The sequence below is a fragment of the Arthrobacter sp. 10T44 genome, assembly GCF_056393885.1.
The window spans coordinates 621,840-677,551 of record NZ_JBFTGT010000001.1; the positions used below are offsets into that span (position 1 = coordinate 621,840).

Consider the following 55,712-nt stretch of genomic DNA (forward strand, 5'->3'; position numbering starts at 1 on the left):
CCGTCCCGTAGCGCTGGAAACCGAGCTCAACGGCGTGGCCGTTGACCCGTTCGGCAACACCCGCGCCGGCCTGACCGCCGAGACCACAATCAGCCGCAAGGACTTCGGCCTGACCTGGAACGCCGTCCTCGAGGCTGGCGGCGTGCTGGTCAGCGACAAGGTTGCCATCAACCTCGAACTGGCCTTCATCGCCCCCGCAGCGTAGTCCGCGCCGCCCCGAGCGGCGGACAGGGCCCGTCCACGCGACGCCCTCTTCAACACCCCGCGCCATCCCCGGATGGCGCGGGGTGTTTGGTTTAACCGGGGCCGCTTCGGGGGCTGACTTGGGCGCGTTCCACGAGCGCGCCGGGCGGCCTCCGCTCCCGCCCCGGAGTCAGCTAGGAACCACCGGTTTCGCGGTCTAAAGTGAAATCCATGAGCAATACCGGCGACGTCCCCGAGCCCGATCAGCCAGGCGCCATTCCGCCGGAACCGGGCAGCGTTCCGCCGGTCGGACCGGGTCAGCCCGGGCGGTTCGGCGGGTTCCGGATCGAGTGGCCGGCCGACCGGCCGCGGAACTTCCGGGACGCGCTCCCCCTGGGCGGTTATTCCGGGATCCTCAACCTCCCGGCCATGCCCACGGAGCTGAAGATCTCCTACTGGGTCTGGGTGATTGGCGGGTTGCTCGGCCTGCTCGCAGGCGTGATCGGGCTCTTCGGCACCCTGGTCCTCTTTGTGGTCTCGCCCCCGGCCGGCATCCTGCTGCTATTGCTGGTGCTGGTGGCGGTAGCCCTGGCCGCGGCACAGGTCACGCTGGCGATGAAGATGAAGGAGGGCTGGGAATGGGCCAGGTTCGCCCTCACCATCGCCGCTGGCGTCAGCCTGGTGCTCGCCCTGGCCAGCATCGGCGTCGCGGGGGGCGGAAGCTGGCCCGGCTTCGTCATCAGCCTGGTGGCGACCGTGCTGATGTGGCTGCCGAAGTCGCAGGCCTGGTTCGACGCGTTCAAGGGCCGTTCCTGACCTTCCTCGGCACCAGGCTGCTCCTCGGTGGCTTTGCCTCCGGAAACGCGGATACCCGCGTGCCGGCGGCTCCAAAAATGCCCCTCAGAATACCTCCGCGGAATGACCCAAACCGCCGCGAGCGCGGGGTACGGTGTAGTTAAACCATGCTGGGGGCAGGGTGAAGACACTGGTCCCGGTAGCCCATCCCGTCATCGAAATGCAAAGGACCGCCATGAGTAACCCGCCAGTCGAGCCTTCCAGCCCGGACGGACCCGAGTCGGGCAAGCAGGCTCCGCAGTACGGCCAGAACGCCCCCCAGTTCGGACAGCAGCCGCCGGCTCCGCAGTATGGGCAGAACGCCCCGCAGGCGCCCCAGTACGGCCAGCAGGCTCCGCAGTATGGCCAGAACGCCCCGCAGGCTCCCCAGTACGGGCAGCAGGCTCCGCAGTACGGGCAGCAGGCTCCGCAGTACGGGCAAAACGCGCCCCAGTACGGGCAGCAGGCTCCCGGCTATGGCCAGCAGCCGCCGGCCTACGGGCAGGCCCCGGGCCAGTTCGGCCAGAGCCCCTACGGCCAATCCCCTTACGCGCAGTATCCGTCGGAACTCCCCACCGGCGGAGCCGGGACCAGGCCGCCGCAGCTCGACCTCGCCTTCTGGCTCATCATCGGTGCGGGCATCCTGTCCCTCATCAGCAGCCTGGTTGTGTCCTTTACCGGGGCGGACTACTTTGAGACCGCTATGCAGCAGGCCGGCGCCCAGCAGGGCAGGAGGCTCTCAGCGGACGAACTCAATGCGGTGCGGGCAATCGTCCCCATCAGCGGCATCATTGGCGGCCTCATCTCCTTCGGGCTCTACGCACTGGTCGCATTCCCGGTCCGCAAGGGCAAGAATTGGGCCCGCATCCTGGGAACGGTCTTTGCCGCCCTGTCGCTGTTTGGCCTGTTCGGCGGCGTATTCGCCTTCGGCGCCCTCTCCGGCGTGCTGCAGATCATCGTGATCCTGATGGGCGTGGCCGGCATCGTGATCCTGTACCTGCCGACGGTTTCCCCCTACTTCCAGAAGCAGCAGCCGTTCTCCAACCCGTACGCGCAGAACCCCTACGGCCGCTAACCAGGAACCGCTGCAGAGGGCGCGGGACCCGGATGGGCCGACTGAAGTCAGTCGGCGTCTTCCGGGTCCTGCGCCCTTTGTGCGTGGTAGGCGAGAATCTGCAGCTCGGTGGCCATATCCACCTTGCGGAGATTGACTCCCGGCGGGACCTGCAGCATGACCGGGGCGAAGCTCAGGATGCTGCGCACGCCTGCGGCCACTACCCGGTCGCACACGCTTTGCGCCACGGCCGCGGGCAGCGCCAGGACCACCATGTTGGTCCCGGTGCGGCGCAGCACGGCTTCCAGATCTGCGGCGTCGCTCACCCGCAGCCAGCCAACCTCGCTGCCCACCACCATCTGGTCGGCGTCGAAGATCGCCACGATGTCAAAGCCCCGGGACTCGAAGCCGCCGTACCGGGCGAGGGCCTTGCCGAGGTTGCCGGCGCCGACGATCGCAACTTTCCAGTCATGGGTCAAACCCAGGGCCGCGGCAATGTGCCGGTTCAGGTACTGCACCTCATAGCCCACGCCCCGCGTTCCATAGGACCCCACATAGGAGAGGTCCTTGCGGAGGGTGGAGGAACTGACGCCCGAAGCCTCGGCGAGCGATTCAGAGGAGACTCGGTCCACCCCCTCGGCCAGCAAAGTGGTCAGGGCGCGCAAATAGATCGTCAGCCGCGCCACGGCCGCGGGCGGGATCTGCTTGGCAGCAGGTCCGGCCGCCCCGGGCAGGGCGTCGGGTGAAGAATCCAGCGAAGTCACTATCTGCTCCATTGCGTCGCGTTGTGACTCCACTCTAGAGCCCCCGCAGTTCGGGCCACAAAGCCGGGGACCGCGTCGCCGCAGCCGCTTGCCCGGGGTGCACTCAGGCTGACTGGCCGAGGGCGCGGCGCAGGGTTCGGGCCAGCCGAACCTCGTCGATCCGCCAGAAATCCCGCTGGACCCCGTCCACCAGCAGTACCGGGATCTCCTCGGCGTAGCGCTCGCGCAGGACATCGTCGTCGTCGATGGACCGCTCGGACCAGCCGAGTCCCAGCGCAGCGGTGACCCGGCCGACGGCGTCGCGCGCGTCCGCGCACAGGTGGCAGTCAGCTTTGGTGATGAGTACGACATCGGGAAGGGGCGCGGGTATGGCCATGGTTCCACGGTAGCCCGGCGCCCGGCCCGGCGTCGACGCGACCTGGTGTTCCAGCCGGGCGGCCGGTGCGGCGGGGCCCTTTCTGCGCGTGGGATCCCCCGCCATTGACTAGACTCGTGGCATGCCCGAGGAGAAGATCGTCGCTGTGGCCACGCGGCCTGTTGCGTCACCGCAGCACGGCGAAGCCGCCTTCTTCGACGTTGACAACACCCTTATGAGGGGCGCCAGTCTCTTCCACGTGGCCCGCAAAATGCATCAGCGCGGGGCGTTCACCATTCCCCAGGCGGCGGGCTTTGCCTGGAAGCAGCTGATGTTCGTGTTCCGCGGCGAGAACATGGACGACGTCCACGCCGTCCGCGACACCGCCCTGAGCCTCGCCTCGGGTTTCACCGTGCAGGACATCGAAGCCCTCGGCGAGGAAGTCTACGACGAGATGATCGAGTCCCGGATCTGGCCCGGCACCAAGGCCCTGGCCGAACAGCACCTGCGGGTGGGCCGCCGGGTCTGGCTGGTCACGGCCACGCCGATCGAGGTGGCCACCGTCATTTCCACCCGGCTGGGCCTCACCGGCGCCCTCGGCACCGTGGGCGAGATCCACGACGGCTCCTACACCGGACGGCTGGTGGGCGAAATCCTGCACGGCCCGGCCAAGGCCGTCGCAGTCCGCGGCATTGCCGAGGCGGAGGGCCTGGACCTGAACCGCTGCTGGGCCTACAGCGACTCCCACAATGACATTCCGCTACTCAGCATGGTCGGGCACCCGGTGGCCATCAACCCCGACGCCCGGCTGCGCCGCCACGCCCGCGAACACAACTGGCCGGTCTACGACTTCCGGTCCGGCCGTCGCGCCGCGACCCTGGGCCTGAAGGCCGCAACCGTCGGCGGGGCCATCTACGGTCTCTGGCGGGGCTTCTCCCGCTTCCGCGGCCCCACGGCCTAAGCGCACTCCGGGGCCAGCCCGCTACGCGTTCGGACGGGCGCACCCCGGATCCCGGGTGCCCCTGTCCGGATCCGCCGCGTATTGCCGGATCCGCCGCGCGTTGCCGAAAAGAAAATGCCCGCCGCCGTAAAGGCAACGGGCATTGACGCTGTTCGAAGTATCTCTACTTCTTGTTGCGACGCTGGTGGCGCGTCTTGCGAAGCAGCTTGCGGTGCTTCTTCTTGGCCATACGCTTGCGACGCTTCTTAATAACTGAACCCACGAAAGTTCCTTACCGGCTAGATGCAGTACCTGCCCGTTGGGAAGGGTCCGCGGGCTAAGCAAGCAGACTGAACAACTGACAGGTTATTACAATGACGTAAAACGTTCCTTAACAGGGTACCGCCTATCCGGGGCACACCACGACCGCAGGCCCCGGGAAGGGGTCTGCCGCGGCCCGGTGCGACAGCGGAAGACTCAGGCCGTCTCAGTACGTCCGTCAACAACAGCACCCTTGAGATACTGTTCGACGGCGTTTTCCGGAACCCGGTAGGAGCGGCCAAAGCGCACCGCCGGCATTTCGCCGGAGTGCACCAGGCGATACACGGTCATCTTTGATACCCGCATTACATCCGCGACCTCGGCCACGGTGAGAAAGCGCGCGTTGGAGAAGTTGGCCTCCGAAGACATTTCCCTATTCCTTTTGCTCAAGCGAACGGCTGCCCCGTCTGAACGACATGGCGGTGTGCCGATGCTGAGCCATCAAACAACCATGTGCTAGATACTCTAGGGGTTCATGGTGCCAATGTGAAAGGTTTCCGCAGGATTCTGCGAAGGATTTCCGCAGGATTTTCCCGCTTGGCCCCTCCTGCGCCCCCGCGTTCAACCCCGGACCCGCCGGGTGCGTGCCGACGCCGCCAGCTGGCCGAGCAGCGACGCCGTCACGTCCCAGTCCATGCAGGCATCCGTGACGCTCTGGCCGTACAGCAGCTGATCGGTTCCCGCGGCGTGTTCGGCAACGTCAAGGGACTGCGCCCCGCCCACCAGAAAGCTCTCCAGCATGACGCCGGCGATGGCGGACGCGGAGGCCCCGCCGTCCTCGAGCTGGGCACCGATCTCCAGCGCGACCTCGGCCTGCCGGTGGTGGTTCTTGCCGCTATTGGCGTGGCTCGCGTCCACGATCAGCCGCGGGTTCAGCTGCCCGGCGGCGAGCCGGGCGGAGGCGGCTTCGACGTCGGCGGCGGAGAAGTTCGGGCCGTCGCTGCCGCCGCGCAGGATGACGTGGGTGTCCGGGTTTCCGGCGGTGCTGACCAGCGCGGCCCTTCCGTCGCCGTCGATCCCCAGGAAGGCCTGGGCGGCACCCGCAGCACTGCAGGCGTCAAGCGCCACCTGCAGGCCGCCGTCGGTCCCGTTCTTGAAGCCGATCGGCATGGACAGCCCGGACGCCAGCTGGCGGTGGATCTGGCTTTCCGTGGTGCGCGCCCCGATGGCACCCCACGCGACGAGGTCCGCCATGTACTGCGGGCTGATGGGCTCGAGGAATTCCGTGGCGGTGGGCAGTCCCAGCGCGGTGACCTGGCGCAGGAACTGGCGGGCGGCGCGCAGACCCGCGGCAATGTCGTGGCTGCCGTCGAGCCGCGGATCGTTGATCAGGCCCTTCCAACCGACCGTGGTGCGCGGCTTCTCGAAGTAGGTGCGCATGACGATCAGCAGGTCTTCGCGGTGCTTCTCGGCCTGGCTGACCAGCCGGCGGGCGTATTCCAGTCCGGCCTTGGGATCGTGGATGGAGCACGGGCCCACGATCACCAGGAGCCGGTCGTCGACGCCGTCCATGATCGCGCGGACCTCGTCCCGGCCGCGGCCGACGACCTCGGAGCCGCGGGCATCCAGCGGGAGTTCCGCGATCATCTCCTGCGGGGTGGGCAGCGCGGTGAATTGGCTGACGCGCAGGTTGGACGTGGTCTGCTGGCTGTCAGGGGCTGCTTCGATGCTCATGGTGGGTCCTGTTCCGGGTGCGGAGCGGGCCCTGATCAGAACCCGCCGGAGAAATGGCGAAGGGCAGAGGATGATCTCTGCCCTGTTGGCTCTGAAGGTGTGTTGGATGCGTGTCAGTTAGACGCGGGCCCCTCCAGAGCCAACGAAAAATACGCATACCAACGGTTAGTCATGCCACCGACCATAGCTCCGTCAACAGCCGGAGGGCAAAGCGGCGCCGTAATATTCCGACGGCGTCCCTTAGAGTGTGGTTGGACCACAGACTGTGACGAGACGCACCGGAGGCAGCAATGACGCAACCCCCCATCATGGGCAACCCCGAGGCCCCTACGACGGCGGAGGACACCGCCACCAGCCATCACACCGGCGGGACTTCCGCCAACGGGACGCCCACCGCAGGCAGGGGCCCGGTGCCGCGCGGGGGCGGACTGCCTGCCGCCCTCAAGCGCCGGGTGCCAAAGTACGCTGACCTCGCACCGCTGATGCAATTCCAGAAGCCGGACTTCGGCCGCGAGGCGAAGCTGCGCCGGGCCAGCACCATCTGGGATCTGCGGGACATGGCCAAGCGTCGCACCCCGAAGGCGCCGTTCGACTACACGGACGGGGCGGCCGAGGCCGAGATCACCCTGCGCCGGGCCCGCCAGGCCTTCCTGGACATCGAATTCCGTCCCGGCATCCTGCGCGACGTCTCCAGCGTGGACCTCGGCACCGAGATCCTGGGCAAGGCCGCCCGGCTGCCCTTCGGCATCGCGCCCACCGGCTTCACCCGGATGATGCAGTCCGAGGGCGAGTACGCCGGTTCCCGGGCCGCCGCGGCCGCCGGCATTCCGTACACGCTCTCCACCATGGGCACCGCGTCGATCGAGGACGTGGCCGCCGCGGCCCCGGACGGCCGCAACTGGTTCCAGCTGTATCTGTGGACGGACAGGGACCGTTCGCTGGAACTGATCGAACGCGCCGCCCAGGCAGGCAACGACACGCTCATGGTGACGGTGGATACCGCCGTCGCGGGCGCCCGCCTGCGCGATGTCCGCAACGGCATGACCATCCCTCCGGCGCTGACGCTCAAGACCGTGCTGGACGCTTCCTACCGGCCCGCGTGGTGGTTCAACTTCCTCACGCACGAGCCGCTGACCTTCGCCTCGCTGTCGCGCTACACCGGCACCGTGGCGGACCTGATCAACTCCATGTTCGATCCCACCCTGACCTTCGCGGACCTCGACTGGCTGCGTGAAACCTGGAAAGGCAAGCTCGTGGTCAAGGGCATCCAGACCGTCGACGACGCGCGCAAGGTCGTGGACCACGGCGCGGACGGCATCGTGCTCTCCAACCACGGCGGCCGCCAGCTGGACCGGGCCCCCATCCCCTTCCACCTGCTCCCGGAGGTCTCCGCGGCGCTCAAGGCGGACAACAGCGACGCTGCAGTCATCCTGGACACCGGCATCATGAGCGGCGCGGACATCATCGCGGCACTGGCGCTGGGTGCGGACTTCACCCTGATCGGCCGCGCCTACCTTTACGGCCTGATGGCCGGCGGCCGGGCCGGGGTGGACAGGGCCATCCAGATCCTCGAGACGGATATGCGGCGCACCATGGCGCTGCTGGGCGTCAGCCGGATCTCCGAGCTCACCCCGGACCACGTCCGGCTCCTTGCCAGATAGCCCACGGTTCCGCGAGAGGGCAGTTCGCGGCAGTGTTTGTGCCGAACACTGCCGCGAACTGCCATCTGGGCGCGGCAGTGGGGCCTGCTACTTTTTCCGGCCGAATTTTGGCAGGTTCGCCAGCAGGTCCGCGGCGCGGGTGGCGGCGCGGCCAACGGTCCGGCCGATCTGCTGCGGCCGTTTGTCCTCCCCGGCGGTGCCGACGGGGAGGGCGACGGCGGGGCTGAGCGTGCTGCCCGCGGTACGTTCGGCCAACGCCGCTGCGGCCGGTTCCGCTGCAGTCGGCGGGGTAGTCACGGCGGCGGCAAGACTGTCCGGGCCGGGTGCCGGGGTGGCGGGCGGCGTCGAGGGCTCGGCAGCGGCAGCGCGGCCGACGTCGAACGTCTCGAGCCAACTGGCGACGCCAGCCAGCGGCTTGGGGTTGAGCGCGTAGTATCGCTTCTGGCCTTGGGCGCGCATGCTGACCAGGTCGGCTTCGCGCAGGACTTTAAGGTGCTTGGAAATGGTGGGCTGGCTCGCCTCGAGCTCCTGGACCAGCTCCCCCACCGCTTTGTCCCCGTTGCGGAGGGACACCAGAATGTCACGCCGGGTTGCCTCAGCAATGACGGCAAATACGTCGTCTGTCACCATGCCCTCCACCCTAGCGACATATACGCCGGATGGCATCCACTAATTACGGGCGTCTGCGCAGCCCTCGCCCGGCAGCCCGGAACCGCAGCCTAGTCGAACCAGGGATCCAGTCCGTAGAGCGGGAAAACTTCCTTGCGGGTGGCCATCACGGTGCGGTCCACCTCGTCGTTGGGATCGAACCCGACCTCCCAGGAACGCCACCAGAGATCGACGTCGTCGCCCATCACCGTAGGCGGTTCGACGCCGTACTTGGCTCCATATTTTTCTTGCACATATTGCCGCCAGTCCTCGGGGACGGCGGTCCGCAGCGGGACCGGGCGCCCGGCGGCGATCGCGATCAGGTGGCTCCAGGAGCGCGGGACCACTGTGATCACGTTGTAGCCCCCGCCGCCGGTGGAGATCCAGCGGTTCTCGCAGTAGCGGGCCGCGAGGTTGCCGATCGCCGTGGCGGCCTCCCGCTGGCCGTCCACGCTGATGTTCAGGTGCGTCAGCGGATCCAGGCGGTGCGAATCACAGCCATGCTGGCTGACGATGACCTCCGGCTCAAAGGCTCCCACCAACTGCGGAACGATCGCGTGGAAGGCCCGCAGCCAGCCGGCATCTCCGGTCCCGGCCGGGAGCGCCACGTTCACGGCGCTGCCCTGGGCGTTCGGGCCGCCGATCTCGTTGGCGAACCCGGTGCCAGGGAACAGCGTCAGCCCGGTCTCGTGCAGCGAGATCGTCAGCACCCTGGGATCGTCCCAGAAGATGCTCTGCGTTCCATCTCCGTGGTGCGCGTCGACATCGACATACACCACCCGTTGCACGCCGCCATCGAGCAGCCGCTGGATGGCCAGGGCGGCGTCGTTGTAGATACAGAAGCCGCTGGCCCGCTCGCGGGAGGCGTGGTGCATGCCGCCGCCGAAGTTCACGGCCCGGACCGCGCTGCCGTCCAGGATGGCGGCGGCCGCCAGCAGGGAGCCGCCAGCCAGCCGCGCGCTGGCCTCGTGCATGCCGGCGAAGGCCGGGTCGTCTTCGGTGCCGAGGCCGCGTTCCAGATCCGGGGTGTCCGGGTCGGCACTGACGCGGCGGACGGCGGCGACATATTCCGCGCTGTGCACGGCACCCAGTTCCTCGTCGGTAGCCACCGAGGGTGCCGCCACGCTGACGTGGTCCAGGTCCAACAGTCCAAGGCTCCGGGCCAGCCGCGCGGTGAGCTCCATACGTTCGGGCGCCATCGGGTGGCTGTGGCCGAAGTTGTACGCCGTCATGGCGGAGTCCCACACCACCGTCGTCGGCAGGGCGGTCTGGGCGAGTCCGGGCAGGAAGGTCATCAATCACAGGCTACCGGAGCGCACCGCCCCGATCCCCGTCGTTGCGCGGAATATAGTGGTTTACTACTGAAGGACGCCGTTTCAACCGAGGACAAGCCGCACATGACGCAAAGCCAGTCGAGGTCACCGAGCCCGGCCAGCTGGCACCCCGGCCAGCCGGAGCGCGAGGGCCTGTGGATCTTCACCCGGTTGCGCGACTTCGTCGACGACATCGCCAACACCTCCCCGGCCCGCCTGGCCGTCTCCGCCTTCGCCGTGGTCGTCCTGATCTTTACCGTCCTGCTCACCTTGCCCGTGTCCTCGGCGACGGGGCAGGTGACCCCGCTGCACCAAGCCCTCTTCACGGCGGTGTCGGCGGTATGCGTGACGGGGCTGACCGTTGTGTCCACGGCGGTGCACTGGTCCTTCTTCGGCCAGCTCGTGATCCTGGTCGGCATCTTCGTCGGCGGCCTCGGGACCCTGACCCTGGCGTCGCTGCTGGCACTGATGGTCAGCAAGAAACTCGGTGTGCGCGGCAAGCTCATCGCGCAGGAGGCCATGAACAACGCGGGCCGCCTCGGCGAGGTGGGCACGCTGCTGCGGATCGTCATCGTCACCTCCGTGGTCATTGAGGCGGCCCTGGCCGCTGCCCTGGTTCCGAGGTTCCTGGCACTGGGCGAAAGCGTCGGCCAGTCATTCTGGCACGGCGTCTTCTACTCCATTTCGGCGTTCAACAATGCCGGCTTCACGCCCCATTCGGACGGCATCGTGCCGTACGAAACCGACCTGTGGATCCTGATTCCGCTGATGATCGGCGTCTTCCTTGGCAGCCTCGGCTTCCCGGTCGTCATGGTGCTGCAGCAGAACGGCCTGAACTGGAAGAAATGGAACCTGCACACCAAGCTGACCATCCAGGTCTCGCTGATCCTGTTGGCCGCGGGCACCGTGCTCTGGGGGCTGATGGAGTGGGAGAACATGCGCACCATCGGCGGCATGAGCCTGGGCGACAAGATCACGCACTCGCTTTTCGCCTCCGTGATGACCCGCTCGGGCGGCTTCAACCTGGTGGACCAGAACCAGATGGACTCCACCACCATGCTGCTGACCGACGCGCTGATGTTTGCCGGCGGCGGCTCGGCCTCGACCGCCGGGGGCATCAAGGTGACCACCATCGCGGTGATGTTCCTGGCCATCATCGCCGAGGCCCGCGGCGACGCTGATGTGAAGATCTACGGCCGCACCATCCCGGAGGGGACCATGCGGGTGGCCATCTCGGTCATAGTCGCCGGCGCCACCCTGGTGGCGGTCTCGGCCCTGCTGCTGCTGCAGATCAGCGGCGCATCGCTGGACCGGGTGTTGTTCGAAACCATTTCAGCGTTCGCCACCGTGGGCCTGAGCACCAACCTCAGCGCAGAGCTGCCCCCGGCCGGCGTCTATGTCCTCACCGTCCTGATGTTTGCCGGCCGCGTCGGCACCGTCACCCTCGCCGCTGGGCTGGCCCTGCGCCAGCGCAGCCAGTTGTACCACTACCCGGAAGAGAGACCGATCATTGGCTAGTTCCTCAGGCGCCGTCAACCGTCCCGCCCACAATGCGCCCGTGCTGGTCATCGGGCTGGGCCGCTTCGGCGCGTCCACCGCAGAGCAGCTGGTGAAGCAGGGCCGCGAGGTGCTGGCCATCGAACGCGACCGGAACCTCGTGCAGAAGTGGGCCAGCGTGCTGACCCACGTGGTGGAGGCCGACGCGACCAACATTGACGCCCTCCGCCAGCTCGGCGCGCAGGAGTTCAGCTCCGCCGTCGTGGGCGTGGGCACCTCCATCGAGTCCTCGGTGCTGATCACGGTCAACCTCGTGGACCTCGGCATCGAGCACCTCTGGGTCAAGGCGATCACGCCCTCGCACGGCAAGATCCTGACCCGCATCGGCGCCAACCACGTGATCTACCCGGAGGCCGACGCGGGGGTCCGGGCCGCGCACCTCGTGTCCGGCCGGATGCTGGACTTCATCGAGTTCGACGACGACTTCGCGATCGTAAAGATGTACCCGCCGCGCGAGACCGTGGGCTTCACCCTCGACGAATCGAAAGTGCGCTCGAAGTACGGCGTCACGATAGTGGGCGTGAAATCCCCGGGCGAGGATTTCACCTACGCCCGGCCCGAGACCAAGGTTTCCGCGCGGGACATGCTCATTGTCTCCGGTCACGTGGACCTGCTGGAACGGTTCGCCGCAAGGCCGTAGCAACGCTCCCCCGTGCCGGCGGCCGTCGCCGGGCCTAGAGGCCTCGGTGGCTGGAAGCAGTGACGTCCGGGGCGGGGCCGGCGGCCAGGTTCCTTGTGGCCGGCCCCTGGATCACGGTGCCGCCAGTGCTGAACCGGGAACCGTGACAAGGGCAGTCCCACGTCACGTCCGTCCGATTGAACTCCACGGTGCAGCCAAGGTGCGTGCAGACGGCCGAGACCGCCTGGACGCCCCCCGTGGGACTGACGTACACGGCAGTTTTGGCGCCGTTGACGTCCACCACCTTCCCCTCTCCCGGGGCCACCGACGCCGGAACAGCGTCGGCGCCGGAAACCTCCTCCGCCGGGCTCGGCCGCGCCGCCTGCGCGGCGCCGCCGCTTCGGTTGCTGTCGAACACCGCGGCCCACTGGTTGGCGGTGCCGCCCAGTGTGTCCCGGAGGATCAGGGCGGCGGCAGTGCCGTTGGTGAGGCCCCACTTCCGCAGCCCGGTGATCACGTGGACATGCCGGGACTCCGGAGCCATGCGGCCCACGTACGGCAGCCCGTCGGCAGGCATGGCGTCCTGGGTGGACCAGCGGAACGCAATCTCCCCGGCGCCCAGGCGGTCGCGGGCAAACGCCGCCAGCCGCCGGTATCGTTCGGCGGAATCAACGCCTTCGGTGGCCGGGTGTCCTTCGCCGCCGGCCAGCACGTAACTGGTACCTTCGACGTCGACGGTCAGGATCGAGCGCATCGGCTCATCAACGCTGACAAAGGTTGCGTCCAGCGGAGCAACTGGGCTCTTGCCGGCGACGACATACGAGCGGTGCGCGTAGCATCGCCCGACGTAGAGCCCGCCGTCCCCGAACGGCAGGTTGGTCGCCACGATGATCTCCTTGGCCCGGACTGATCCCCGTTCCGTAACTACCTCGGCCGGAGCGCCGTCGCGGAAGCTCGTAGCAGGCGACTGCTCAAAGACGAAGCTGCCGTTCCCGTCCACCGCACGGGCCAGACCCTGCACATACCTGAGCGCGTGGATCTGGGCCTGGCCGTCGAACCGGACGGCGCCCCGGACCGCGAAGGGCAGCGGCACCTCTGTCGTGAAGGATGCCGGCAGCCCCAGCCGCGCGGCCAGCGCCGCTTCCTCCCGGACCAGCGCAAGGGCCTGCACGGATTCGGCGTAGGTGTAATTGGCCACCCGCCGGAAGCCGCAGTCGATTCCCTCCGCTGCCACAACGGCCGCGACGTGTTCAATTGCCGCCTCGTTGGCCTGCCCATAGATGCCAGCCGTGGAATCGCCGTGGCGGGCCGCAAGGTCGGAGTAGGCAAGCCGGTGCAGTGAGGTGACCTTGCCCGTGGTGTTCCCGGTGACGCCGGTGCCCACCCGCGCCGCCTCGAGCACGGCCACCGACTGGCCCGCCCGTTTCAGGGCCAGCGCGGTGGTCAGTCCTGCAATGCCGCCGCCAATCACGGCAACGTCCACGTCCAGGGACGCGTCGAGGGGCGCGTACGTTGCGGTTCCGCCGATGGCAGACCAAAGGGAGAGTAGCCGTCCTGCCGCCTGTTCAGTCACGGTCCCGACCTCCACGCACTAGGTTCCCTCCGCCGTCGGGCGCGTCCCGGCGTCGCTGGCTGAGCTACCGCGGGGTCAGGGCCCGGCGGTCTTCGCAGTCTTCGCGGCGGCCTTGGCTGCCTGCTTGCTGGCCCGCACCTTGCTCAGCGACTCCGGATCCACGATGTCAGCGACGGACAGGAAGGCGTTCTCCTGTCCATAGTGGCCGGCGGCCTCGCGCCAGCCTTCGGCCTGGAGCCCGCACTGCTTTCCCAGCAGCGCCAGGAAGATCTTCGCCTTCTGCTCGCCGAATCCCGGCAACGCCTTGAGCCGGCGCAGCACCTCCTGCCCGTCGGGCCCGCCCTGCGTCCAGATGGCCGTGGCGTCGCCGTTCCAGTCAGTCTGTACCGTCTCAGCAAGGGCCTGGACGCGGCCGGCCATTGATCCGGGGAACCGGTGGACGGCCGGGCGCTCCTTGAACAACTCGACGAACCCTTGCGGATCGTAACCGGCGATCGCGGCGGGGTCCATGGACCCGAGGCGCGTCCGGATCTTTTCCGGGCCGGCAAAGGCCGACTCCATGGTCACCTGCTGGTCCAACAGCATGCCGGTGAGCAGGGCAAACGCGTCGTCGCTGAGGAGTTTGTCCGCTGCGGGATCCCCTGTGATGTGCAGTTCCATGGGTCCTATCCTGCCACCCGGTCCGGGCTGAGTCATGGGTTGCGACCGCGTTCCGGCTAGCCGAGCTGCCTGGTGATTTCGGCGGCCCGCTCGGCGGCGGCCCGGGCGCCGTCGGCGATTATCGCCGGGAGTCCGCGCTCGTCGAAGGTGGCGATCGCCCGTTCCGTGGTGCCGTTCGGGCTGGTCACTGCCTTGCGCAGCGCCGCGGGGTCGGCGCCCGGCTCGGCCAGCATGAACCCGGCGCCGGCTACAGTTTCGCGTGCCAGCAGCAGCGAGAGCTCGGCGTCCAGTCCCAGTTCTGCCCCGGCGGCCGCCATTGCCTCGGCCAAGTAGAAGGCGTAGGCCGGGCCGGAGCCGCTGATCGCGGACAGCGCATCCACCTGTTCCTCGGGAATCTCGACGACGGTGCCGACGGCCGCGAAGATGTCCTTTGCCTGCTGCAGTTGCTCCGCCGAGCAGTGCTTACCGGCCGAGACGGAGACGACGCCGCGGCCAAGCCGAGCGGGCGTGTTCGGCATGGCGCGGATCACCGGCTGTCCGGCCGGGAGCGCCGCTTCCAGCTGCTCCAGCGACACCGCAGCGGCAACGCTGACCACGATGGCGTCCGGCGAGAGCGAACCGCTGATCTCCCGGGCCAAAGCGGCGATTCCCACCGGCTTGACGCCCAGCACCACGACGGCGGCGCCGGTGGCGGCCTGCGTGTTGTTCTCCGGCTCTTCTTCGCCGGCGATGGCCGTGATGCCGTGGTGCCGCTCAGCCAGTTCGGCCGCCCGACCAGCCCGGCGCACCGTGGCGACAATGTCCGCGGGGTCCGTGCCGCCCGCGATCATGCCGCCCATGATTGCCTCGTTCATTGACCCACAGCCCAGGAATGCGATTCGGTTGCTCATTCCCCCATCATTGCAGTCCGGCCCGATTCACAGCCAGCTCACATCCTGGGCGCAGCTTGCTCACAAAATCGGGGATTAGCGTAGGTACTACCTCATTGAGGGTGCGAGTGATGATAGGCAGTCATGCGGATGTCTGCCCGGCACCGGTGGGCTGTAGCGGGTTTCCCCCATTTTCCCGTTCCAGACCGCCGGTGCCTTCGCCGTTTAACAGCCCCGTAAGCAGCACACCGGTCCGGCTGGTGCTGGGCTAGTGCTGGATAGGCCGCACTTCGATGGGAAGGGTGGTGGCTCGGGTCAGCCGCCCGGCCCAGCCGAGGGCGGCGTCGAGGTCCGGTGCCTCAATAACGGTGAATCCGCCAAGGTGTTCCTTCGCTTCAACGAATGGACCGTCAGTGATGAGCAGCTCGGTGCCCTCCGGTCGCACGACCTTTGCGGTGTCGGTGGGGTGGAGCCCCGCGGCGAAAACCCAGGCGCCGGCCGCCTTCATTTCGCGGTTCAGGGCCTCCAGGTCCCGCATGATGGGTTCCAGGACTTCCGGGGCGGGGGCCGGGCCGACGGGCTGGTAAACGCTGAGCAGGTACTGGGCCATGGTGCTGTCCTCCTTGACGATTGGGCCGGTTCCTTACCGGCCTCTCACCTTGTAGACGAACGGCGTGCGTCCGGTTCGACACCTTGCTGCCGGAATTATCGGTTCGGAGCGAAAACCGTCCACCCGTCACCGGCCGACCGATGTTGCGTTGCGCCTGTCACGTGGCGCCTGTTACGGAGCGCTTGTTACGTGGCGCTTGTTACGTGGCGCCGGGCCCGTCCGCGTCCGGTGACTGCGGCTCGGCGGGCTCGTCGGCCCGGGCTACGTGGGGCGCGGGCTGCAGCGGCCCCTCAAAGACCAGCTGATCCAGCCGGCGGAGGATCAGACCTTCGCGGAGGGCCCAGGGGCAGATCTCCAAGCTTGGAAACTCAAACATTTCGAGGGCCGCTTCCGCCACCAGCGCGCCGGCCAGAAGCTGGTGGGCGCGGGCTTCGGAGACACCGGGAAGATTCAACCGGTCCTCCACCTCCATGGCCGAGATGCGCTGCGCCCACAGGCCCAGGTCCGTGGCAAACAGTTCCCGTTTGACGTACGGCCCGGCCCCGCTGGGGGCGGCCCCGGCAATGCGGGCCAGCGAGCGGAAGGTCTTGGAAGTGCCGGCCACGTGGTTGGCCTTGCCCAGCTTCGCGAAGTCCCGCACCACGGGCTTCAGGGTGGTCCGGATATAACGGCGAAGCTCCTTGACGCTTTTGGCCGAGGGCGGGTCCTCCTGCAGCCAGTCACGGGTGAGCCGGCTCGCACCGAGCGGGACCGACGTCGCCAGTTCGGGCAGCTCGTCCTCCCCGTAGGCCATTTCGAAGGAACCGCCGCCGATGTCCAGGTTCAGCACGGGACCCGCGCCCCAGCCGTACCAGCGGCGGACGGCGAAGAACGTCATCGACGCCTCTTCGCTGCCGGTCAGCTCCCGGAGCGTCACGGTGGTTTCATGCTTGACGCGGGCCAGGACGGCGGACCCGTTGGTGGCCTCGCGGATCGCGGAGGTGCAGAACGCCAGCAGGTCCTCGGCCTTGTGTTTAGCCGCGAACTCCCAGGCTTCGAGGACGAACTCGATCAGTTCATGCTGGCCGGCGTCGTTGATGTTGCCGTCCGCGTCGAGGAACTGCACCAGGGAGAGTGGGCGCTTGTGCGAGGCGAACGGGACCGGGCGCGCGCCGGGGTGGGCGTCCACAAGGAGGAGGTGGACAGTGTTGGACCCGATATCGAGGACGCCTAGCCGCATGCTGCCATTATTCTCCCCGGAGGGGCTGTGCCCTAACCGGGCGCAGCGGCGAGACCTCGCGCCGTGGCCCGTCCCGCTTAGGCCCGGGCGCTTAGGCCTGGCTGTCGTCCTGGGCCGAGTCCGGCTCCTGCTCGGACGGCTTGAAGTCCCGGCGGATGTTCGCCACGCCCTCCGGGTCGATTTCGAAGCCGTAGACGGCGCCGGGGTTGATGACCATACCCAGCTGGTCGCCGAGGTTGCCGATGATTGCCGAGCCCTGGGTGCCGAGCACGTTCGGCGCCGCGGCGAGGAACTGTTCCGCCACACGGCTCGGGTGCGAGAAGACGGCCAGCACGGGCTCTCCCGCAGCGTTGGCGAGCACCAGCGGCTCCACCTGGGAGTCCGGGCCGTCGATCGTGTCGGAGCTGACGATGTAGACCTCGTTGTTGAGGAAGGACAGGATGACCTCCACCGGGTTGGCGTCCGGCTGCTCCCCCCGGGCGAGCTTCTCTTCGAGGTCGTTGAGCGGCTGGAGATCCATGGGTTCTGGCTGTTCAGTCATGTTCCTACTCGATCACGTCACGCCCCGGTCCGCAATTCCTTCCTGGGCGCCCGGCCGGTTCGCGGTCTCCGTCCACGCTCGCGGTACTGACACCGCGAGCCCGGCTCAAAGCCGCGAGCAGACGGCAATCTCAGCGCCCGAGCACCTGAAGCAGCCTCGTCTTCAGCTCGTGCTCGCGGAACAGGTCCCGCCATTCGACCCGGATGAACCTCCAGCCCAGCTCCATCAGTGCCTTCTCGCGGCGCCGCTCGGCAAAAATGGCCTCGGCAGTGGGGTCATAGTCGAAGTATTTGCCGCGGCCATCAAACTCCATCGCCACCAGCCGCTCCGGCCATGCGCAATCCAGCCTGTACGTACCGAGCCGCGTCCGGACCTCGAACTGGAGCTGCGGAGCAGGAAGCCTCAGCCGCCGGACCAGATCGCGGAGTAGCGTTTCACCCGGCGACTCGGACAGCGGATCCGCATGGGCGAGCACCTTCTTCAACGTCGAGACGCCCGGCGCCCCGCGGAGCCGGGCGCACTCCAGCTCCACCGCCTCCCGCCCGGCACCGAGTCGCAGGGCATGGTCCATCAGAATCAGCCCCTGCGCATAGTTCAGGACGAGGCAGCTGTCCGCGGCCGTTCGGGCCAGCGACGTAACGCGATGCCCGGCCACGTGCACGACGTCGGCGGGAGTCAGCGCACGGGTATGCGCCTGCACGTCGCCCGCGTGGCCACCGGTCGACGGGAGGAACGGCACCGTGAGGTGGATGGTGTCGTCTACTTGCCACAGAAAGAGGCCGTGGAGCCGGGCTGCCGTGGTGTGGCTGAACACGTAGGCGCCCGTTGAGCTTGTCAGGCAGCGGTGGGCGTAGGCCTCGATTCGGAAGCGCGAGGCACCGTCCGCATCGAGTGCTGCCCAGAAGGAGCGGCGGACATAGCAGCCGCGGCGCAGCTTGAGGAGGGCGCCGCCGGCAGCCAGCTGCCGAATTTTCCGTGCGGACAGGCCCCGGTCCAGCAGTTCCTCGGTCCGCCACAGGTTGACGGCTTCGGGAAGCTTTGGGTCCAGGGCTGCTGCCGAAGGTCCCGGGCCCGGCGTCAACGGACGGGCCGACTCAGCGGAACCGGCCCATACAACAGCGAGGGGGTCCTCAGGCTGGGTGGCGGGGTATTCCATGGCGCCAGCCTGCCGCCACCGCTCCCCTTCCGAAAGTCCGCGATGGACCTATGTGCACAACCACTCGCGGGTTCCGTCCGCCGTCGGCGTCTTCTGACGTCGAGCTGGGAAGGAACCCGCGAGCGGGGGCGAAGTGCATCTACTTCTTGGCGGCGGCCTTGCGGGCGGGCGCCTTGCGGGCCGTCGTCGTTCGCTTGACCGGGCCCTTGGCCCGCTTCTCGGCGAGGAGTTCGACGGCGCGTTCCCGGGTCAGTTCCTCGATGGCGGTGCTGCGCGGCACCGTGATGTTGGTGACGCCGTCGGTGATGTACGGGCCGAAGCGGCCTTCCTTCACCACGATGTTCTTCTCCGAGACCGGGTCCGGGCCGAACTCCGCCAGCGGCGGGACGGCGGCGCGGGCGCCGCGCTGCTTGGGCTGCGAGTAGATCTCCAGTGCCTGTTCCAGCGTGATGGTGAAGATTTCCTCCTCCGAGCCGATGGAACGGGAGTCCGTGCCCTTCTTCAGGTACGGGCCGAAGCGTCCGTTCTGCACCGTGATGGGGTTGCCCTCGGCGTCCTGGCCCAGCACCCGCGGCAGGCTCATCAACTGCAGCGCCTCATCGAGGGTCACGGTGTCCACGCTCATGGAGGCGAACAGCGAGCCGGTGCGCGGCTTGGCCTTGACCGGCTTCTTCGGCGGCTTTGGCTTGCCGTTCTTGTAGTACTCCACCGGCTGGTTGGCGAGCTGCTCCTCGGTCATCTCCGGGATGATCTCGGTGACGTAGGCGCCGTAGCGGCCGTTCTTGGCCACAATGGTATGCCCGGTGTGCGGGTCCGTGCCCAGCACGCGCTCCTCCGGGGCGGCGGTCTCCATCAGCTCGACTGCCTTGGCGGCGGTGAGCTCGTCCGGAGCCAGGTCCTCGGGGACGTTGGCGCGGGCGGACTCGATGACTTCGCCGGTCTTCGGGTCCACGGTGGGGACGGAGCTCTCCAGGTACGGGCCGAACTTGCCGACGCGCAGCGTGATGCCGTCGGTGATCGGGATGGAGTTGATTTCGCGGGCGTCGATCTCGCCAAGGTTGTTGACGATGCTCAGCAGGCCGGGCTCGGAATCCTGACCGAAGTAGAAATGCTTGAGCCAGGCGGGTCCGGCTTCCTGGCCGTTGGCGATCTTGTCCAGGTCGGCTTCCATGTCGGCAGTGAAGTCGTAGTCCACGTAGTCGTGGAAGTGCTGTTCGAGCAGCCGGATCACGGAGAACGCGATCCAGCTCGGGACCAGCGCGGAGCCTTGCTTCCGGACGTAGCCGCGGTCCTGGATGGTGGAGATTGTGGAGGCGTAGGTCGACGGGCGGCCGATGCCTTTCTTTTCCAGTTCCGCGGTCAGGGACGCTTCGGTGAAGCGCGGCGGCGGCGAGGTTTCATGCCCGACGGCGACGATCTCCGAAGCGGTCAGCGCGTCGCCCTTGGCCACGTTGGGCAGCCGGCGCGCTTCCTCGGAGTCCTCGTCTCCGCGGCTCTCGTCCTTGCCTTCCTCATAAGCGGCGAGGAAGCCCGGGAAGGTGATGACGGTGCCGGAGGCGGAGAACTCGGCGTCCCGGCCGTCCGCCGCGCCACCCACGGTGACGGCGCCCAGTCGGATGGTCGCGGTGGAGCCCTTTGCGTCGGCCATCTGGGAGGCGACGGTGCGCTTCCAGATCAGCTCGTAAAGGCGGAACTCGTCGCCGGAGAGCTGCTTGGCAACCTGTGCCGGGGTGCGGAAGGAGTCGCCGGCGGGGCGGATGGCCTCGTGGGCTTCCTGCGCGTTGGCTGCCTTGCCGCTGTAGACGCGGGGCGAGGCCGGGACGTACTCGGGGCCGTACAGCTCGGAGGCCTGGCGCCGCGCGGCGGTGATGGCCTCGTTGCTCAGCGCATTCGAGTCCGTACGCATATACGTGATGTAGCCGTTTTCGTAGAGCCGCTGGGCCACCTGCATGGTGCTCTTGGAGGAGAAGCGCAGTTTGCGGCCGGCCTCCTGCTGCAGCGTGGAGGTGGTGAACGGCGCCGCGGGACGGCGGGTGTAGGGCTTGGTGTCGACGGAGCGGACGCGGAAGTCCGCCTCCTGCAGGCCGGCGGCCAGGGCGCCGGCGAGTTCCTCGTTCAGGTGCACGACGCCGCGCGAGGTGAGCTCGCCGGCGTCGTTGAAGTCCCGTCCGCTGGCGACCTTGGAGCCATCGACAGCAGCCAGCTTGGCCTTGAAGGAGCCGGACTCCGCGCCGAACTGGCCGGTCAGGTCCCAGTAGGACGCCGACTTGAACGCCATCCGCTCCCGTTCCCGGTCCACCACCATGCGGGTGACGACGGACTGCACGCGGCCGGCGGACAGGCCGCGGGCCACCTTGCGCCACAGTACCGGGGAGATTTCGTAGCCGTAGAGGCGGTCCAGCACGCGGCGGGTTTCCTGCGCGTCCACGAGGTCCTGGTCCACGTCGCGCAGGTTGTCCATCGCGCGGTGGATGGCTTCCTTGGTGATTTCGCCGAAGGTCATCCGGTACACGGGGACTTTGGGCTTGAGGACTTCCAGCAGGTGCCACGCGATGGCCTCGCCCTCGCGGTCCCCATCGGTTGCGAGGTAGAGGGCGTCAGCGCCCTTGAGCTGGGCCTTGAGTTCGGCGACCTTTTTCTTCTTGTCCGGAGACACCACGTAGTACGGCTTGAAGTCGTGTTCAATGTCGACGGCGAACTTGCCCAGCGGCGTTTTCTTCAACTCTGCGGGGAGCTCCGAAGGCTGCGGCAGGTCGCGGATGTGACCGATGGAGGCCTCAACGATGAAACCTTCGCCCAGGTACTTGGCGATGGTCTTGCTCTTGGCGGGAGACTCCACAATCACGAGTTTCTTGCCGGTGGGGGCCTTGCTTGGCACGGTGCTCCTACAGAAAAAGGTTGCTCGGGCAGATGCGCCCATACCCGCCTAGTTCACCATATTTTGCAGATTCCCGCGCATCCGGGTGCAAAAGTCAGTCTCCCGGGCACGTCTTGCAAACGTAACGAAGCACCCACAGTTGCGGCCTTCGGGAGCGCCGCGCTGCCGCTTAGGACGCCGGCGCGGCCTTGCCCCGGTCGTCCGGAATCATCGACCACATGGTGGCCATCCGGACAGCCCCCTCGGGCACCCGGTCCGGGTCCTCGAGCTCGTAGTCCCTCAGCAGGTCGAAGAGCCTCTCGTTCAGCTCTCCGGCCTGGGCCGGGGTCAGGTACAGCAGGTTGCTGGCCAGCACCACGGAGGAGGTGCCGTCCACGGCTTCGCCGCGCTGGCGCCGCTCGTCCCGGGTCCTGGCGTAAGCGTTGACGCGCCGGCGGTAGGCGTCTAGCTCCAAGTCCAGCACGGCGAATTCCGGACTGGCCACTCCCCCGCCCGAATTGATGGTGAAGTCGGTGCCGGCGGCTTTCCAGCGGCGTTCGCGGGCATCGCCGGCGGTGGCCGCGGGCACCACGATGCCCCACTTCTGCAAAGCGCGCAGGTGGTAGCTCATGGCGCTCGGGGTGAGGCCGGTCTGGGCGGCAAGTTCAGTGGCGGTTCGGCTTACCTGGGTGGAATACAGCTCGGAAATGACCTCGAGCCGGGCGGCGTGGGCCAGCGCCCGGATCGCCTTCGGGTCGGTGATTTCGACCTTCTTTTCCGGACGCGGCCTGCGCTTGGCGGCCGGAGCGGCGGTCTCGGCGGGGCCGACCGACTTGGGAGTTTCTGCATTCACGCTTTCAGTCTACCGACGCCTGCCAAACTATGAAAGAAATGCTTGACACTACCTGCAGGGGCGGGATACCTTGCGGTTATGAAACACATACTTCATAAAGTGCGCGGCGCATCCGGCGAGCCTTCACTTTGGCGCAACCGCGACTTCCTGCTCGCCAGCAGCTCCCGGTTCCTGGCGACCGGCGGCATGGGCGCCGTCGTCGTCAGCGTCATGCTGCACCTGCAGAACGTCGCGGCGGACGGTGCGGCACCGGCTGCCGGCCCATGGCTCGTGGCGGCTTACCTGCTGTGCTCGGCGCTGCCGCTGGTCCTGCTGGCGCCGTGGGCGGGCCGGCTCGCCGACACGCGTGATTCCCGCACGCTTGCGACGGCGTCGTCCGTGGTCAGCGCCGTGGCCGTGGCGGGCATGGGCGTAAGCCTGCAGTACCTGGACAACCACATCCCCGTGCTGTTCGCCATGACGTTCCTGTTGGACGCCGCGCAGGCCGTGGCGGGGCCGACCTGGCAGGCGCTGCTGCCCCGGATCGTCGGCGAGGAGCGCACCCCGAGGGCGATGGGCACCATGCAGGCCACCATCATGATCGCTGGAATGGCCGGCCCGGCCGCGGGGGGCCTGCTCAGCGGCTGGGGCGGCTCGGGGCTGGTGTTTGCGGTCGCGAGCGGCTGCTATCTGGCCATGGGCGCCGGTGCCCTGCTGATCCGCACCCGACGCGGGACCGCGGCCGAGCTGGCCGGCCGGGACGCACCGGCGCTGCTGGATGGCCTGCGGCTGATCCGCCGGGACAGCCTGGTGTGGGCGCTGGTGCTCGGCGCGCTGTTCTTCATTGTCGTCGGCGAGGCCACCAACGTGCTGGAAGTCTTCCTGGCCCGGGGCGAGCTCGGCGCCACCGAGACCCAGTACGGTCTGCTCGCTGCGGCCTTCGGGCTCGGCATGGCGGTGGGCGCGGCGCTGGCCGGACGGATCAAGGCGCCGCCGGCCCGGCTGCGTGTGCTGCTCGCCAGCATGGCCCTGACCTCGGCTTTCCTGGCAGTCATGGGGCTGGTGCCCAGCGTGGGGCTGCTGTTCGTGGCCTACACGGCGATGGGCACGGCCTGCGGCGCCCTGAACGCCTGCTTCGGTGCGATCGCGATCCTGCGCATCCCGGAGAGCGGGCGGGGCCAGGCGATGGCGATCATCGGCGGCATGACCCGCGCCGTCTCCATTGCCGCCCTGGCCATCGGCGGCCTGCTCGGCGCACTGCTGCCGGTCCGGCTGAGTTTCCTCATCACAGGGGCGGGCGGCGTGCTCGTGGCCCTCGCCGTCGCCGCCTACGTGCTGCCTCGCTTCGGCCGCGAAGGCGCGGTGCCGCTCGCGGTCCCGGTGCCGGTCGCGGTGCCGCCGTCGTCCGTCTCAGGCGGGGAGCAGGAAGCCGTCGCGCACCAGGTTGGCCACCTCGTCGAGGAGCCCCTGCCGGAACGCCGCGCTGTCATATCCCTCGTAGCCGCCCAGCAGGGCGTCAAGGGCGCCGATGATCTGCCCGACGGAGAGCTCGCCGTCGCACGCTGAGACAAAGCCGGCCAGCTCGGTGCTGAGCAGGTTGGTGCGGCGCAGCCCCGCGCCCTGGCGCAGCAGGATCACGCCGGGGTGTTCGGCGCCGGGACGCTGGTGCCGCTCCTCGGTGACATCGTCGGCCACCAGCAGGTGCGCGGATTCCAGCTCGTGCGCGGCCAGCCAGTCGGCGCGCTCGACGGCGGCGCCCAGGTGCGGGCCGACGGGCTGTTCGATCGGGTAGGTAATCTCCTCAAACCGGGACATCACCGGCCGGGCGCCGGCCGCGGGTCGCCGCAGCCAGATCATCCCGAAGCCGATGGCCTCCACGTTCCGGGACGCGAAGTCGTCCAGGTAGGCGGCATAGGAGTCCTGGTAGAGCCGCCGGTCGCGGGCCTCGGAGGCGTCCCGCAGCCAGGTCTCTGCGTACTCTTCCGGGCTGACCTGCTCGCGCTGGATGAACCAGACGTCTGCGTCCGGGCTGGCCCAGCTTCGCGGCCGGTCGGCCCACGCGGCGCCCGCCGGGATCTCCCAGTTGCCCAGCAGCTGGGCTGTCCCTCCGGGGGCGAGGACCGAGGGGAGGTCCCGGACAAGCGCGGCGACGATGTCATCGCCCGGCAGGCCGCCGTCGCGGTAGGTGAACTGGTCCGAGGCGGTCTCCCCGGCCCCTCGCGGAGTGATGACGAACGGCGGATTGGAGACCACCAGGTCGAATTCCTGCCCCGCCACCGGATCCAGCAGCGAGCCCAGCCGCAGGCTCACCCGGCTTTCCGGCTCGGCGGGGTCCAGGTGCAGCGCCGCCGCATTCAGCATCAGGTTGAAGCGGGTGAACGCCAGCGCCCGCTCCGAGATGTCGGTGGCAGTGACGTGCTCGGCGTGGTGCAAGAGGTGGAAGGTCTGGATGCCGCAGCCGGTGCCGAGGTCCAAGGCGCGGGCCACGTGCCGGCGGGCGGTGACCTGCACCAGGGTGGTGGACGCCTGACCGATCCCCAGCACGTGGTCATGGCGCAGCACGCCCGGGCGCTGGTGGGCGGCCAGGTCGCTGGCCACCCAGAGCTCGGCCCCGCCGCTGCTGATTGTCTCTTCACCGGCGGCGCCCTCCCAGCCGTACGGCCGCAGATCCACCTTCGCCTGGACCAGGCCCTCCGGGGACGGCTCCACGAGGCCCAGTTCCACCAGGCCCGCCGTGCGGATGCCGGGCAGTGCGGCGTCAAGGGTCCCGGCCGGCTGCGGCTCGGCCAGCAGCCACAGGCGGATGACGGCGGCGAGCGCCGACGTCGTCGTCCCGCCACCGACGGCGGCCTCGGTGGCGATCAGGGCGGGGATGAGCTGGTCCCGGCCCAGGGCCGCGTGGGCGGCCGGGCCCAGGAGTTCGGCCACGCCGTCAACCGTGTAGCCGATGGCGCGCAGGTCCGCGGCGAGCGCCTGGAGCAGGTCCGGGAAGTCGCTGCGGGGAGCGTCGGGGGTGTTGCCGGCCGTGAAAAGCGTAGAAGGAGTCACCGGACAAGTTTAGGCGCGGCACAGGTTTAGGTGCGGGCCCGCCGGCCCCCGCCGAAGCGGAGGTGCTGCCGCGTCAGAGGTTCTTGCTCGCGTAGGCCCGCAGCGCGTCCCGCACGAACGCGGCGCCGGCGGCCCCACCGTAGTTCGCGGCGAAACGCGGATCTGCCACGTACATGTCACCGAGACCGGACACGTATTCCCTCACGTTCCCTCCGCCGGCCGCCGGGGTCCCCGGAATACCGGTGAGCCATTCGACCTGGCGCCGTGCGAGGTCCTGCGCTTCCGGACCGTCCGGGGCGGCACCCGATTCGGCCGCGGCAATCCAGTCCCGGCCCAGCTGCTTGGACCGCTGTTTCCAGGCGTCCTTTTCGGCGGCGCCCATGCCGCGCCACCAGGCGTCGCCCTGCGCATAGGCGGCCGTGCCCCAGCGCCCCTCCACCTCGTCCTTGTACTGCGTATGGTCGAAGCCGTCGAACATTTTCTCTGCCATGGGTTCCCTTCCTGCCTTGACTTCCCTGAGTGTGTGTTGGACCGAGGCGATCTGCCGCGCCAGCCGGTCCTGCTCCTGGCGCAGCCACTTGAGGTGGCCGGCCAGCGCGCGTTCGGCCTCCCCCTCGCGGGCGAGCGCCTCGGCGATTGCCGGCAGGCCGAGTCCCAGTTCCCGCAGCAGCAGGATGCGCTGCAGCCGGAGCAGTGCGGCCTGGTCGTAGTACCGGTAACCGTTGTCCCCGGTGCGGCTGGGCTTGAGCAGCCCGACGGCGTCGTAGTGGCGCAGCGTCCGGCTCGTGGTGCCCGCGATCTTCGCGATCTGCTGCACGGACCAGTCCATGGCTGTCGTTCTCCTCAACCCTGGAGCGCCCGGACTATCCGGCCGCTACTCCGAGCCTAAATGTTGACGCGGCGTCAAGGTCAAGGCTTCTTCTCGCCTGGCCCGTGCCGGGACGAGCGCGGGAGCTGATTGCCGGCTAGCGGCCACGGGACGACGGCGGGGCAGGGACGGCACGCCCCAGCGGGTAAGTTGGAGGCATGCTTTTCGCTCCGCCCTCACCCTCCCGCCCTCGCGCTCTCGGGCGCCTCTTCGCCGCCGCGGCCGGCGTCGCCGTCGTGCTGGGAGCCTCGGCGTGCTCCGCCGGGGGCTCTATCGAATCCGCCGACGTGAACGCTTGGAAGGCCAGCGCGTTGCCGTCGGCCAGCGGGATCGTCCTGGCGGACGCCGGCAAGATCCTTAACCGCGACCCGGTCGCCAAGGACGCCAGCGTCCCGGCCGGCAACTACACCTTGACGATGAGTTGCGACGGCGGCGGCAAGGAATTCTTCGAGGTCACCCTCGACGGAAACCACCTCACGGAAGCCGGGGCCGCCTGCAACGGCAGCCGGGAGACCGCCAGGATCAAGGTGCCCGCGGCGGGCACGCTGAAGATCAGCGCTTCGAGCGTGGACGCCCCGCTCATCTTTGCCTACCAACTGGTGGCCGCAGCCTGATGTGACTTGCGCCGGCCGGAAGCGTGGCTAGGCTCGGGGCATGGTTGCTACTGGGGGTAGGCAAGGGGTCCGTGTTTGGGCGCTGACGTTCGCGCTGGCGCTCTGCGCGGCGGTAGCGCTGGCCGGCTGTAAAGTCGCGGACGACGTCGGGCTCCCGGCGACCGACGCCGGGCCATCGGTCCGGTCCGCTGCGCCGCGGCCGCCACTGCCAACGCAGGACCCGGAGCTGGCGGCCGAAGCGGCCAAGAACCTGACGGAAGTTCAGCGGCTCCTCGGTGCCCCGCCCAAGACCGAACTGATGTCGGCTTTAGGCGGGATCGGCTTCCGACAGACCGCGCCGGGCGCAGCCAAGGGCCCGTATACCGTGAAGGTTGCCTGCGCCGGTACACCAAACGTGCTCCTCACCGTTTCGCAGCCTGACCGCCGGGACGGGGCCAGACTGCAGCTCAACGTCACCTGCGGGCGCAGTGTCCAGAAAGCCGTGAAGCTCGAATCGGGGCCGATCACGGTGCAAATCGAGCCGAGCTCAACCGGGTCGGATCCAGGCGCCGCCGTCGGGTTCCGGCTCGAGCGCCGCCCTTCCGCTTAGAAGCGCGCCGGACCGCCGGGCTCTGGCCCGCCGCCGCGGCCGGGCTTAAAGTCTGAGTATGCCCACCGCGCAGGCACCCCTGCCGCTGCGGTCGCGCGGCATGCTCACCGCCGTCGTGCTGGCCGCTGCGCTGTCCTGCGCCACCGGGCTGGCCGGTTGCGAGTATGAGTACGACGACGGGCTTTCCGCACGTGATGCGCCGTCGCAGGCGACCACGTTCAGCGACGCCGCCCTCCCCCAGGACCCCGGCCTGAACCGGCCGGTGACCGGGCCGGAACTCAAACACTGGGTGACGGAAGTGTTACCGGAAACCCAGGGCCAGGTATTCCATACCGGCTACGGGCTGCTGGACGCCGGCGCGACGCGCAATGAGACCACCACGCAGCTGCCGAGCGGAACCTATGCCCTGACCCTGGTCTGCCGAAGTACCCGGCGGGTGTCGTTCACCATCGTGGACAAGGCGAGCATTCTGGTGGACTTGAGCCTGCGGTGCGGCACGCCACGGGTCAACGTGGTGCAACTCGGCGCGGACACGGTGCTGAGGGTCCGGATCGGGTCCCTGGCGCCGGCGAATTTCGCCTACCGCGTGAGCCGGATCTAGGTCAGCGACCAGCCGGCCCTCCGATTGCTACCTCAGGCGGCGGAGCGCGTCCTCAGGCGGCGGAGCGCGTCCTCAGGCGGCAGCGCAGCCGTCCGGGCAGCGCAGCGTCGCCGGGTCCGAGGCGCAGTCAATGCAGTACAGCGTCAGGGTGCGGCAGCTGGGGTTGGAGCAGTTCTCGAACTTGCTGGTGGGCGCCGCGCAGCGGACGCACTGGCCGATGGTCTTTGCGTCCTCGCTGAACTCCAGGTGCATCCGCTTATCGAAGACGTAGAGGGAGCCCTCCCACAGCCCCTGGTCCTTGAACGCCTCCCCGTAGCGGACGATCCCGCCGTCGAGCTGGTAGACCTCCTTGAAGCCGCGGTTGACCATCAGGCTCGAGAGGACCTCGCAGCGGATGCCGCCGGTGCAGTAGGTGACCACGGGCTTGTCTTTGAGGGCGTCGTACTTGCCGGAGTCCAGTTCCTTGATGAAATCGTGGGTCGTCGCGACGTCGGGGACGACGGCGTCCTTGAATTTTCCGATCTGGGCTTCGAAGCCGTTGCGTCCGTCGAAGAACACCACTTCGTCCCCGGCCTGCTTCTTCGCTTCCACGAGCCGGTGCAGTTCCTCGGGCGCAAGATGCGTCCCGCCGCCGACGACGCCGTTTTCGTCCACCTTGAGCTCCCCCGGGGCGCCGAAGGAGACGATCTCGTCACGTACTTTGACGCTCAGCCGGGGGAAGTCCGCGGCACCGCCGTCGGACCACTTCACGTCGATGCCGCGGAAGCCCTTGTATTCGCGGGTCGTCTTGACGTACTGCTTGACGGCGCCGATCTCGCCGCCGACGGTCGCGTTGATGCCGTCCTTGGAGATGATGATCCGGCCGGTCAGCCCGAGCTTTTCGCAGAGGGCGCGCTGCCAGAGCCGGACGGCGTCCGGGTCCGCGATCGGGGTAAAGCCGTAAAAGAGCACAATTCGATTCAAAGCCACGTATTTAAGCGTACTGGGCGGGGCAAAACCCGGCGCCGGGCGTTGCGGGATGGAGGCGCCACGGATGCCCCACCCTCCGGGGTCCGCCGCGGACGCCATACGCCCGGGCGCCGCGGCGTGCGCCCGGCCCGACTGTCACAATTGCGTAAGCAAGCGGCCCCGCGGATCCCGGCCCCTGTTGCTTGCGGCGGGGCTGGAATACGCTCATCTCATGAGCCTTGACGCCATGGTTGACGACACCACCCACCTCCTTGAGGTCTGGGTTGCCGGGTGGGCCGGTTGCCGGGGTTATGAGACCCGCAGGGAGGGCCGCTTTCCCGCCGCGCTGAGGGCGGACACGACCCACGAGTGGGAATATTTCGCCCATGACCCCTCGGATTCCGAGTTCGAGGAGCTGGCCGCCAAGACCGCCGAGGTCCCGGCCCGGATCCTTACGATCCTCACCAACGACGTGGCTCGCTACTCCGCCCTGGCCGAGAAGAACGGGCTGAACGTCACCTCGGCGTCGCAGACCATGATGATCGTGGACATGGAAACCCAGGACGCCGAGGACCCCTGGCTTCCGGACGACGATCTGCGCTGGGTGCCGTCGACCACGGGCGGTGTCCACCATGCCGTCGTCTATGCCGGCGAAGAGGTGGCCGCCAGCGGGCGGGTGTTCGTCGCGGACCACACCGCCGTCTTCGACAAGATCGTCACCGAGCCCGGGTTCCAGCGGCGCGGACTCGGCAGCTTCATCATGCGGGCACTGGCCGCCCAGGCGTTTGAACACGACGTCGAAGGCGGGCTCCTGCTGGCCTCCCTGGACGGCCAGCAGCTGTACTCGCATCTCGGCTGGACCACGGTGTGCCATGTGCTGATGCTTTCCGCCTCGGACGAGGGCGCCGACCTCTCCGTGGGATGAGCGGGTTCCCTGCCCCGGCGTCGGTCCGTGAAGCCGCGGGTCGATTTGAGCCCGGGTGAAACAATGTTGGAGTGAATCCACATGAGTCTCTGATCCCGTTGCTGGGCCGCGGCCCGGACCCGGAACAGCTGCGGCATGTGCGCACGATTCCCGCCCGGAAGGCCGTCAATGAACCGTGGCCGGAGTGGGTGCACCCCGACTTGGTGCAGGCCTACGGCTCTCTCGGCATCCACGAGCCCTACCGTCATCAGGTGCAGGCCGCCGAACTGGCGCACGCAGGCGAACATGTGGTGATCGCCACCGGCACCGCCTCCGGCAAGTCCCTCGCCTACCAGCTGCCGGCGCTGGATGCGGTCCACCGCTCCGAGCTGCGCGTCCTCGCCGACCCGGGCAAGATCCACGACGACGGCGCCGTGGCCCTCTACCTCTCCCCCACCAAGGCCCTGGCCGCCGACCAGCTGGCCGCCATCCGCTCGCTCAAGCTCCCCACTGTCCGCGCGGAAACCTACGACGGCGACACCGACCCGGCGTCCCGCCGCTGGATCCGGGACCACGCCAACGTCATCTTGGCCAACCCCGACATGTTGCATTTCGGGATCCTGCCGAACCACACCTGGTGGGCGCGATTCTTCCGCCGGCTCCGCTACGTGATCGTGGACGAGGCACACAGCTACCGGGGCGTGTTCGGATCGCACGTGGCCAACCTGATGCGACGGCTGCGACGGATCTGTGCCTACTACAGCCCCGGCACGTCCCACCCCGGACCGGTGTTCATCGCCGCATCGGCCACCGCATCCGACCCCGGCACCTCCTTCGGCCGGCTCATCGGCGCCCCGGTCCGGGCGGTGTCCGAAGACTGTTCGCCGCACGGCGCCACGACCGTGGCGTTCTGGGAACCCGCACTGACCGAGCTGCGCGGCGAAAACGGCGCCAAGGAACGCCGAACCGCCGTCGCCGAAACCTCGGACCTGCTGGCCAACCTGGTCTCCTCCCGGATCCGGACCATCGCGTTCATCAAATCGCGCCGCGGCGCCGAGACGATCGCCTCCATCACCAAGCGCCTCCTGGACGAAGTGGACCCCAGCCTGCCGCAGCGGGTGGCGGCCTACCGTTCCGGGTACCTGCCGGAGGAACGGCGGGCACTGGAAAAGGCGTTGCGCTCCGGCGAGCTGCTGGGTGTATCGAGCACCTCCGCGCTCGAACTTGGCATCGACATCTCGGGGCTCGACGCGGTTCTGGTCGCCGGCTGGCCGGGAACCCGGGCGTCGCTGTTCCAACAGATCGGCCGGGCGGGCCGCGCCGGACAGGACGCCATTGCCGCCTTCGTCGCGAGCGACGATCCGCTCGACACCTATCTGGTGAACCACCCGGAGGCGATCTTCGACGTCTCGGTAGAGGCGACGGTCTTCGACCCCTCCAACCCGTACGTTCTGGGCCCCCACCTGTGCGCCGCCGCGGCGGAACTTCCGCTGGGCTATGCGGAGCTGGAGCTGTTCGGCCCGACAGCCGAGAAGCTGCTGGACCAGCTGGTGGTCCAGGGCTACCTGCGCAAACGCCCCGCGGGCTGGTTCTGGACCCACCCCCAGAGCGCCGCGGCCATGGTGAACCTGCGGGCCGACGGCGGCGGTCCGGTGAGCATCGTGGACGCTGACACCGGCTCCCTGCTCGGCACCATGGATTCACCCCAGACCCACTATCAGGCGCACACCGGCGCCATCTACGTTCATCAGGGCGAGAGCTACGTCGTCGAGGATTTGAACGAAGGCGAGCACTGCGTCGTGGTGCGCCGGGCCAACCCCGACTACTACACGACCGCGCGCGACGTGACGCAGATCGAGGTCCTGGAGACACTCCGCACCACGCAGTGGGGGGACGTCGCGGTGCACTTCGGTGACGTGAAAGTGACGACACAGGTGGTCTCCTTCCAGCGCAAGGCGCTGATTTCGAACGAGATCCTCGGCGAGGAACCGCTGCAACTGGGCGCCCGGGACCTGTTCACCAAGGCGGTGTGGTTCGTGATGGACAACCGCTCCCTGACGGGCGCGGGGCTGATCGAGGCGCAGTTCCCGGGGGCTTTGCACGCGGCCGAGCACGCGGCCATCGGGCTGCTGCCGCTGGTGGCGTCCAGCGACCGGTGGGACATCGGCGGAGTGTCCACGGCCATCCACGCCGACACCGGGGTGCCTACGATCTTCGTGTACGACGGCCACCCCGGCGGGGCCGGCTTCGCCGAGCGCGGCTACGACAAGGCCAGGGTGTGGCTCTCCGCGACGCGCGACGCCATCAAGGCCTGCGAGTGCGAGTCCGGCTGCCCGTCCTGCGTGCAGTCCCCCAAGTGCGGCAATAAGAACAACCCGCTGGACAAGGACGCCGCCGTCACGCTGATTGAGATGCTGCTGACCGACGCCACCGATCTTATGGGCGGCCCTGCCGAGGAGCAGGGGGCAGCCCCGGCCGCCGGGCACGTCATCAGCCAGCCGGGTTAGTCCGGCGCCCGCTTACCGGATCCCGGATCCCGGACGCCGGTCCGGGGTCCTCTGCCGGCGGAGGTCCGGCCCTCGCCGGGCCGGTGGCCGGACCGAACACCGTGCGGGATCGCAGTTCCGTGCGGACCCGGACGGTGTCGCCGGGTTCGACCAAACAGCCCACCAGCCGCGCATCATGGCGGCCGGCGACGTCGGCGGCGACGGCACACGGCTCGCCGGCGGAGAGTCCACGGGCTGCATCCGCGGCTGCGAGTGCCGCCAGATCCGCCGCAGCCGCGGCTTTCGACGCCATCACCGCCGCCTGGCCCAGCAAGACGACAGCGGTCATCGCGAGCAGCAGCACCATCCCTAGGCCCAACGCCACGGCGCTGCCCGCACCCAGTTCAGGGTCCCGCACCACAGGCGGCATCACGCGCGCCAGCCCAGGGCAAGATCCGCCGTCGCGGGAACGGAGAGGGCAGGCGCGTCAGAGGATTCACTCCTCGCCCACGCTTTCGCGGTAAGGGTCCACGGAACCAGCGGACCCATCGCACCGCTGACGGTTCCGGACACCGTGACGCTGAGCCAGACCCCGTCGGAGACCACAGCGGCCAGCGCCGAATCACCGGCCAACCGCCGGACGATTCCGCCGACGGCGGCGGCGTCCTCACCGCGCGCGAGCGCCCTCGCACCGGCTCGCGCGGCTTCCTCCAGCCGGAGTTGCGTCAACCCCGCGGCGGAACCCGCCAGCAACAACCCCAGCAGCAGCACAACGGCTGGCAGCGCGACGGCGAACTCGGCCGTTACCGCGCCCCGGGCGGCTGCTGCGGCTTGGCCCGCACGGGATCCCCGCTTCGCTGCGTCCAGGTGCTTCGGAAGGCACCATCCCGGTTGTGCGGACGCCTTGGCCGGGGCCGCCGGCGCACTCCGGGATCCCCGGGTCACGGCAGTGCCAGCGCCGTGCGGATAAGGTTCAGCAGGAACCCCCGGACCTCGTCGCTGCGCATGATCAGCACGAGCAAGCCGGCGAAGCCGACGGCGGCCAGCGTGGCAATGGCATATTCAGCCGTGGCCATTCCCGCTTCGGAGCCGGGGAGCTTTTTCCAGCTGCGGGCCGGCCGGGAAGAGTCCCGCACCGGCGGTGCCTGCCGGGCGCCGGGGTAGATCTCCCGCACCTCCGCGGCTCCGGTGTCGGCGTCCGCGCGGTCGGAGCCGGCGGGGGCGTTTCGGTGGAGTGTCATGAGCTTTCCTCTCAGGCGATGCCGGCGCAGTTGCCGGCTGATTCCAATGTCGCGCCCGCGCCCGTCGCCGGTAAGGGCGATGCATGGCCAAGTGGACAACTTCGGCTGTGGAGGACGAGTCGGCGCGCCGGGCGGCAGCCGTCAGGAGCCATGCGGCACCATCGCGAGCAATACCGGCACAATGCCCAGGCACACGAAGGCGGGCAGCGAACACAGCCCCAGGGGGATGACCAGCTTCACGCCCAACGCAGCGGCCCGCTGCTCGGCGGTCCGGAACTGCTCGCGGCGGAGCCGGGCGGCCTGCGCATAGAGGATGGCCGAGGACGGCACGCCGGTCAGCGCGGCGAAACCCAGGGCATCGCGGAGGGCCTGCAACTGGGCGGGGATCGCGCCGGAACTACGCCATGCAGTCTCCCAGTCGGCGCCGATCGCGAGGGCGGAGACGACCGGGACCAGCGGACGCCCGATCGCGGGGTCGGCGTGGACGGCGATCAGCTCCAGCGAGCGCCCCAGCCCGGATCCGGCGTCCAGCATGGCACCGATCAATTCCAACATCATGGCCGGATCACGAAGACCGCCTACGTGGTCCGCCGCCGCGCCTGTGCCGTCCGGTCGGGCACCCGCGGGAGCCCGACCAGGCGGACGCCGGCCCAGCCGCCTCCAGCGCAGGCCCGCGCGCCGCTGGTCTGCGAGCGCCACGATCACTGCGGACGCCAGCAGGCCGGCCACAGCGAGACCGCCAGCCTGCGGTATCACCGCTGCCGCCCGGCAGCGGCCCGGACGAGACGGGCAGACCAGATCCGGCCCGCGGCCGTAAGGGCCAGCCCAGCAACGAGGGCCGCCATGCCTAAGGGGGTGCCGAGCAGGATGGTCGAGGGATCCACGCCGAGCAGGACACCGAGGACGAGCCCCAGGAAGGGCAGCCAGGTCAGGATCCGGACGGTGGCCTTGGGCCCGGCCAGTGCGGTCTGCCGTGCGGCTTCGGCGTCGTCCTGGGCCTCGAGGTGAGCGGCGAAGCGCGTCAGGACCTCGGCGAGGGGACAGCCGGTGGCCTCGGCGATGTCGAAGCAGGCCGCGAGTTCCACCCAGATCGCCCGCTCCCTTCCGCCGGGTCCGCGGCGCGCAGCACTGCCGGTGCCGGTCCCGGCGCCCTTCCGGATGGCCGCGGCGACCGGGGAACCCCTCAAGGCCGCAGCCCGGGCTGCGGCCAGGATCGCAAGCGACGTCGCGCCCAGACCATGAGTGGGCGCGGCGCGGTTCGGACGCCCACCCCCGCCGCCCTTCGCCCGGTCCGGCTCCCGCAGGTCACCATAGAGAAACCAGAGTTCCTCCCACAGCCGCGCAGGAGTCCGGCCGCCCTTCAGCAAGGCGGCCAACTGCTGCACCACCACAGTCATGGGGACCACCGGCTCGGCTCTACCCGTCCCGCGCCACAGCGCTAAGCGCCCACGCCGTCCTTGTCCCGGCCGCCCGAGGGCCGGTGCCCCGGCCGCGCCCACGGAGCGCAGAGCCCGCCGGAGGCGCCGGCCGGACGCCCCCGGCGGCACGAACGCCAGCCAAGACGCGAGGGCCAGAATTCCGGCCAAGACGGTCGTCATGGCGGGCCGGCCGCCAGGCTGGGCACGCCGGTCCCGGGGCCAGCAGCCGGATCCAGGCCCAGACGGGCCGCCAGCTCGGGCCACGCGGGCCCGGCGCGTACCTCGCCGCCCACCGTTACCAGCGCCACGGCTACGGCCAGGCCTGACACGCCTTCTCCGACCAGTCCCACGCACGCCACCTGACGGCCTAACCGTGTACGTTCCAGATGGACGACGGCGTCGAGGGCGCTGGCTGCCTGAAGGCGCACGGCGTCCGGCCCCATCCCCGCGAGCGCGCCGAGCGCCGTCAGCCGGGCCGGGACCGCTGCGGCGGTGTTGGCATGGATGGTGCCGCCGGCTCCAGTGTGCCCGGTGTTCATCGCGGAGAGCAGCTCCCGGACCTCGGCGCCGCGGCACTCCCCCACCACGAGCCTGTCGGGCCGCATCCGCAGGGCCTGCCGGACCAGCTCGCCGAGATCAACGGCGCCGCCGCCCTCCAGGTTGCTGTGGCGCGATTCGAGGGACACCACGTGCGGGTGCACCGGGTTGAGCTCCGAAGCATCCTCGATCAGGACCAGCCGCTCCCCAGGTCCGCAGAGCCCGAGCAGCGTGGCAAGCAGCGTTGTTTTTCCCGAGCCCGTCGCGCCGCTCAATAGAAAGCTCAGGCGGCGCGCCACCATTCGCGTGAGGACGTCCTGGATGAACGGGCCGAACATACCACCACGGGAGAGCTCGTCCAGCGAGAAAACGGACTCACGGCGGATCCGCACGCTCAGCAGCGTGCCGGCCGTGGAGATCGGCGGCAGCACTGCGTGGACCCGGTAGCCGCCGTCGAGCCTGACATCCACGCAGGGCGAGCTGTCATCCAGCCGCCGGCCGCCGGCGGCCACGAGTCGGGCGGCGAGGGCTCGGACCTGGGCCTCGTTGGCAAAGGCGACCGGGGCGCGTTCAAGCCCGCGGCCACGGTCCAGCCACACCGAGTCCGGACCGTTGACGAAGATGTCCGTCACGAGCGGGTCGCGCGCCAGCGGCTGCAGCGGTCCCAGCCCATTCAGTTCCGCGCTGATGCTTTCGACGGCGGCCAAGGCACCCGCTGTGCCAAGGAGCTTGCCGCTGGCCTGCACGGCCGCCGCCACCCTTGACGGGGTGACCGGGCCGGCGTCGGCCATGACCGATTCGCGGACCGCTTCGAGCAGCCGCGCATCTACCCGCCGCTGGGGCGCGCGCAGTTGCCTGCGGAACCGTGGACGCTCCGGCTCCGGCGGGTCCGCGGCCAGATGCGAACTCACGGGAACCCCTCCGTGCTGAAGGCCAGAACTCCTTCGGTGAAGCGTTGAACGCTCCGCCGTCCCCCGGCGTCCAGCAGGCGCCCGAGTTCGGTGGCGGCGGCCGTCCCCCGGACCTCGGGCATAATGCCCTGCACCGGGAGCCCCACGGCTTGGGAAATCAGCTGGTAGTCGAACGCGACCCCGGGTTTCGTCCGGATCACCAGTGCGGTCTCTACAGGCGGTAGCTCCGGCACCAAACGGGCGGAGGCCACCGCCGCCCGGAGCTGGGCAGGCAGCACCACGACGACCCGGTCGCATTCCCAGGCGAAGGTCCGCAGTGCCTCGCGTCCGCGGCCGACGTCCAGCACCACCAGCTCGTAGCAGCGACGCGCGGCGTCGAGCACCCCGACGACCGCGGCCGCGTCGATGGCCTGCGGCCGTTCCCGGCTGCCCGGCCAGGACAGGAAAGAGAACCCGCCCGCTTCGGGCAGCGCCTCGTGGAGCTGATCCGGATCGATGCTGCCGCTGGCCTCGGCGAGGTCCGGCCAACGGAGCCCGGGTTCTTCTTCGGCGGCGAGGGCCAGTTCGAGGCCGCCGCCCCAGGGGTCTCCGTCGATCAAAAGGACTCTGGCTCCCAGCCCCGCGGCGGCCTGGGCCAGCCAGATCGCGGCGGTGGTTGCCCCGGCGCCGCCGCAGCCACCAACCACGCCGAGGACATGCCCGCCCGGATCCGGGGCGTGCGATCGGCTGAGGTACTCGGCGAGCCAGGGTCCGCCCTCGGGGAGGACGGCCACCCGTTCGGCACCCATGGCCGCGGCCAGCTGCCAAAGCCTGTCGCCCTCACCACTCAGTCCTACAAGAACGGCCGGTGCACGACGCCGGATCGGGAGTTCCCGGACGTCACTGCCCACGAGCACTGCGCCAGCAGAGTCCCAGTACGGGACCGCTTCCGCGGCATCCCCCGCCAGGCTAAGCTGCCGGCCCGCCGCGGCCACAATCCGTTCCACCTCCCCGCGCAGGACCTCGGACCCGGTGACCAGCAGCGTCTCCGCCGCCCCGTCGGGAAGCCACGAACCGGGGTCTGGCCCCGGGTCCGGTCCCGCTTGGGGCCCGGCCCTTGACACGGGCTTTCGGGACGGCGCCTTACTGGTAACTGGCTCGGGTAACTGATGCCTGCTCATGCCTCCACTTTCGGCGCTGCGGACGCCGCAGCCGCCCGCCGTCTTCGGCTATGTGGAAAACCGGGCCGCCTTCGGCTTGGCCCGGCGCTGCCCGGCCCGACTTGGGCGCGGCCCGGCGCTGCCCGGCCCGACTTGGGCGCGGCCCGGCCCGACTTAGGCGCGGCCCGGCCCCGCCCGGCTTGTCCCGGCGGGCTGGTACGACCCCCGCCCGGGCCGGTCCGCCGGAAGCACAACGACAGGGCAGAATTGAGCCTATGCATCTGCTGCTCGCCGCCCACGCCGACGGCGCAGCCCTACAACGACTCACGCCGTCGGGCGCTCCCGATCCCGCCGCCCCGGAACCACGCATCGTCAGCGCCGCCGAGCTGCCCGGCGTCGTGCGGCAGCTGGAGCTGCAGCGGCCGCGCTGGATCTGGCACCGCACGCAGGACTGGTACCCGGCGCTGCTGGCCGCAGGGGTCGAGCTGGAACGCTGCCATGACCTGACGCTGTGCGGCGCCATCCTGGCCCATTCGGAGTTCACTGCGCACACCGAGTACGCCCGGAACGCGGAGAAGCTCACCCAGGACGACGACGTCCAGCAGCCGCCACGGGCCCTGCAGCCGCCTCCGCCGCCCGCGGACCAGGGCGCCCTGTTTGAGGACCCGGGCCTGCGCGCTGCGCCGCGGCACTCCCCCGAGGAACTGCGCGCCGAGTACGCCGCGCAGCAGGAAGCACTGGCCGGCGTCGCTCTGGACGGGGACCGCCGAAAGCAAAGGCTCCAGCTCCTTCTGGCCGCCGAGTCCGCCGGGGCCATGATCGCCGCCGAGATGCAGCACACCGGCGTTCCCTGGCGCGAGGAGCTGCACGAACAGATCCTTGCCGACTACCTCGGTCCGCGTCCGCCGCAGGGCCACCGTCCGGCCAAGCTCGAGGCCCTCAACAGCGAACTCCGCCGGCTGCTGCAGTCCCCGGCGCTGAACCCCGACTCCCCGCAGGAACTGATGCGGGCCCTGCACCGGAACGGCATCGAGGTCAAGAGCACGCGCCAGTGGGAGCTGAAGGAATCCAGCCACCCGGCGATCGAGCCGCTGCTGGCCTACAAGAAGCTCGCCCGGCTCCACGCCGCGAACGGCTGGGCGTGGCTGGATGCCTGGGTCAAGGACGGCCGCTTCCAGCCCGAATACGTGGTGGGCGGGGTCGTGTCCGGACGCTGGGCCTCCCGCGGCGGCGGGGCGCTGCAGATCCCCCGCCAGATCCGAGGCGCCGTCCACGCCGACCCTGGCCACAAACTGATCGTCGCGGATGCCTCGCAGCTGGAGCCCCGCGTACTGGTGGCGCTGGCACAGGATTCCAAGATGGCGGAAGCCGCCCGCGACAAAGACCTCTACGCCGGCATCGCCGCTCAGGGTTTCGGCGGTGACCGGGCCAAGGCCAAGGTCGCGCTGCTCGGCGCGATTTACGGCGCCACCACCGGCGAATCCGGCCGGCTGATGCCGCAGCTGGCCCGGACCTATCCGCGCGCCGTCGGCTTCGTGGAGCAGGCAGCCCGCGAGGGCGAGGCGGGTAAGACCGTCACCTCCCGGCTGGGCCGCAGCAGCCCGCCGCCTTCGGAGCGGTGGCTGCACAGCCAGCAGTCCGCCACCGCGGAGGAACAACGCCGGGCCGAGTCGCTGGCGCGCTCTCGCGGAAGGTTCACGCGCAACTTCGTGGTGCAGGGTTCCGCGGCCGACTGGGCGGCCTGCTGGCTGGCGGAACTACGACGGCGGCTGCGGGGACTGCGCGCCGACGGCTCACCGGCCGGGGAACTGGTCTTCTTCCTGCACGACGAGGTCATGGTCCATTGCCCTGCCGACGCCGTCGATGCCTGCATCCGGGCGATCGAGGAATCCGCGGCAGCCGCCAAGGAGTTGCTGTTCGGCAGGATCCCGGTGGAATTTCCGGTCAGCATCGCCGTCGTGGACTCCTACGACAACGCCAAATAGCTGCCCTCAACCGCTGCCCGACGCCGGGCCGGACACCCCGGGTAACGTACCCGCCGGTAGCGTTGCGCCTGCTCCGCGGGCCCCGTTACAGTCGAAAAGGCCGGCGATGATCCCGAGTGATCCGCCGGCGCAAATGCAACGAGGCAGGGAACCGGGGAGGCAGCACAGTGGCTGGCGTATTCGAGATTGCAGCGGCCGGAGACGAGTCGTATTTCTTCAAGCTGACGGCACCGGACGGGACAGTAGTTGCCGTTTCACCGCTTTTTAACACCATCAAGGGAGCGGCCGCCGGCATCACGGCGGTGCGCGAGAACGCCGCAACCGGGCTGGTCGTTGACCGCTCCGCCCGGAAGGCCGTCACCCAGTCCGTGAGCAAGCCCGCCGCGACGTCGTCCTCGCGGCCTGCGCCGCTGCTGACGTCGCGCTAGCGAAGGCGCGCCGCTACCCGTCGATCCCGTGCAGGCGCGTCCGGTCCCATGGGACCGACCAGCCCAGCTGGTCGAACAGCTGGTTGAGGATCATGCCGGTGAAACCCCAGACCACCACGCCGTTGACGGTGAAGGCCGGGCTCTGAAAGGTCAGGCCGGCCCGGCTGACGGTTGCCATCACCCTGTTGTCGGGGTCGAGCAGGTCCCGGACGGGCACCCGGAAGACCTGTGATGACTCGCCGTAGTCCACTACCCGGACGGGTGACTGGGACGCCCACCAGCCAAGGACGGGCGTGACCAGGAAGTTCCCGCGCGGCAGCGCCAGTTCGGGCATGACGCCGAGGACCTCAACGCCCTGCGGATCCAGTCCTGTTTCCTCTTCGGCCTCGCGCAGGGCGGCCTCGACCACGGTTTCGCCGGGGTCGATGCCGCCGCCGGGGAACGCCACCTGTCCCGGGTGGTCGTCGAGGGTCTGCGCGCGCTGGAGCAGCAGCACGTCCAGGTCCGCCGGCGCCAGCAGCTTCACCGACGTCGCCGGGACATCGTCCAGCGAGCCGAACAGCATCAGCACGGCGGCACGGCGCACCCGTTCGCCCGGCTCAACGGCCAGTTCGCGCCAGCGAGGATCCGGCGACGGGGCCGTCCCGGCCTGCACCGCGGCTACAAGGTCAATCAGGTCCTGGCGGGCGGTCATTGCGGCCTTCTCTGCGATTCCATCCGGATTTCCGCGGCCCGGTGGGTTTCGGCCAGCAGCTTCGCCAGCAGTTCTTCCTGGCCCGGGGCCAGTTCGTACTTCAGCAGCTTTCTGGCCTTCTCCGGATCGGTCTCGCCGGCTCCGTAGCTTGGGCACCAGTTCGCCACGGCGCAGGCGCCGCAGGCCGGTTTGCGGGAATGGCAGACGCGCCGGCCGTGGAAGACGACTCGGTGCGAGAGCATGGTCCAGTCTTTCGGCTCGAACAATTCGGCGACGTCGGATTCGATCCGGACCGGATCGTCCGAGTCCGTCCAGCCGAAGCGGCGGGCCAGCCGGCCGAAGTGGGTGTCCACCGTGATGCCGGGGATCCCGAACGCGTTGCCCAGGACGACGTTGGCGGTCTTCCGTCCGACGCCGGGCAGCTTCACCAGGTCTTCCAGCCGGCCGGGCACCTCGCCGTCGTAGTCGTCGACAAGCTTGGTGCCCAGCGCCATCAGGTTCCGCGCCTTGGCCCGGAAGAACCCGGTGGGTTTGATGATGGCTTCCAGGTCGGCGGGCTCGGCCTCGGCCATGCTGCGGGCATCCGGGTACCGGGCGAACAGCAGCGGCGTGATCTGGTTGACCAGCACGTCCGTGGTCTGGGCCGAGAGCACCGTGGCCACGACCAGTTCGAACGGGCTGCGGAAATCCAGCTCAGCATGCGCATAGGGATACTGCTCGGCCAGTGCCTTGTTGATCCGGCGGGCGCGGCGCTTGAGCCCCAGCAGCGTCTCCCCGCCAGCCTGCGCACGGGGCTTCGCTGTGCCGGTTTTGGCTGTGCCGGTTTTCGCCCTGCCGGGTTTCGCGTTGCCGGGTTCGGTGGCCACGGTCCGGCTAGCCGCGTTCGATGTTGCTGAGGTCCCGGAGCACGCCGACGCGGCCGTCCGTGTGCTGGACCAGGAACTCGTGGCCGCGGTCCTCAAGGGCGAGGACCCAGCCGCCGGGTTCGACGACGAACGCCGGGGCGCCGCTGCGCTCGTCCACCGCGGTGCGGGGCTGGGCGACGGCGAACCAGAAGGCCTCGTAGGCAGGCTGGGCCGCCTCGCTCTCGGGACGGCTTGCGGGGTCCACGGTGGCGCCGATCGGTTCCTGCGAACGGACCTGCGGGGTGAGGGCGGTGGGGGCTTCATGGCTTGCGGCGGAAGGTGCCGCGGCCGATGCCCCCGCCGGGATGCTGGCCGCCTGGGTCGCTTCCAGACCCGCGCCCTGCGCGGCGGAGGCCGGAGAGGTGACCGGAGAGGTGACAGGGGACTCTGCCGGAGCGGACGCGGCGGGCGCCGTGGCAGCCTGGGTCTGCTCGGCGGCAGAAGGCACCGCTTCTCCTGCGGCAGACGGGGCGTACGCCGCAGTCGGGGACGGGGAGGCGGCAGCGGTCGGCGCCGGGGACGCGGAAGCGGTCTGCTCCGGTGAGGCGGAAGGAACGACGCCGTGCGCCTGGGTGGCCGGCTCGGCAGCCGTGGGACGGGCGTACGCGGCAGCGGCACCGGCGGCACCTGCAGCAGCACCGGCCGCGGTGCCGGCAGCGGCACCCGTCGATGCCCCGTGGGCTTCGTGGGCCTGCGGCGCGACCTGGGCCTCGCCCGCCTGCTTGCCGGGGGCTATGCGCTTGGCCCAACCAGCCAGCGCGCCGCCTCCCGCCCTGGGAGTCTTGGCGTCGCTGGCAGCCTTGGGGGCACGCGGCTTGCGGACCGGCTCCGCGGCTTCGCGTGCCACAACGTGGGCGGGGACTTCGGCGCGGTGCAGGAAATCACCGGCGAGGCTGGGAATCAGCCGCGCCAGTACGGTCGCGGTGAAGAGGCCGAGCGCGCCGACGAGGCCCAGCAGGAGGCTCGGCACGAACGCGCCGGCGGTCGCCAGGAAAAAGAAGGCCAGGCTGAAGGACGCCACAACGGAGGCGAACTGGTCAATCGAGAGGGAGCCGATCCGGATTTTCGTGCCCGGGCTGACCCGTCGCGCCACGAAAAGCGCAGCGACGATCACCGGCAGCAGCACGCCGAGGCCGAGGAAGAAGAGGCTGCCCAGGTTCCACAGGTTGTAGCGCTCGGCGAACATCGGAATCAGGGAGGCGATGAAGAGCACCAGCGTGGAGCCGAAGACGGTGAGGTCGCGGACCGTGAAAGGCCCCAGGACGGCCTCGTTGTTCTTCGAGTTCGGCTTGTCCACGGTAAAGCGTGGCTGTTCCCCCCGCCCGCTGGACTGCGCCGGCCCTGTCTGGCCTTCGGTGCGGGAGGGCGCATGGAGCTGCCCGTTGCTTTGCTCGTTCATTCTGTTCTCCTTAGCATGGCCGCACTCTGGACAGTGCCGCCTAACGGCAGGCAAAAACAGGACCGCCAGCGGTCCTGTTGCCCCCATCGGATGTCACAACTCCATCTCAGCCTAGCCAAGTGCAGGACCGATCACTACTGCCCGGACGTCACTCCAGCACCAGTGCGCGGCCCCTTTCGCCCTGCGCGTAAACCGGGGTGCGACGCCGATCCGGGCCGGCCGTGCCCGCACCCGGACCACTCGGCGCTTAATAAACACCGCTCACGGCGCCCTTTGTGACGGGGCACACGTTCTGTCGCACCCGGGCGTTAGTGTGTATTTCGGAACAGCTCTTTGCGGTACGCCCGTGACCAGCCGATGCCCGATGCCGCGCAAGCGGTCCGGCGCCGCGGCGGCCACGGACGTTCCGTGCAGCACGGATCGATGAATGATGAGGTTCACCATGTCCCAGCAGACCCCCGGCTCCGCCACCACGACTCAGACGCCCAGGCAGGGCGATGCGTTCGAAAACCTGTCGCAGGAGAACCGCAGGTTCGCCCCCTCGGCCGAATTCGCTGCCAACGCCGTGGTCACCGCCGCCGACTACGCCGAGGCCGACGCGGACCGGCCGGCCTTCTGGGCCAAGCAGGCCCGCGGGCTGCTGAGCTGGAGCAAGGACTTCACCCAGACGTTGGACTGGTCCGACCCGCCGTTCGCCAAGTGGTTCGTCGGCGGCGAGATCAATGCCGCGTACAACGCCCTGGACCGGCACGTCGAGGCCGGAAACGGGGACCGGGTTGCCATCTATTTCGAGGGCGAGCCCGGCGACACACGCAGCTACACCTACGCGCAGCTCACCGAAGAGGTCAAGAAAGCCGCCAACGCGTTCGAATCCCTCGGCGTGGCCAAGGGTGACCGCGTGGCCGTGTACCTGCCGATGATCCCCGAAGCCGTCATCACCCTGCTGGCCTGCGCCCGGATCGGGGCGATCCACTCGGTGGTGTTCGGCGGCTTCTCCGCCGAGGCGCTCCGCTCCCGGATCGACGACGCCGAGGCCAAGCTCGTGGTCACCGCCGACGGCACCTACCGCCGCGGCAAGCCCAGCGCCCTCAAGCCGGCCGTCGACGAGGCGCTGGCCCACGAGGGCGACGGTTCCGGGCACACCGTCCAGAACGTCGTGGTGGTCAAGCGCAACGGCCAGGACGTCGACTGGCACGAGGGCCGGGACCACTGGTGGTCCGACACGGTCGGCGCCGCGTCCTCCGAGCACACCGCCGTCGGCCACGACGCCGAACACCCGCTGTTCATCCTCTACACCTCCGGAACCACCGGCAAGCCCAAGGGCATCCTGCACACCACCGGCGGCTACCTCACCCAGGGCGCCTACACGCACAAGGCGGTCTTCGACCTGCACCCGGAAACGGATGTCTACTGGTGCACGGCCGACGTCGGCTGGATCACCGGCCACTCCTACGTCGCCTACGCGCCGCTCATCAACGGAGCCACCCAGGTGATGTATGAGGGCACCCCCGACTCCCCGCACCAGGGCCGCTGGTGGGAGATCGTGGAGAAGTACAAGGTCTCCATTCTCTACACCGCCCCCACCGCCATCCGCACCTTCATGAAGTGGGGCAAGGAAATCCCGGCGAAGTCGGACCTGTCCTCGATCCGCGTCCTGGGCTCGGTGGGCGAACCCATCAACCCCGAGGCGTGGATGTGGTACCGGGAGGTCATCGGCGCCAACGCCGGGAAGAACGGGGAGAAGAAGGAGAACCCGGCCCCGATCGTGGACACCTGGTGGCAGACCGAAACCGGCGCGCAGATGATCGCGCCGCTTCCCGGAGTTACCGCGACCAAGCCGGGCTCCGCCCAGGTCCCGCTGCCCGGCATCGCCGTGGACGTCGTCGACGAAGCCGGCGAGTCGGTGCCCAACGGCGCCGGCGGCTACCTCGTCATCCGCGAGCCGTGGCCCGCCATGCTGCGCGGCATCTGGGGTGATCCGGAGCGGTTCAAGGACACCTACTGGTCCCGCTTCGAAACGATGTACTTCGCCGGCGACGGCGCCAAGAAGGACGACGACGGCGACATCTGGCTGCTCGGCCGGGTGGACGATGTCATGAACATCTCCGGCCACCGGCTCTCCACCGCCGAGATCGAATCCGCCCTCGTGTCCCACCCGGCCGTGGCGGAAGCCGCCGTCGTGGGCGCGGCGGACGAGACCACCGGGCAGGCCGTCGTGGCGTTCGTGATCCTGCGCGGGGACGCGGTCAACTCGGGCGACGCGATCGTCCAGGAGCTCCGCAACCATGTGAGCAAGGAGATCGGCCCGATCGCCAAGCCCAAGACCATCCTCGTGGTGCCGGAACTGCCCAAGACCCGCTCCGGCAAGATCATGCGCCGGCTGCTGAAAGACGTGGCCGAGGGCCGCGAGGTGGGCGATGCCACCACCCTGGCCGACAACACCGTGATGGCACAGATCGCGCACTCGCTCAAGAAGTGAGCACGGACCTGGGCGGGGCTGCACGGAACGGAATCATGCGGCCATGACGGATTCGTGCGAGGTGCTGGTGGTCGGGGCCGGCCTGGCCGGGTTGCAGTGCGCCCGGGAACTGCAGGCCGCCGGGCGCGAGGTCGTGGTTTGGGAGGCCTCCGACGCCGTCGGGGGCAGGATCCGTACGGACCGGGTGGACGGTTTCCTCGTGGACCGCGGCTTTCAGGTCCTGAACCCCGCGTACCCGGCGGTCCGGCAGTGGGTCGACGTGGACGCCCTGGCGCTGCAGGCCTTCGGTGCCGGCCTCCGGGTCCGGCTGCCGGACAACCTGGCGGTCCTGGCCCACCCCCTGCGGGAGCCGGGGCTCATCCTGCAGACCCTCCGCAGCGGAATTCTCAGCCCCCGCGCCGTCGTGGGGCTGCTGCGCTGGGCCGTCCCGGCCTTCGCCGGGCCCCTTCGGCGGAGCGGCCAGGATGTTGCGTTGCGCGACGCCCTCGACCGGGCCGGCTGCTCGGGCGAACTGCGCACCGTGGTGGAGCGGTTCCTCGCCGGCGTACTGCTGGAGGACGAGGGCAGCACCTCCAACAACTTTGCCTTGCAGCTGGTACGCGTCTTCGCGGCCGGGGTTCCCGGACTGCCGCGCGAGGGCATGCAGGCCCTCCCGCGGCAGCTGGCGGATGCCCTGGCCGCCCCGGTCCGCACCTCCACCCGGGTGGAGAAGATCACGCCGGACGGGAACGGGGCCCTGGTCACCGCCGCGGGGACCGCCATCCGGGCCCGCCACGTCGTTCTCGCCGCCGATCCGGTCGACGCGGCCAGGCTCGCCGGGAGCGAGGCGCCCGCCATGAAGGGAGTGCTCACACACTGGTTCGCCGCCGACTCGGCACCCACCGACGCGCGCATGCTCTGCATCGACGGCCGCACCCGCCCCGGCGGACCGCTGCTCAACGCGGCCGTCATCTCCAACTCGGCACCAAGTTACGCGCCTGCCGGCCGGCACCTGATCCAGACCTCTGCCCTGTTCGGCGCGGGCCGGCCGGTTCCCAGCGACGCGGACGTCCTCCGGCACGCCGGGGACATTTTCGGTTGCTCCACGGCCGGCTGGGAGCTGGTGGCAAGGCACGAAATCGCGCACGCCCTGCCCGTCCAGCCACCGCCGCCGCGGACCCGGCAACCCGTGGAGGGCCCGGACGGGATCACCGTCTGCGGCGACCACCGGGAGACGGCTTCCATTCAGGGCGCGCTTGTCAGCGGCCACCGCGCCGCGCTGGCCGTCCTGGGCCCGCCCGGGTGACATTCTCCGTTTCGCGCCGGGTTGCCGCGCCCGCCGGCGTGGTGTGGAAGCTGCTCACTGACACCGGGAAGTGGCCGGCGTGGGGGCCATCGATCACCGGCGTCGAACCTGCCACCGATGCGGGTGCCGTCCCGGGACTCGCGCCCGGCAGCCGCGGAAAGGTACGCACCGTCCTGGGGCTAGCGCTCCCGTACACCGTGACAGGGTTTGACGCCGGCCGGTACTGGTCATGGTCCGTTGCGGGCATCCCGGCCACCGGCCACCGGGTAACCCCGCAGGACGACGGCTGTCTGCTCACCTTCACCGTGCCCTGGTGGGCCCCGGCCTACCTGCCGGTCTGCGCCCTGGCAATGCGGCGGATAGAACGGCTCGCAACCGGTCCGGGGACCCCTGCCGGGCGCGGACCTGACCGTGATTGATGAACTCCGCAAGAAACAGCAGGGTACGGTCCGGCCCAACGCGATACATTGGCAGGCATGAGCGAAGCCACCCCCTCGGACGCCCGTCGCGGCACCATCCTGGTCCTGAACGGGCCCAACCTGAACCTGCTCGGCACCCGTGAGCCCGAAAAGTACGGCACGGCCACACTGGCCGACGTCGAACAGCTCGCCAAGGACACCGGAGCGGCGCACGGGCTCGACGTCGAGTGCTTCCAGTCCAACCATGAGGGCGCACTCGTGGACGCCATCCACGCCGCCCGCGGGAAGGCGGTGGGCATCGTCCTGAACGCCGGCGCCTACACGCACACCTCGGTGGCGATCCGGGACGCAATAACGGCCGTGCAGCTGCCCGCCGTCGAGGTGCACATCACCAACGTGCACGCCCGGGAAGCGTTCCGGCACCATTCCTATCTTTCGGACATCAGCAAGGCCGTGATCGCCGGCGCGGGCATCCTCGGGTACCGCTTCGCCGTCGAGTACCTCGCCGAGCTGAACGCGGGCCGGGGCTGATCATGTCCCCCGCGCCGGAGCCCCCGGGGACAGCCGACTGGTACCGCCATTTCGGCACCATTGACGCGCCCGGCAACTCCGCGTGCTATGCGGAGTGGTCCACGGCCATCGCGGACGACCCCGAGCTGATCCGGCGCATCGACGAGTGGCCGCACAACAAGCGCCAGCCGCTGCTGATGCTGGCCGCCGCCCGATTCCTCGGCGCCCGGATCGGCCCCTACGCCGGGTTCCGGGACTTCCTGGATACCCACTGGGACGGGGTCTCCCGGATCGTCCTCTCCCGGTCCACCCAGACAAACGAGGCCGGCCGTTGCGCCGCCCTGCTCCCGTCCCTGGCCCGGATCGCCGCCGCGGAGGGACGCCCGCTGGCCCTCATCGAGGTCGGCGCTTCGGCAGGACTGACGCTGTACCCGGACCGCTACGGCTACGAGTTCGACGACGGCTCCGGCGCCGTGACGCGGCTGCTCCCCGCCGGTGCCGCGCCCGGGACTTATCCCGTGCTGCGGTGCGCCACGGCCGGCCCGGTGCCGCTGCCGGCCGCGCTGCCCGCGGTGGTGTGGCGCGCCGGCATCGATTTGAACCCTTTGGACATCCGGGACCCCGACGACGTCGCCTGGCTGGAGGCGCTGATCTGGCCGGAGCAGGACTTCCGCCGCGAGCGGCTGCGCCAGGCGATCGCCGTCGCACGGACGGATCCGCCGCTGCTGGTGGCCGGGGACCTCAACGAACAGCTTGTGTCATTGGCGCAGCAGGCGCCGCCGGAGACCGCCCTGGTGGTCTTCCACAGCGCCGTCATGGCGTACCTCGACGCCGCCGGCCGCGAACGTTTCCGCGACACCATCGCCCTGCTGGCCGCGGACCGGGGCTGCCACTGGATCTCGAACGAGGGCCACACGGTCATCCTGCAGGCGGACGGCTCCAGCGTGGTTCCCGAAATGGACGAATCCCGACTCCGCGGCCGCTTCCTGCTGCTGGAGGACGGCCTGCCCGTGGCCATGGCCGGCCCGCACGGCCAGAGCCTGGAGTGGATCGAAGCGGCCCCGGCCTGACGGCGCCAACCGGCGGTTCCCGCCGGTTTCCTGCCGCCGACTATTTCTTAATGCACTGGCCCGGAGAGACGGCGTCGCCCAGCCCGGGGGCCTTTGCGGCCACGGGGCCGAGGTCGTTCATGGTGATGGCGAAGCCCAGCGAGGGCTCGGAGGTGGATTTCGCGAAGACGACGCCGGCCACCTGGCCGCCCGTGGTCAGCAACGGACCGCCGGAGTTCCCCGGCTGCACGTCGCCCGCGAGCCGGTAGACATCCTCGGCAGCGGCGTTGTTGCCGTAGATGTCCGGGACCAGGACGGTGGTGATGTCCCGCACCGTGGCCGGCTTGGACTGGAACGGACCGCCGTGCGGGTAGCCCGCGAACGCCGCCGGGCTGCCGGCCGGAAGGTCGCGGCCCAGCGACAACGGCGCGGCGCGCAGCCCGTCCACAGCCAGGACGGCGAGGTCATGCCGGCTGTCGAAGTAAACGACCCGGCCGGGGAGGGCTCCGCCGCCCGGGACCTCGACAACGGGCTCCGGGACGCCGGCCACCACGTGGGCGTTCGTCACGACCCGGCCGGGCGAGACCACAAAGCCCGTTCCGGTCTGGTTCTGGCCGCACTGGTAGGCCGTCCCGGCAATCTTGAGCACGGAGGCGGCGGCCTTGTTCAGGGGAGGGGTGTCGGTGCTGGCGTCGGGCACGGGCACGGCCCGTCCGCCGACACCCTCGAACAGGGTCGGGATGCCATCGCCGATCACGGCCGAACGCAACTGCGCCATCGACGTCTTCAGCGGCGTGGGGGTGACGCCGTCGATGAAACCGATCACCTTGGAGTCGGCCAACTGTTGGGAAACAAAGGGAACGCCGAGGGCGCTGATACTGAAGGCCAACATGGACATCACGAGGGCGGACACGGCGAGGTTGACCCCGCCGCCCACCACCCGGTCGGCAAGTCGGAGCGGACTGATTTTGACGACGCTGCGGATGCGCCGCCCGATCATGGTGCCGAGGCCGTGCCCCAGCATCATCAGCAGCACGGCCGTGGCAATGATCGCGGTGAGCCGCCAGCCGGGATCGTCGACGAGGTCGCTGACGATCGGGACAGACAGGAAGGCGGCCACGGCGCCCGCCGCGAACCCGGCGATTCCGCCCAGCGTCACCAGGAAGCCGTTGCGCAGGCCATAGATCAGGTAGGACAAGAGCGTCAGAATCAACGCCAGGTCCAAGATGGTCAAGCCGAACACCGGGGCTCCTTAGTGACTGGTAGGAACCCCATTCTACCGGCGCGGACTGACAGTTTGCCGGGGGCCCAAGGCGGCCCGGACCGTCACCCGCCCGGCGTTTCACGCGTTTCGGTGCCAAGTACGTCACAGAAGCCTCAAAATTCTGAAACAATGGCTGAAGCGCCCCAGCCGACACAGTAAGTCAGGAGATTTCATGGATATCGAGGTATTGCGACGCGCACCCCTTTTCGCCACGCTCGACGACGAGGCGTTCCGTCTGCTGACGGACGAACTCACCGAGGTGGACCTCTCACGCGGAGCCTCGGTATTCCGGGAAGGCGACCAGGGTGACCAGCTCTACTTCATCGTCTCCGGCAAAGTGAAGCTCGGCCGCACGTCCCCCGACGGCCGCGAGTCGCTGCTCGCCATCCTCGGCCCGGGCGAATTGTTCGGCGAAATGGCGCTGTTCGACCCGAGCCCGCGCACCGCAACGGCCACCGCCGTCTCCGAGACCCGCCTGGCCGGGCTGAAGAACGAGAGCCTCAACGCCCTCCTGCGCACCCGCCCCGAGGTCTCGGCCCAGCTGCTCCAGGCCCTGGCACGGCGCCTGCGCCGCACCAACGATTCGCTGTCCGACCTTGTCTTCTCGGACGTCCCGGGCCGCGTGGCCAAGGCGCTGCTGGACTTGGCCGACCGCTTTGGCCGCCCGGCGACGGACGGTGTCCTGGTGGCCCACGAACTCACCCAGGAAGAACTGGCCCAGCTGGTCGGCGCCTCCCGCGAGACCGTCAACAAGGCCCTGGCCGAGTTCGTCCAGCGCGGCTGGCTGCGCCTCGAGGCGCGCGCCGTCGTGATTCTCGACATGCAGCGCCTCCGCCAGCGCTCCCGCTAGGCACAGCCGCGACACAAGCCTTAGACACAGAGGGCCGGCCCGTTTTCACGGGCCGGCCCTCTGCGGTTTTAGGTGTTGTTCTCGGCTTCTTCCGGCGTCACGGAATCTGGGTCTGGCCGGCGGGACATGTCCATCCTTCGCCAACGCTCCCGCGGGACATGTCCATTCTTGGATGCCACGAGTGGGCACATACCCACTATGTCCAATGCCCAACTGGCTCAATAGACATGTCCGGTGGTCGAGGCGAGGCTCCAGCTGGCGTGTCCTGCCCTTGAGCGAAGGCCCGGCGGACATGCTCATCCCTGCACGCCAGGGATGGACATATACCCAATATGCCCATTGCCCGGCGCCAACGATGGGCATGTCCCGCGGCGGGCTCAGGTCCGGGCGGGCATGCCCATTCCCCGGCGCCAACGATGGGCATGTCCAATGGTCGGGCCGAAGCGGCCGACCCTACCGTTCCCGCTGCGGTTCCCCGGCGACGGTCTTGGCGGCCTCGACTTCCAGCATGAGCCGGCCGTCTTCCTCCACCAGGGCCGGCTGATAGGCGTGGGCCTTGCGCTTGTAGCTGAGGTAGGCGATGCAGCCGTTAGCGGCGGCCATCTTCTCCAGCATGATCTCCGAGCCCGGGACCAGCAGCTGGCCGAGCTTCAGCCCCACGGTGTTGGGCTGGCCCACCTCATCGCCCAGCGCCGTCGTGTCGCGCTCGGCAATGACCTTGCGGACGCACACCCAGCGCGCCCAGACACCCTTGCTGGCCAGCAGCGAGGGCTGCTGGTTCATCGGGATGGTCGCGGCAAAGTACCGGGTGTTGAAGCGTCGGTGGGCGAAGTCGGGGCTGAGCCAGTTCACCAGCGGCTTGAGCAGATCGGTCCGCACCGAAAGCCCGCGCTTGGCGAGCACGTCGGTGAAGGACTTTTCCTGGTCGGCGACGGCCTCCCGGGCGCGCATCCACTCGGCCGTGGACGTCGCCTCCACCGTGGTCGACAGGTCCGGACCGGCCAGCAGGACTCCGGTCTCCTCGAACAGCTCACGGATGGCGCCCACCACGTGACGTCGCGCCAGGCCGACGTCGGACGTGCCCATCTGCTCGGCCCACCACTGTGGCGAGGGGCCAAGCCAGCCCACGGCGTCGTCGTCGGACGTCTCGAGCGAGCCGCCGGGAAAGGCGAGGACGCCCAGCGGCGAGGACCCGGGCCGGTAGCCCAGCCAGGTCTCCAGGCCGGTGGGCGAATCCCGCAGCAGGACCACGGAGGAGGCGTAGCGGGGGGCACGGGGGGTCCGCTCGCCGTGTTCAAGCCAGCTGCGGGCTGCCCCCTCAAGATCCGGGGGAAGGCTAAACAGGCGTCGTGCTAAGTGCGGCAAGGGAAGCGACCGGCCCTCTAGGCGAATTCGGCGATCAGTTCGACTTCGACCGGAGAGTCGAGCGGCAGAACTGAAACGCCGACGGCGGAACGTGCGTGCTGGCCGGCGTCGCCAAGGACTTTGCCCAGGAGCTCGGAGGCGCCGTTGATGACGCCGGGCTGGCCGGTGAACGATGGATCGGAAGAGACGAAACCGACCACCTTGACGATCCGGGTGATCCGGTCCAGGTCCCCAATGACGCTCTTCACGGCGGCCAGCGCGTTGACGGCGCAGACCTCGGCGTAGCGCTTGGCCGACTCCGGGGACACAGTCGACTCGTCCGAGGTCCCTTCGGTCCCAGAGGAGACCTTGCCGGTGGCTTCAAGCTTGCCGTTGATGAAAGGCAGCTGGCCGGAGGTGTACACGTGGTTGCCGGAGATGACGGCCGGAACGTAGGCGGCCACCGGGGCGGCAACCTCGGGAAGGGTCAGGCCGAGCTCGGCCAGGCGCTGTTCGACGGCGGACGACGCGCCGGTGCCGGCGTCACTTTGGGCCGTGTTGGCGGGGCTCGTGGCCTGTGCCGGAGCCGCCGTTTCGGGGATGCTCATGGCTAGTTCTTCTCCCGCTTCAAGTAGGCAACCAGGCCGTTTCCATCGGGGCCCGGAACAACCTGGACGAGCTCCCAGCCGTCGTCTCCCCACTGGTCCAGGATCTGCTTTGTCGCGTGGATAATGAGCGGAATCGTGGCGTACTCCCATTTGGTCATGAAGTAAAGCCTAGTCCTTGCCGGTAAAGTGGAAAACATGGCGACTGGTAAGAACCCTTTATTCGACACGGCCACCACCCTCGGAAAGCTAATCCTTTTCCTGGGCGTGAGCGCGATTTGTGGTGTCCTGATGGCGGGCCTGCTGGTCCCTGCGGCCGCCGTCTCCGGCAACGCAGCAAGCGGTTCGATCAAGTTCTTCGAAACCCTGCCGGCCGAGCTGAAGGTCGACCCGCCGAGCCAGTCGACCAAGATCCTGGCCGCGGATGGCAGCGTCATCGCCAACCTCTATCTTGAGAACCGCACCCGCGTGTCGCTGGACCAGATGTCGCCGTACATCAAGGACGCGGTGATCGCCATCGAGGACAGCCGCTTCTACGAGCACGGCGGCGTCGACACCACCGGTATTCTCCGCGCGCTCGTCGCCACCGCGCGCGGGAACAAGCAGGGCGCCTCGACCATCACCCAGCAGTACGTGAACAACGTCATCAACTCCTCCCTGGAGTCCGAGGGCAAGGGCGACCAGGTCCTGCTGAACGGTGTCAACAAGGGCGTCGGCGACAAGCTCCGCGAGATGAAACTGGCAATCGCGCTGGAGAAGAAGTTCACCAAGGAACAGATCCTTGAGGGCTACCTGAACATCGTCTTCTTCAACCGCGACGCCTACGGCATCGAGGCGGCCTCCCGGCTGTTCTTCAGCACCTCGGCCAAGAATCTGACGCTGCCGCAGGCCGCGCTCCTGGCCGGCGTTGTGAACAGCCCGTCCTTCTATGACCCGATCACCAACCCGGACAACGCGAAGGTCCGCCGCAACCTGGTCCTCAAGGCCATGCTCTCGCAGGGCAAGATCAAACAGGCGCAGTACGACGCCGCCGTCGCCACCCCGGTCAAGACCAAGGTGACCCAGCCGCGCCAGGGCTGCGCCTACTCGCCGACGTCGCCGTACTTCTGCGATTACGTGCTGCACCTCCTGCTCAACAACCCGGCGTACGGGGCGGACACCAAGGAACGCGAGCGCAAGATTTTCCGCGGCGGCCTGACCATCAAGACCACGCTGGAGCCCAAGGCACAGGAGGTCGCGCAGGCGCAGGTCGACGCCGCTGCCGGTGCGAACCCGAACAAGTGGGGTGCAGCCCTGGTCTCCGTGGAGCCGGGGACGGGCAAGATTACCAACATGGCCCAGAACACGTCCTGGCTGCCGGGCAAGGGCAAGTTCGACACCCAGCTGAACTTTAACGTCGACAAGTACGACGACAAGGGCAATGACCTTAATGGCCTCGGCGGCGCCCAGCCGGGCTCCACTATGAAGCCGTTCACTTTCGCCGAATGGCTGGACGAGGGCAAGTCCATGAATACCGTGGTGGACGGCTCCGTGCGCCGCTACCCGTTGGACTTCCAGTGGCGGAACTCCTGCGGCGTCACCACGGGCGCCTACAGCACCCCGGAACACGACGCGCAACTGGGTGCCGCCGAGGACCTCCAGAACGCGGAGCCGGACTACTACAGGCCCATGACGGTGCTGAAGGGTCTCTACAACTCGATCAACACCATTACCTTCGCCTCGGCCGCGCAGCTCGACTTCTGCGGGATCCAAAAGATCGTGGACGCGGCAGGACTGCACTCCGGCCTGCCCACCCGTGACCAGAACCAGAAGATTGTGTTGGATGCGAACGGGAGGATCAAGGAACCGAACCCGAAGATCAACATGTCGATGCTGTCGAACCTCCTCGGCTCCACCCAGACCGCGCCGCTGACCATGGCCAGCGCCTTCGCCACCTTCGCCAACGACGGCCGCTACTGCGAGCCGATCGCCATCACCTCCGTGACGGATGCGACCGGGGCCAAGCTGCCCGCCCAGGCCACGAACTGCCGGGACGCCCTCAAGCCCGAGGTTGCGCGCGGTGTGAACTACGCGCTGCAGGAAGTCTTGAACCGGGGCTCCGGCTCGCTCATCCAGCCGCGCATTTCCACTGTGACAAACTTCCCGATCGCGGCGAAGACCGGTACCTCGAACAACAACGGCTCCACCTGGGTGGTCGGGCACACCACCGGTCTGGCGACGGCGGCCTGGTTTGGCGACCCGCTCGGCGACCAGGGACGCTCCGGGCAGAACATCACTGTCAACGGCCAGTTTTACGAAGGCATCGACGGTTACATGATCGCCGGGCCGATGTTCTCCAAGTTCATGGCCGAGATCGCCCCCTCGCACGGCGCCGAGCCGTTCCCGGAACCGCCGTCGAACCTGCTGTCCGAGCCGTACCAGCAGCCGACCAACAACGACGCGGGCCGGAACAACAACTTCATGCCGCCGGCGACGCAGAACCCGGCACCGGCGCCGTCATCCCCCGCGCCCAAGGCCCCGGCCAAGCCCGTCGACCCCCCGAAGAACAAGTAGTGACCGCCGGAACCACCCTGGCCAGCCGCGCCCGAAGCATCGGGCGCGGCTTTGCCGTAACCGCCGCCGCCGGCGCCGCCGCGGGCGCCGCCGCTGCCGGCTACGGGTTGTGGGAGAAGAACCAGTTCGTGCTGCGGGAAGAGTCGCTCGCCATCCTGCCGGCGGGGTACGGGCCGCTCCGCGTGCTGCACCTGAGCGACATCCATTTCGTCCCCGGCCAGACCCGCAAGGCCGCGTGGCTGCGCTCCCTCGCCGGGCTGGAGCCGGACCTGGTGGTGAACACCGGCGACAACCTCAGCCACGCCAAGGCAGTCGATCCCCTGCTGGAGGCGCTGCGGCCGCTGATGGAGTTCCCGGGAGTCTTCGTCCCCGGCTCGAACGACTACTTCGCGCCGCGGC

General features: G+C 69.1%; 55 protein-coding genes and 1 pseudogene (2 of these 56 cut by a window edge). 23 read left to right on the plus strand and 33 right to left on the minus strand.

The window, feature by feature from the left end:
• The 3 genes from AC1DBL_RS02885 to AC1DBL_RS02895 form a co-directional block, all read left to right on the plus strand.
• On the plus strand, positions 1-205 hold the 3' end of the coding sequence (locus tag AC1DBL_RS02885; protein ID WP_175321455.1) for a YceI family protein. Its footprint begins 344 nt before the window's first position; 205 of the gene's 549 nt are visible here — the last part of the coding sequence; its start codon lies beyond the left edge, outside the window; it ends in the stop codon at positions 203-205.
• A gap of 209 nt (positions 206-414) precedes the next feature.
• Complete coding sequence (locus tag AC1DBL_RS02890) at positions 415-999, plus strand: hypothetical protein (protein WP_441416836.1); 585 nt, start codon at positions 415-417, stop codon at positions 997-999.
• Between the two features lie 214 nt (positions 1,000-1,213).
• On the plus strand, positions 1,214-2,092 hold the full coding sequence (locus AC1DBL_RS02895; protein WP_476925554.1) for a GtrA domain-containing protein: 879 nt from the start codon (positions 1,214-1,216) through the stop codon (positions 2,090-2,092).
• A 47-nt stretch (positions 2,093-2,139) separates the two neighbouring features.
• Here the strand turns inward: AC1DBL_RS02895 and AC1DBL_RS02900 are convergent, their stop codons facing one another.
• Positions 2,140-2,835 (minus strand): redox-sensing transcriptional repressor Rex, encoded by a 696-nt coding sequence (locus AC1DBL_RS02900; protein ID WP_441416835.1) that lies wholly within the window; start codon positions 2,833-2,835, stop codon positions 2,140-2,142.
• Between the two features lie 103 nt (positions 2,836-2,938).
• Complete coding sequence (locus tag AC1DBL_RS02905; RefSeq protein WP_441416834.1) at positions 2,939-3,211, minus strand: glutaredoxin family protein; 273 nt, start codon at positions 3,209-3,211, stop codon at positions 2,939-2,941.
• A 121-nt stretch (positions 3,212-3,332) separates the two neighbouring features.
• Here AC1DBL_RS02905 and AC1DBL_RS02910 point away from each other — a divergent pair, with 121 nt between their 5' ends.
• Positions 3,333-4,151, plus strand: a complete 819-nt coding sequence (locus AC1DBL_RS02910; RefSeq protein ID WP_441416833.1) for an HAD family hydrolase — start codon at positions 3,333-3,335, stop codon at positions 4,149-4,151.
• Between the two features lie 163 nt (positions 4,152-4,314).
• Here the strand turns inward: AC1DBL_RS02910 and AC1DBL_RS02915 are convergent, their stop codons facing one another.
• The 3 genes from AC1DBL_RS02915 to AC1DBL_RS02925 form a co-directional block, all read right to left on the minus strand.
• Positions 4,315-4,413, minus strand: a complete 99-nt coding sequence (locus AC1DBL_RS02915) for a 30S ribosomal protein bS22 (protein WP_003792170.1) — start codon at positions 4,411-4,413, stop codon at positions 4,315-4,317.
• A 194-nt stretch (positions 4,414-4,607) separates the two neighbouring features.
• Positions 4,608-4,820, minus strand: coding sequence for a helix-turn-helix domain-containing protein (locus AC1DBL_RS02920; protein ID WP_346957799.1), 213 nt, complete (start codon positions 4,818-4,820; stop codon positions 4,608-4,610).
• Between the two features lie 192 nt (positions 4,821-5,012).
• A complete protein-coding gene (locus AC1DBL_RS02925) occupies positions 5,013-6,125 on the minus strand; it encodes a 3-deoxy-7-phosphoheptulonate synthase (RefSeq protein WP_476925427.1) in 1,113 nt (370 codons plus the stop codon).
• 290 nt (positions 6,126-6,415) lie between these two features.
• Here AC1DBL_RS02925 and AC1DBL_RS02930 point away from each other — a divergent pair, with 290 nt between their 5' ends.
• On the plus strand, positions 6,416-7,786 hold the full coding sequence (locus AC1DBL_RS02930; protein WP_476892018.1) for an alpha-hydroxy acid oxidase: 1,371 nt from the start codon (positions 6,416-6,418) through the stop codon (positions 7,784-7,786).
• A gap of 87 nt (positions 7,787-7,873) precedes the next feature.
• Here AC1DBL_RS02930 and AC1DBL_RS02935 read toward each other — a convergent pair whose 3' ends face one another.
• Both AC1DBL_RS02935 and AC1DBL_RS02940 read right to left on the minus strand, forming a co-directional pair.
• Entirely contained in the window at positions 7,874-8,416 is a 543-nt protein-coding gene (locus AC1DBL_RS02935) for an ArsR/SmtB family transcription factor (protein WP_441416830.1), read from the minus strand.
• A gap of 89 nt (positions 8,417-8,505) precedes the next feature.
• A complete protein-coding gene (locus tag AC1DBL_RS02940; protein WP_476892016.1) occupies positions 8,506-9,729 on the minus strand; it encodes an acetoin utilization protein AcuC in 1,224 nt (407 codons plus the stop codon).
• A 102-nt stretch (positions 9,730-9,831) separates the two neighbouring features.
• Here AC1DBL_RS02940 and AC1DBL_RS02945 point away from each other — a divergent pair, with 102 nt between their 5' ends.
• Both AC1DBL_RS02945 and AC1DBL_RS02950 read left to right on the plus strand, forming a co-directional pair.
• Entirely contained in the window at positions 9,832-11,265 is a 1,434-nt protein-coding gene (locus AC1DBL_RS02945) for a TrkH family potassium uptake protein (RefSeq protein WP_476925428.1), read from the plus strand.
• 40 nt (positions 11,266-11,305) lie between these two features.
• Positions 11,306-11,944 carry a potassium channel family protein gene (locus AC1DBL_RS02950; protein ID WP_175321539.1) on the plus strand — a complete coding sequence of 213 codons (639 nt, stop codon included), beginning with the start codon at positions 11,306-11,308 and terminating at the stop codon, positions 11,942-11,944.
• A 34-nt stretch (positions 11,945-11,978) separates the two neighbouring features.
• Here AC1DBL_RS02950 and AC1DBL_RS02955 read toward each other — a convergent pair whose 3' ends face one another.
• The 9 genes from AC1DBL_RS02955 to AC1DBL_RS02995 all read right to left on the minus strand — a co-directional run bounded on the left by AC1DBL_RS02955 (position 11,979) and on the right by AC1DBL_RS02995 (position 22,261).
• Positions 11,979-13,496 (minus strand): FAD-dependent oxidoreductase, encoded by a 1,518-nt coding sequence (locus AC1DBL_RS02955; protein ID WP_476925429.1) that lies wholly within the window; start codon positions 13,494-13,496, stop codon positions 11,979-11,981.
• 75 nt (positions 13,497-13,571) lie between these two features.
• Positions 13,572-14,156 (minus strand): HhH-GPD-type base excision DNA repair protein, encoded by a 585-nt coding sequence (locus AC1DBL_RS02960; RefSeq protein ID WP_441416826.1) that lies wholly within the window; start codon positions 14,154-14,156, stop codon positions 13,572-13,574.
• A 56-nt stretch (positions 14,157-14,212) separates the two neighbouring features.
• Entirely contained in the window at positions 14,213-15,046 is an 834-nt protein-coding gene (gene proC / locus AC1DBL_RS02965) for a pyrroline-5-carboxylate reductase (RefSeq protein ID WP_441416825.1), read from the minus strand.
• Between the two features lie 247 nt (positions 15,047-15,293).
• Positions 15,294-15,635: a YciI family protein gene (locus AC1DBL_RS02970; protein ID WP_441416824.1), complete on the minus strand. Its 342-nt coding sequence runs from the start codon at positions 15,633-15,635 to the stop codon at positions 15,294-15,296.
• A gap of 199 nt (positions 15,636-15,834) precedes the next feature.
• A complete protein-coding gene (locus tag AC1DBL_RS02975; protein WP_476908381.1) occupies positions 15,835-16,854 on the minus strand; it encodes a Ppx/GppA phosphatase family protein in 1,020 nt (339 codons plus the stop codon).
• A 91-nt stretch (positions 16,855-16,945) separates the two neighbouring features.
• Entirely contained in the window at positions 16,946-17,395 is a 450-nt protein-coding gene (locus AC1DBL_RS02980; protein ID WP_476892010.1) for an SseB family protein, read from the minus strand.
• A gap of 130 nt (positions 17,396-17,525) precedes the next feature.
• Positions 17,526-18,551 carry a type IV toxin-antitoxin system AbiEi family antitoxin domain-containing protein gene (locus tag AC1DBL_RS02985; RefSeq protein ID WP_476917007.1) on the minus strand — a complete coding sequence of 342 codons (1,026 nt, stop codon included), beginning with the start codon at positions 18,549-18,551 and terminating at the stop codon, positions 17,526-17,528.
• Between the two features lie 139 nt (positions 18,552-18,690).
• Positions 18,691-21,429: a type I DNA topoisomerase gene (gene topA, locus AC1DBL_RS02990; RefSeq protein WP_476925430.1), complete on the minus strand. Its 2,739-nt coding sequence runs from the start codon at positions 21,427-21,429 to the stop codon at positions 18,691-18,693.
• 169 nt (positions 21,430-21,598) lie between these two features.
• Complete coding sequence (locus AC1DBL_RS02995; protein ID WP_441416819.1) at positions 21,599-22,261, minus strand: ArsR/SmtB family transcription factor; 663 nt, start codon at positions 22,259-22,261, stop codon at positions 21,599-21,601.
• Between the two features lie 186 nt (positions 22,262-22,447).
• Here AC1DBL_RS02995 and AC1DBL_RS03000 point away from each other — a divergent pair.
• Positions 22,448-23,593: pseudogene (locus AC1DBL_RS03000) on the plus strand (MFS transporter); the annotation flags it as partial.
• A 57-nt stretch (positions 23,594-23,650) separates the two neighbouring features.
• Here AC1DBL_RS03000 and AC1DBL_RS03005 read toward each other — a convergent pair.
• Both AC1DBL_RS03005 and AC1DBL_RS03010 read right to left on the minus strand, forming a co-directional pair.
• On the minus strand, positions 23,651-25,288 hold the full coding sequence (locus tag AC1DBL_RS03005) for a DUF7059 domain-containing protein (RefSeq protein WP_476925431.1): 1,638 nt from the start codon (positions 25,286-25,288) through the stop codon (positions 23,651-23,653).
• A gap of 73 nt (positions 25,289-25,361) precedes the next feature.
• Positions 25,362-26,117, minus strand: coding sequence for a MerR family transcriptional regulator (locus AC1DBL_RS03010; protein ID WP_476892007.1), 756 nt, complete (start codon positions 26,115-26,117; stop codon positions 25,362-25,364).
• 197 nt (positions 26,118-26,314) lie between these two features.
• Between AC1DBL_RS03010 and AC1DBL_RS03015 the strand changes: the two genes are divergently transcribed.
• From AC1DBL_RS03015 to AC1DBL_RS03025, 3 genes are read left to right on the plus strand one after another with little or no spacing between them, the layout of a single operon-like run.
• Complete coding sequence (locus AC1DBL_RS03015; protein WP_476925432.1) at positions 26,315-26,770, plus strand: hypothetical protein; 456 nt, start codon at positions 26,315-26,317, stop codon at positions 26,768-26,770.
• A gap of 40 nt (positions 26,771-26,810) precedes the next feature.
• A complete protein-coding gene (locus AC1DBL_RS03020) occupies positions 26,811-27,359 on the plus strand; it encodes a hypothetical protein (RefSeq protein ID WP_476925433.1) in 549 nt (182 codons plus the stop codon).
• Between the two features lie 58 nt (positions 27,360-27,417).
• Positions 27,418-27,960: a hypothetical protein gene (locus tag AC1DBL_RS03025; RefSeq protein WP_476925434.1), complete on the plus strand. Its 543-nt coding sequence runs from the start codon at positions 27,418-27,420 to the stop codon at positions 27,958-27,960.
• A 72-nt stretch (positions 27,961-28,032) separates the two neighbouring features.
• Here AC1DBL_RS03025 and trhO read toward each other — a convergent pair whose 3' ends face one another.
• Complete coding sequence (trhO, locus tag AC1DBL_RS03030) at positions 28,033-28,929, minus strand: oxygen-dependent tRNA uridine(34) hydroxylase TrhO (RefSeq protein WP_441416813.1); 897 nt, start codon at positions 28,927-28,929, stop codon at positions 28,033-28,035.
• A 211-nt stretch (positions 28,930-29,140) separates the two neighbouring features.
• Between trhO and AC1DBL_RS03035 the strand changes: the two genes are divergently transcribed.
• Complete coding sequence (locus tag AC1DBL_RS03035) at positions 29,141-29,833, plus strand: GNAT family N-acetyltransferase (RefSeq protein ID WP_441416812.1); 693 nt, start codon at positions 29,141-29,143, stop codon at positions 29,831-29,833.
• Positions 29,834-29,904: 71 nt separating this feature from the next.
• Complete coding sequence (locus tag AC1DBL_RS03040) at positions 29,905-32,319, plus strand: DEAD/DEAH box helicase (RefSeq protein WP_476925435.1); 2,415 nt, start codon at positions 29,905-29,907, stop codon at positions 32,317-32,319.
• Here the strand turns inward: AC1DBL_RS03040 and AC1DBL_RS03045 are convergent.
• The 7 genes from AC1DBL_RS03045 to ssd form a co-directional block, all read right to left on the minus strand.
• Positions 32,303-32,728, minus strand: a complete 426-nt coding sequence (locus AC1DBL_RS03045) for an Rv3654c family TadE-like protein (protein WP_476925549.1) — start codon at positions 32,726-32,728, stop codon at positions 32,303-32,305. The two genes, AC1DBL_RS03040 and AC1DBL_RS03045, sit on opposite strands and share 17 nt — an antisense overlap.
• On the minus strand, positions 32,728-33,243 hold the full coding sequence (locus AC1DBL_RS03050; RefSeq protein WP_476925436.1) for a TadE family type IV pilus minor pilin: 516 nt from the start codon (positions 33,241-33,243) through the stop codon (positions 32,728-32,730). Before AC1DBL_RS03050 ends, AC1DBL_RS03045 begins: the two co-directional genes overlap by 1 nt.
• Positions 33,240-33,539, minus strand: coding sequence for a DUF4244 domain-containing protein (locus AC1DBL_RS03055; RefSeq protein ID WP_476925437.1), 300 nt, complete (start codon positions 33,537-33,539; stop codon positions 33,240-33,242). Before AC1DBL_RS03055 ends, AC1DBL_RS03050 begins: the two co-directional genes overlap by 4 nt.
• Before the next feature lie 141 nt (positions 33,540-33,680).
• The gene (locus AC1DBL_RS03060) at positions 33,681-34,097 is read right to left on the minus strand and encodes a type II secretion system F family protein (RefSeq protein ID WP_476925438.1); all 417 of its coding nucleotides are present in this window, start codon (positions 34,095-34,097) and stop codon (positions 33,681-33,683) included.
• A 194-nt stretch (positions 34,098-34,291) separates the two neighbouring features.
• A complete protein-coding gene (locus AC1DBL_RS03065; RefSeq protein ID WP_476925550.1) occupies positions 34,292-34,936 on the minus strand; it encodes a type II secretion system F family protein in 645 nt (214 codons plus the stop codon).
• Positions 34,937-35,133: 197 nt separating this feature from the next.
• Positions 35,134-36,345: a TadA family conjugal transfer-associated ATPase gene (locus AC1DBL_RS03070; RefSeq protein WP_476925551.1), complete on the minus strand. Its 1,212-nt coding sequence runs from the start codon at positions 36,343-36,345 to the stop codon at positions 35,134-35,136.
• A 56-nt stretch (positions 36,346-36,401) separates the two neighbouring features.
• Complete coding sequence (gene ssd, locus AC1DBL_RS03075) at positions 36,402-37,565, minus strand: septum site-determining protein Ssd (protein ID WP_476925439.1); 1,164 nt, start codon at positions 37,563-37,565, stop codon at positions 36,402-36,404.
• Positions 37,566-37,819: 254 nt separating this feature from the next.
• Here ssd and AC1DBL_RS03080 point away from each other — a divergent pair, with 254 nt between their 5' ends.
• On the plus strand, positions 37,820-39,529 hold the full coding sequence (locus tag AC1DBL_RS03080) for a bifunctional 3'-5' exonuclease/DNA polymerase (RefSeq protein WP_441416805.1): 1,710 nt from the start codon (positions 37,820-37,822) through the stop codon (positions 39,527-39,529).
• A gap of 167 nt (positions 39,530-39,696) precedes the next feature.
• On the plus strand, positions 39,697-39,957 hold the full coding sequence (locus AC1DBL_RS03085; protein WP_476925440.1) for a YegP family protein: 261 nt from the start codon (positions 39,697-39,699) through the stop codon (positions 39,955-39,957).
• 13 nt (positions 39,958-39,970) lie between these two features.
• Here the strand turns inward: AC1DBL_RS03085 and AC1DBL_RS03090 are convergent, their stop codons facing one another.
• From AC1DBL_RS03090 to AC1DBL_RS03100, 3 genes are all read right to left on the minus strand, one after another.
• On the minus strand, positions 39,971-40,651 hold the full coding sequence (locus AC1DBL_RS03090) for an NUDIX hydrolase (RefSeq protein WP_476925441.1): 681 nt from the start codon (positions 40,649-40,651) through the stop codon (positions 39,971-39,973).
• Positions 40,648-41,418: an endonuclease III gene (nth, locus tag AC1DBL_RS03095; protein ID WP_476892285.1), complete on the minus strand. Its 771-nt coding sequence runs from the start codon at positions 41,416-41,418 to the stop codon at positions 40,648-40,650. Before nth ends, AC1DBL_RS03090 begins: the two co-directional genes overlap by 4 nt.
• Positions 41,419-41,524: 106 nt before the next feature.
• Positions 41,525-42,955 carry a hypothetical protein gene (locus tag AC1DBL_RS03100; protein WP_476925442.1) on the minus strand — a complete coding sequence of 477 codons (1,431 nt, stop codon included), beginning with the start codon at positions 42,953-42,955 and terminating at the stop codon, positions 41,525-41,527.
• A 442-nt stretch (positions 42,956-43,397) separates the two neighbouring features.
• Here AC1DBL_RS03100 and acs point away from each other — a divergent pair, with 442 nt between their 5' ends.
• From acs to AC1DBL_RS03125, 5 genes are read left to right on the plus strand one after another with little or no spacing between them, the layout of a single operon-like run.
• A complete protein-coding gene (gene acs / locus AC1DBL_RS03105) occupies positions 43,398-45,434 on the plus strand; it encodes an acetate--CoA ligase (RefSeq protein WP_476925443.1) in 2,037 nt (678 codons plus the stop codon).
• A gap of 43 nt (positions 45,435-45,477) precedes the next feature.
• Positions 45,478-46,719, plus strand: a complete 1,242-nt coding sequence (locus tag AC1DBL_RS03110; protein WP_476925444.1) for a protoporphyrinogen/coproporphyrinogen oxidase — start codon at positions 45,478-45,480, stop codon at positions 46,717-46,719.
• Positions 46,716-47,138: an SRPBCC family protein gene (locus AC1DBL_RS03115; protein WP_441416800.1), complete on the plus strand. Its 423-nt coding sequence runs from the start codon at positions 46,716-46,718 to the stop codon at positions 47,136-47,138. The genes AC1DBL_RS03110 and AC1DBL_RS03115 overlap by 4 nt, the downstream gene beginning before the upstream one ends.
• A 57-nt stretch (positions 47,139-47,195) precedes the next feature.
• On the plus strand, positions 47,196-47,669 hold the full coding sequence (gene aroQ, locus AC1DBL_RS03120; RefSeq protein WP_441416799.1) for a type II 3-dehydroquinate dehydratase: 474 nt from the start codon (positions 47,196-47,198) through the stop codon (positions 47,667-47,669).
• 2 nt (positions 47,670-47,671) lie between these two features.
• Positions 47,672-48,718: a DUF2332 domain-containing protein gene (locus AC1DBL_RS03125; protein ID WP_441416798.1), complete on the plus strand. Its 1,047-nt coding sequence runs from the start codon at positions 47,672-47,674 to the stop codon at positions 48,716-48,718.
• A gap of 40 nt (positions 48,719-48,758) precedes the next feature.
• On the opposite strand, the gene AC1DBL_RS03130 is transcribed toward AC1DBL_RS03125, so the two are convergent.
• Entirely contained in the window at positions 48,759-49,940 is a 1,182-nt protein-coding gene (locus tag AC1DBL_RS03130) for a MarP family serine protease (RefSeq protein WP_476925445.1), read from the minus strand.
• A 193-nt stretch (positions 49,941-50,133) separates the two neighbouring features.
• On the opposite strand from AC1DBL_RS03130, the gene AC1DBL_RS03135 reads away from it, so the two are divergent.
• Entirely contained in the window at positions 50,134-50,811 is a 678-nt protein-coding gene (locus tag AC1DBL_RS03135; protein WP_011693220.1) for a Crp/Fnr family transcriptional regulator, read from the plus strand.
• A gap of 453 nt (positions 50,812-51,264) precedes the next feature.
• Here the strand turns inward: AC1DBL_RS03135 and AC1DBL_RS03140 are convergent, their stop codons facing one another.
• From AC1DBL_RS03140 to AC1DBL_RS03150, 3 genes are read right to left on the minus strand one after another with little or no spacing between them, the layout of a single operon-like run.
• On the minus strand, positions 51,265-52,176 hold the full coding sequence (locus AC1DBL_RS03140; protein WP_441416796.1) for an NUDIX hydrolase: 912 nt from the start codon (positions 52,174-52,176) through the stop codon (positions 51,265-51,267).
• Positions 52,177-52,193: 17 nt separating this feature from the next.
• Positions 52,194-52,763 (minus strand): RidA family protein, encoded by a 570-nt coding sequence (locus AC1DBL_RS03145; protein WP_476925446.1) that lies wholly within the window; start codon positions 52,761-52,763, stop codon positions 52,194-52,196.
• A 2-nt stretch (positions 52,764-52,765) separates the two neighbouring features.
• Complete coding sequence (locus AC1DBL_RS03150; RefSeq protein ID WP_175321496.1) at positions 52,766-52,921, minus strand: DUF4177 domain-containing protein; 156 nt, start codon at positions 52,919-52,921, stop codon at positions 52,766-52,768.
• A 37-nt stretch (positions 52,922-52,958) separates the two neighbouring features.
• On the opposite strand from AC1DBL_RS03150, the gene AC1DBL_RS03155 reads away from it, so the two are divergent.
• Both AC1DBL_RS03155 and AC1DBL_RS03160 read left to right on the plus strand, forming a co-directional pair.
• On the plus strand, positions 52,959-55,313 hold the full coding sequence (locus tag AC1DBL_RS03155) for a transglycosylase domain-containing protein (RefSeq protein WP_476925447.1): 2,355 nt from the start codon (positions 52,959-52,961) through the stop codon (positions 55,311-55,313).
• Positions 55,313-55,712 carry the 5' end (the start) of a metallophosphoesterase gene (locus AC1DBL_RS03160; RefSeq protein ID WP_441416793.1) on the plus strand. 548 nt of this gene lie beyond the right edge of the window, so 400 of the gene's 948 nt are visible here — the first part of the coding sequence; it begins with the start codon at positions 55,313-55,315; the stop codon falls past the right edge of the window. Before AC1DBL_RS03155 ends, AC1DBL_RS03160 begins: the two co-directional genes overlap by 1 nt.

What these genes read in the sequence shown, in the direction of transcription:
- AC1DBL_RS02890 (WP_441416836.1), top strand. Translation starts at nt 415, where the DNA reads ATGAGCAATACCGGCGACGTCCCCGAGCCCGATCAGCCAGGCGCCATT.
- AC1DBL_RS02895 (WP_476925554.1), top strand. Translation starts at nt 1,214, where the DNA reads ATGAGTAACCCGCCAGTCGAGCCTTCCAGCCCGGACGGACCCGAGTCG.
- AC1DBL_RS02905 (WP_441416834.1), bottom strand. Translation starts at nt 3,211, where the DNA reads ATGGCCATACCCGCGCCCCTTCCCGATGTCGTACTCATCACCAAAGCT.
- AC1DBL_RS02910 (WP_441416833.1), top strand. Translation starts at nt 3,333, where the DNA reads ATGCCCGAGGAGAAGATCGTCGCTGTGGCCACGCGGCCTGTTGCGTCA.
- AC1DBL_RS02920 (WP_346957799.1), bottom strand. Translation starts at nt 4,820, where the DNA reads ATGTCTTCGGAGGCCAACTTCTCCAACGCGCGCTTTCTCACCGTGGCC.
- AC1DBL_RS02925 (WP_476925427.1), bottom strand. Translation starts at nt 6,125, where the DNA reads ATGAGCATCGAAGCAGCCCCTGACAGCCAGCAGACCACGTCCAACCTG.
- AC1DBL_RS02930 (WP_476892018.1), top strand. Translation starts at nt 6,416, where the DNA reads ATGACGCAACCCCCCATCATGGGCAACCCCGAGGCCCCTACGACGGCG.
- AC1DBL_RS02935 (WP_441416830.1), bottom strand. Translation starts at nt 8,416, where the DNA reads ATGGTGACAGACGACGTATTTGCCGTCATTGCTGAGGCAACCCGGCGT.
- AC1DBL_RS02940 (WP_476892016.1), bottom strand. Translation starts at nt 9,729, where the DNA reads ATGACCTTCCTGCCCGGACTCGCCCAGACCGCCCTGCCGACGACGGTG.
- AC1DBL_RS02945 (WP_476925428.1), top strand. Translation starts at nt 9,832, where the DNA reads ATGACGCAAAGCCAGTCGAGGTCACCGAGCCCGGCCAGCTGGCACCCC.
- AC1DBL_RS02960 (WP_441416826.1), bottom strand. Translation starts at nt 14,156, where the DNA reads ATGGAACTGCACATCACAGGGGATCCCGCAGCGGACAAACTCCTCAGC.
- proC (WP_441416825.1), bottom strand. Translation starts at nt 15,046, where the DNA reads ATGAGCAACCGAATCGCATTCCTGGGCTGTGGGTCAATGAACGAGGCA.
- AC1DBL_RS02970 (WP_441416824.1), bottom strand. Translation starts at nt 15,635, where the DNA reads ATGGCCCAGTACCTGCTCAGCGTTTACCAGCCCGTCGGCCCGGCCCCC.
- AC1DBL_RS02975 (WP_476908381.1), bottom strand. Translation starts at nt 16,854, where the DNA reads ATGCGGCTAGGCGTCCTCGATATCGGGTCCAACACTGTCCACCTCCTC.
- AC1DBL_RS02980 (WP_476892010.1), bottom strand. Translation starts at nt 17,395, where the DNA reads ATGACTGAACAGCCAGAACCCATGGATCTCCAGCCGCTCAACGACCTC.
- AC1DBL_RS02985 (WP_476917007.1), bottom strand. Translation starts at nt 18,551, where the DNA reads ATGGAATACCCCGCCACCCAGCCTGAGGACCCCCTCGCTGTTGTATGG.
- AC1DBL_RS03010 (WP_476892007.1), bottom strand. Translation starts at nt 26,117, where the DNA reads ATGGACTGGTCCGTGCAGCAGATCGCGAAGATCGCGGGCACCACGAGC.
- AC1DBL_RS03015 (WP_476925432.1), top strand. Translation starts at nt 26,315, where the DNA reads ATGCTTTTCGCTCCGCCCTCACCCTCCCGCCCTCGCGCTCTCGGGCGC.
- AC1DBL_RS03020 (WP_476925433.1), top strand. Translation starts at nt 26,811, where the DNA reads ATGGTTGCTACTGGGGGTAGGCAAGGGGTCCGTGTTTGGGCGCTGACG.
- AC1DBL_RS03025 (WP_476925434.1), top strand. Translation starts at nt 27,418, where the DNA reads ATGCCCACCGCGCAGGCACCCCTGCCGCTGCGGTCGCGCGGCATGCTC.
- AC1DBL_RS03035 (WP_441416812.1), top strand. Translation starts at nt 29,141, where the DNA reads ATGAGCCTTGACGCCATGGTTGACGACACCACCCACCTCCTTGAGGTC.
- AC1DBL_RS03045 (WP_476925549.1), bottom strand. Translation starts at nt 32,728, where the DNA reads ATGCCGCCTGTGGTGCGGGACCCTGAACTGGGTGCGGGCAGCGCCGTG.
- AC1DBL_RS03055 (WP_476925437.1), bottom strand. Translation starts at nt 33,539, where the DNA reads ATGACACTCCACCGAAACGCCCCCGCCGGCTCCGACCGCGCGGACGCC.
- AC1DBL_RS03060 (WP_476925438.1), bottom strand. Translation starts at nt 34,097, where the DNA reads ATGATGTTGGAATTGATCGGTGCCATGCTGGACGCCGGATCCGGGCTG.
- AC1DBL_RS03065 (WP_476925550.1), bottom strand. Translation starts at nt 34,936, where the DNA reads ATGACTGTGGTGGTGCAGCAGTTGGCCGCCTTGCTGAAGGGCGGCCGG.
- ssd (WP_476925439.1), bottom strand. Translation starts at nt 37,565, where the DNA reads ATGAGCAGGCATCAGTTACCCGAGCCAGTTACCAGTAAGGCGCCGTCC.
- AC1DBL_RS03080 (WP_441416805.1), top strand. Translation starts at nt 37,820, where the DNA reads ATGCATCTGCTGCTCGCCGCCCACGCCGACGGCGCAGCCCTACAACGA.
- AC1DBL_RS03090 (WP_476925441.1), bottom strand. Translation starts at nt 40,651, where the DNA reads ATGACCGCCCGCCAGGACCTGATTGACCTTGTAGCCGCGGTGCAGGCC.
- AC1DBL_RS03100 (WP_476925442.1), bottom strand. Translation starts at nt 42,955, where the DNA reads ATGAACGAGCAAAGCAACGGGCAGCTCCATGCGCCCTCCCGCACCGAA.
- acs (WP_476925443.1), top strand. Translation starts at nt 43,398, where the DNA reads ATGTCCCAGCAGACCCCCGGCTCCGCCACCACGACTCAGACGCCCAGG.
- AC1DBL_RS03110 (WP_476925444.1), top strand. Translation starts at nt 45,478, where the DNA reads ATGACGGATTCGTGCGAGGTGCTGGTGGTCGGGGCCGGCCTGGCCGGG.
- aroQ (WP_441416799.1), top strand. Translation starts at nt 47,196, where the DNA reads ATGAGCGAAGCCACCCCCTCGGACGCCCGTCGCGGCACCATCCTGGTC.
- AC1DBL_RS03125 (WP_441416798.1), top strand. Translation starts at nt 47,672, where the DNA reads ATGTCCCCCGCGCCGGAGCCCCCGGGGACAGCCGACTGGTACCGCCAT.
- AC1DBL_RS03135 (WP_011693220.1), top strand. Translation starts at nt 50,134, where the DNA reads ATGGATATCGAGGTATTGCGACGCGCACCCCTTTTCGCCACGCTCGAC.
- AC1DBL_RS03145 (WP_476925446.1), bottom strand. Translation starts at nt 52,763, where the DNA reads ATGAGCATCCCCGAAACGGCGGCTCCGGCACAGGCCACGAGCCCCGCC.
- AC1DBL_RS03150 (WP_175321496.1), bottom strand. Translation starts at nt 52,921, where the DNA reads ATGACCAAATGGGAGTACGCCACGATTCCGCTCATTATCCACGCGACA.
- AC1DBL_RS03155 (WP_476925447.1), top strand. Translation starts at nt 52,959, where the DNA reads ATGGCGACTGGTAAGAACCCTTTATTCGACACGGCCACCACCCTCGGA.